This window comes from Gemmatimonadaceae bacterium (assembly GCA_036496605.1).
GTDB lineage: Bacteria > Gemmatimonadota > Gemmatimonadetes > Gemmatimonadales > Gemmatimonadaceae > AG2.
The window spans coordinates 230,686-288,356 of record DASXKV010000054.1; the positions used below are offsets into that span (position 1 = coordinate 230,686).

Sequence of the window (57,671 nt, forward strand, 5' to 3'; positions counted from 1 at the left end):
TCACGCCGGAGTACGGGCCACCGCCCGCCGGCACGCCGGCCCCCGAGCCTGGGCGTCGCGGACCACGCGGCCCGATGATCGGGACGTGGTTTATCCGGATCGTGCACTAGGGCCAGGGCTGGGGCCTCTCACCGACCTGGCTTTTCCGGTTGCTCCTCCCAATGCTTGACGATGCGGTCTACCGCCGTGCGCGTCTCGGCGTACTTGAGCGTCGGCAGCGCGCTCTTGAGCGCCGCCAGCCCGCGCTCCCGGCCTAACGATCGACCAATGGCCTCGAGCGTCCAATCGCGGACATAGGGGTGCGCGTCGTTCAAGTCGGAGACGAGCAGATCGAGGGCGTACCGGCTTCCACGGCCGGCCATTACCGCGAGCGCGGAGGATGGCAAATTCCGCTCGCTCACGAGATCGTGGACCGGTGCAACGAGCGTCGAATCGCCCGCGCGCACGGCCGCACCCAACGCCGCGTTCTGTATCGCGTCCCGGTACGACGGCGTGCGCAAGCCTTCGAGAATAAGGACCCGGCGATTCGCGGTGTCGAGTCTGACGAGCGCGGAGTACGCCGCCGCGCGCACGGCGTAGCTGTCGTCGCTCTTCCATGCGGATCGGGCGAGCGTCAGCGCCTCCGTGCCGCCCAGGCGGCCGAGCGATTGAACGGCCGCTTGGCGAACCTGGCTCGAGGTGTCTCGCAACGCCTTCGTCAACGCCGGCACCGCGGCCGGCGCAGGCATCTCGCCTAACGCTCCTGCCGCCTGCGCACGCGTGAGGAAGTAGTCGCTGCTCGTCGCCGCCAGCGCGAGCGCCACCTGCGCGTCGGCATCGGTTGGCCGATCGGCAAGCTGATCGATCACCCACGAGCGATTCCACAAATTGGTGTCGAGGCGTAGCTGCGTCGCAAGCTGCGCGCTCGGCTGATCGAATGTGAGCGTTTTGAGAATTCGATTTCCGTCGTCGAAGACGATCATTGCGGGTGCGCTCGGCACGCCGTCGACGACGATCGTGTCCTCACGCTGATCGATCCAGCTCCTGCGCACGATATCCGCACTGCCGGTGACGCCGACGCGCACGGTGACTGGCATCCGGAACACTTCGGGAACGACATAGCGCATGCCGGCGCTGTCCGGCTTGAGCGTGTCACGTTGCGTCTGTTTTGCGACGAGTGTCAGTCGCTTCGCGGAGGCGTCGTACGCCGACGTGACCGTGAAATCCGGATAGCCGGCGCTGTACATCCACTCGTTCCAGAACCAGGCGAGGTTCTCGCCGGTCGCTTCGAGCACCGATTGACGGAGGTCGTCGGTGACGGCGTTGCCGAAGGCGTGCGTCGTAAGGTACCGATGGATCGCCGACCAGAAGCGCTGCTCGCCGAGATAGTTCTTGAGCATCTCGAGAACGAGCGCGCCTTTCGGGTACATGTTGTTCGACCCCTGCGAGACGAGGGGCATACGGCGCCGCGCGTCGATCTGCATGAACTGGCGGTACTCGTCGAGGTAGTAATCCTCCTCGAGGTGCGCGCCCTTCTTCTCGCGCCAGTACTGACCCGGCATGAATTCGGCGAAGCCCTCGTTCAGGAACATATTCGCCCAGTTCGCGGTGGTGACGTAGTCGCCGAACCATTGGTGCGCGAGCTCGTGTGGGATGAGTATATGCTGATACCAGGGTCGATCCTGGTAGGCTCTTGCGTCGGGCAACCAATCGACGAGCGTGGTCGCGCTGACATTTTCCATTCCGCCAAAGAAATCGGCGACGGTCGTTTGGGCGTACTTCGGCCACGGATACTCGACGCCGGTGAGTCTCGAGTACACATCGATCATGTCGGGGGTCACGTGGAAGAGACGCCAGGCGAGCGCGCTGTCTGCGTGGTAGACGTAGTAGTCCACCGGCACGCTCTTCCATGCATCGTGAATCCTGGCGAGCGGCGCGACGACGATCGAGACCAGGTAAGTCGCGCTGGGCCGGTCCTCGCGCCAGCGCAACGTGCGTGCTCCGCTCGCGTCTTTCGTGTCGCTCACGAGCGCGCCGTTCGACACCGCCATGAAGCCCGCGGGGACCGTCGCCTCGAGCTCCCACGTCATCTTGTCGTTCGGGTAATCATAGGTCGGGAACCAGTAGTGATTGTCGTACGACTCACCCATGCTCCAGATCTGTCGCGGCGTGTGCGGTCGCTCGTCGATGAATGTGAGGCCGTGACCGTTCTCGATCTTGCCTGCGTAGTCGATGGTGAAGCGGACAGTATCGTGAAAAGCGACTGGTCGTGGGAGATACACGACGAGCGTGTCGCCATGGCGACTCGTCCTCAGCGTAACGGTTCCGCTCGAGACTCGCTTGATACCGAGGAGTGCTCCGGCGTCGAACACAACGGAATCGAACGCCGGCCGCAGGGCGATAAGCGTAGTGGAAACATTGCCGCCGAACGACAGGGAGTCCCAATTGAAATCGTGAACGACGATGCGCTGGTGCACGAGATCATAATCGTGCGAGCGCGTGTAGCGGTCGTTGGCGATGCTCTCGAGATTAGGGTTCTGGGCTCGGGCCGTTGCGGCGAGCACTGCGAGCGCGGCAAGCAGCGCTGTGACGTGAGTTCGCATGCCGGAAAGCTAAGGTCGACCGAAGTGAGGCGGGGCTTGAAGACACATTCATTACAGGCAACCGCATGATACGACCCGCCTATGGCGCCCGTGCTTGCCAGTGCCGTGGACGCGGCGCATCATAGAAGCCTCGTGAATCCCATGCGTCGCGGGGGCTCCGCGGCAGGCGTCCGATCCTTCCCGAGGGTGTCATGCAGCGCATCTCGCGTTTTCTCGGTGCGGTGGCCTTCGTCGCCGCGATCGTTCCTCTTCGCGCGCAGACTCCGGCCGCGCAACAGGGCACGGCGCTGGCGCCGGTCGCCAACGCTCAACCGTACGTCACGCACATTCACGGCTACACGCGCACCGACAACTATTTCTGGCTCCGTGAGAAGAGCAATCCCGCCGTCCGCGCCTACCTCGAGGCGGAGAACGCGTATACCGACGCGGCGATGAAGCCAACCGAAGCGCTGCAGCACCAACTCTACGACGAGATGCTGCGCCGCATCAAGCAGACTGACGAGAGCGCGCCATACCCCGAAAACGGCTTTCTGTACTACTCGCGGACTGAAGAAGGAAAGGAGTACCCGATTCTGTGCCGGAAGCGTGCCGGCAGCGACGTTGAGCAAGTACTGGTTGACGAGAACGAGATGGCGAAGGGGCTCGGTTTCTTTTCTGTCGGGACCGCGACCGTCAGCAACGACGGCAATCTGCTCGCGTTCACAACGGACACGACCGGGTATCGGCAATACACGCTCCACATCAAGGATCTCCGCTCCGGTCAATTTCTCCCCGATCGCATCGTTCGTGTCGGCAGCGTCGTGTGGTCCACCGATGACCACACGCTCTTCGTGACGACGGAGGATTCCGTCACGAAGCGAAGCGACAATTTCTGGCGACACACCGTCGGCTCCAACGATACAAAGCTGGTCTACCATGAGCCCGACGAGCTGTTCGACGTATTCGGTCTGCGCTCGGAAGACCGAACGACCGTCATTCTCATCTCGTTCGCGAAGACAATGACCGAAGCCCGCTATGTTCGCGCCGATCATCCGCTGGCGTCGCTCACCCTGCTACTGCCGCGGGAGCCCGGGCACGAGTACTACCCGGATTTCGACGACGGAAAGCTGCTGATTCGCACGAACAAGGGCGCGAAGAACTTCCGGCTCGTCTCAGCTCCGATCAAGGCGCCGACGCAGTGGAAGGAAGTCGTTCCGCACGACCCGCACGTCAAGCTCGACGACTTCACGCCGTTCAGGAATTTTCTCGTTCTCAGCGAGCGCGAAGACGGACTCCCGTACCTACGAATTATCGACAAGAAGACGGGCGCGTCGCATCGCGTCGCGACGCCGGAGCCAGCGTACCTCATTAGCCTGGGCAACAATCACGAGTACGACGCGAAGCGCATCCAGTTCTTCTACACGTCGCTGGTGACACCGGCGTCGACGTTCGACTACGACGTTCGAACGCGCGAGAGAAAGTTGCTCAAGCAGCAGCCGGTCTTCGGCTACGACCCGGTGAACTACGAGTCGCGGCGACTCTGGGCAACAGCTCGCGACGGTACCAAGGTGCCCGTCGCCATCGTGTACAAGAAAGGGACGTCGGTCGACGGGACCGCACCGCTCTTGCTCTATGCCTACGGTTCGTACGGTGCGTCGATCGATCCATCGTTCACGTCCAATCGAGTCAGCCTGCTCGATCGCGGATTCATCTATGCGCTCGCCAGCATTCGCGGCGGTGGTGAGCTCGGGGAGGAATGGCGCGAGGCTGGCCGAATGATGAAGAAGATGAACACCTTCACCGACTTCATCGATGTCGCGCAGTACCTGGTCGACAACAAATACACGTCCACCGATCGGCTGATGATTCAAGGCGCCTCAGCCGGTGGATTGCTCATGGGCGCGGTCACGAACATGCGACCAGATCTCTTCAAGGCCGTCAACGCCGGCGTCCCGTTCGTCGACGTCATGAACACGATGCTCGACGCGTCGCTCCCACTGACGACGAGCGAGTACATCGAGTGGGGCAATCCTAACGAGAAGCCAGCCTACGATTACATGATGCAGTACTCGCCCTACGACAACGTGAAGGCACAGCGCTATCCGGCGATGCTCGTCGAGGTTTCGTTCAACGACAGCCAGGTGCCGTACTGGGAAGGAACCAAGCTCGTGGCCAAGCTGCGCGCCACCAAGACCGATTCCAATGCACTGCTGCTCAAAGCCAATCTTGGTGCGGGACACGGCGGGTCATCCGGCCGGTACGACCGACTCAAGGAGATCGCGTTCGAGTACGCGTTCTTCTTGAACCAGTTACCGGACTCGAAACGCGTGGTGCCGTGAGACTCACTCGTACCGGAGGGCTTTGGTCGGCTCAACGCGTGCGGCCCGCAACGCCGGCAGCCAGCTCGCCGCGAGCGCGACGGCAAGCAGCGACACGGCCACGACCACGAACACTGCGGGATCGCGGGGCGACTCGTCGAAGAGGAGTGGCGCAAGCCATTTGCCCGCCCCGAGCGCGATCGCCCCGCCGATGACGACGCCTGCGATGCCGAAGGCCACTCCTTCCTTCACGATGAGCCGAATCACGTCACTCGCCTGAGCGCCTAACGCCATCCGCACGCCCATTTCGTGCGTGCGCTGGGCCACATTGTAGGCGATCACGCTGTATAGGCCGATCGCCGCCAGCACGAGCGCGAGCGCGCCGAACGCACTGAACATCGACGCGCCGAGACGCCACGATCGTGTTTCCTGTCCCAGGACCTCGGAAAGCGGCGTCGTGGTGATATACGACGCTCCAGGCATCTCATGCTGAAGCGAGCGACGCACGGCGTCGGCGTTCTTCGCCGCATCGCCCCGCACGCGAACGAAGAGGCCCGTCCGATTGGGATTGAATTGCGTCGCCGGGAGATAGTAGTACATCTCTGTCTCGTTGCTCAACTGGTGCGACTTGATGTCCTCGGCGATACCGACGACATAGCGGCAGGGCGCCGTATCGGCGTTCATACGGATGCACTTGCCGATCGCATCATCGTTAGGCCAGAGCGTGTGCGCCATCGCCTGGCTCACGACCATCACGAGCTGGGAGTGCTCGAGGTCCGTTGCCTGAATTCCTCGGCCGCGGAGGATGCGCGTCCCCATCGTCTTGAAGTAATCCGGCGACACCGCGCTCAAGTCGAAGCGGCCGAGTCGCGATACAGTGTCGATGCCGCTCACGAACAGGCTCGTGCTCCATGTACTCCAGAACGGGATTCCGATTTGGAGCGTGGCGCTCCTCACATTCGGCGTTGTCTGCGCGCGCTCGAGCAAGCGACGGCGGAGATCGACCTGCTGCGCGCTATCGAGTTGGACGCCGCGCATATTCAGGTCGACGATGAGCACGGGATCGGTGTCGAAGCCGAGGCGGATGTTACGCACATTCGTTAGGCTTCGGACGAACAAGCCGGCGCCGACGAGTAACGTCACGGATAGCGCGCCCTGAACGAGCAGCAGCCCAATACGCAATCGCGAGCGCTGGTATGTCCCCTCGCGCGCGCCAGCCTTGAGGTCGCCCGTGAGATCGGCGCGGCTTGCCTGGAGGATGGGCGCGAGACCCGTGAGCAATCCCACGATCAACGCGGCAGCGCCAGCGAAGAGCAGTGTCCGCTGGTCCCTGAGCACCGATTGCGAGACGCTGCCAGGGAGAAAGGCCATGCGCAGACCGGCGCCGCTCCATTGCGCCACGAGCACCCCCGCGACGCCACCAGCAAGCGCCAACAGCACGCTCTCAGTGAGCAGCTGCGAAAGCAGGCGGCCACGGCTCACGCCTAACGCGAGGCGAACTGCGATCTCGCGCCGGCGGCGCAGCGCGCGGGCGAAGAGCAGATTCGCGACATTGGCGCAGGCAATCAGCAGCACGACCACGGCCACACCACCCAGCCATGCCGCAACCTTTGCGAAGCCGGATGCATTCGGCCCCCGTTCGCTGAGGATCGACCCGATCTGCGCTCGGGGACGCATCAATTTGTTCGATGGCATTCGCGGCGAGCCGACGCGCTCAGCTTCGATGCTCTTGAGGAATGCCTGCGTGACGTCCGCGTTCGCCGTTGCCTCGCTGACAGCCGGCTTCGTGCGGGCGATCATGTCCATCCATCCCCAGTGGTACGTCGTCCACCATGACTCGTTCTTCCCAATGAATCCGCCGCGGGCCTGTGAGGCGCCGTACGTCACGATCGGGATGAAGTACGCGGGCGGCTCATTGGGCCAGAGACCCACGAAGCCCGGCGCCGAAACGCCAATGATCGTGTAGATGTCCGAGCCGATCTGCACCTTCGTGCCGAGAATTTCCTTTCTGCCGCCGTACTCGGTCTGCCAGCGTGCATAGCTCGCGACGGCCACGTTGGTGCCGCTCGGGGGCGCATCTTCGCTCGGGAGGAAGTAGCGCCCGAGCGCCGGCGGCGCGTCGAAGAAGCCGAAGAAGCTCGAGCTTACGATCCCGATGCGCATCTCGCGGGCAGCCTCGCCGATACCAACCGCCAAATCTCTCTCCGTGAAGCCGGACGTCCGATCGAACGACGTGGTGTACTTCGACATGTCGACGTATCGCGCATACTGGCCACCCAAGCCCACACGCTCCTTGCCGCGATAGGTCTGGAATCCATAGACGCGATGAACGGCGTCCGGATTAACGAGGAGCGGCGGCGGCCGAAAGAGCATCCGATCGACGAGCGAGAACATCGCCGCATTGGCGCCGATACCGAGCGCGAGCGTGAGGACAATCGCGGTCGTGAACGCGGGCTTCGCGCGCAGGCCGCGAAGGGCGTAGGACAGATCCTGCAGGAAGGAGTCGATCATGAGAGGTCAGACACGGTCCAGTCGACGAAGGTTCGCGCGAAACCTATCGCCACCTCGAGCATGGAGAGGTCAGCGGCGACTCTCTCGCTGCAGCTGGAAGCTTTTGAGCTTACTCAGGCCATCGCGCGCCTTACGGACCGATACGAGATCGGTGTCGGCTTTCGGCCATTGCGCGAGGAATCGCTCGTACAAGCTGCGGACACGTGCCTGATCGCCGATGCGTTCGTAGCTGTCGGCGGCGCTCACCGGCGCGATCAATCCGTACTGCTCGGCCTCGTAGCCGTACCAGCCACCAGTCGCGCCCGCGAGGGACTCGTACAAGCGTGCGGCGCCGTGGAGATCGCCGCTCTGGCCGACGGCACGCGCGAGGGATTCCCGGATGTACTCGGTGGAGTCCGTGGCGTAAGCGAGTCGAAGGACGCTCACGGCGCTGTCGGGGTGACCCTGCGCGAGCGCGACCTCGCCGCTCAGAACCTGCACATTCGAGCGATCCCCGGGGTTGTCAGCGCGGGCGCGTCGGCGGAGCGTGTCGAGCACCTCGACAGCGAGCGGCAGCTGCCCGTCTCGCACGAGTGCCTTGCCGAGATAGACGAGGAACCGCGGCTCGAAGTAGGCCTTCCTGAACAGCCCATACGCCGAGCGGATCTCCGCGCTCGCCGAGTCGCGCCAGCCTTTCTCTTGCTCGGCCGACGCGAGGAAGAGGCGATTGCGCGCCTCCGTCAGCTCGCGATTCGGCGCCTCACTGAGCAGCGTCGCCTGGCGAAAGCGATCGATCGCTTCGGCGTAGTGCCCCTGCGACATCGCGAGGAGGCCTAACGAGCGATTACCGCGCGCCTGCTGATCGGGATCGCCGACGAGCATCGAGTCGTACACGGCTCGCGCTTCGTCGTGCTTGCCGGCCAGCACGAGCGTCTCGCCATACTCGTGATTCAAGTTCTCGAGCGTGAGCAGGTTTGGCTGCAGCCGGAAGGCACGCTTGTAGTTCACGATGGCGGAGTCGTATGCGGCGAGTTCCTTGTGTGCCGTGGCGAGATTGATGTAATCGCCGGCGCTGCTGGAATCGCGCGACAGCTGGGTGCGCAAAGCGGCAACGGCCTCCTGCGCGTGCCCGAGACGCATGTAGTCGTAGCCGATCTTCCCCCACGCGCTGCGGTCACCGGGGTACACCGCCAGCAGCGCACGACGGAGCTCGATTGCGTGCAAGCGATTTCCTCTCCAGCTCTCCGCGGCGGCCCGCACCGTTAGGCGCTCTCGATCGGTGAGGCGGTCGAGCAGACGCAGTGCATGGTCAAAGTGCGCGTCGCCGTTGGGACGGTCGTTGGTCCAGTAATACGCGCCGCCGAGCTCTGCGTGCGCGAGGGCGAAGTCGGAGTCGATCGCGACGGCTTCCTCATAGAGCTCGACGGCGGGCTTTCGCTGTCCTGCTTTCCAGGCGGCGAGGCCGTCGGCGTATTTATGAAGGGCTTCGAGCGAGGCGGTCGTCGCCTGCGGCAGGGGAAGGTCGTGCTTCGCAATGGCACCCGCGGATTCGCCGATGTCGCGACGCAGCCGTCGCACCAGATCGTCGACGGCGGCGATCACGTCCGACCGCCGATTGGCGAGGCGCGTCTCGGCGGCGAGCGCGCGGCCACTCGACGCGTCGACGATCTGTGCCGTGAGCATGTAGCTGCTGTCGACGCGGTCGATGGCCGCGACGACCACCGAATTGATGCCCTCGCGCTGCGCCACTTCGCGAGCCGACGTCTCGTCGAGATGCATTGTTGTTGCTGCCCCGTGCGGGCGGCCCATGCGCGCGAGGGTTTGCTCAATCCGTGCGCGGGGGAACACGCTCACATAGGCAGACTGCTGAAGACCCGTCGCCAGCGCCGCATCGAGCGCACGATCGAAGATCGAATCGCGCGTGCGGTTGTCGAAGTCCGCGGCAAGAATCCATGCTCGTTCGGCGTCGCGGCCGCGATTCGTGTACATCCGAGAGAGGATGAGCGCGAGCAGCACGATCAAGCCGGCGGCAAATCCGGCGACTCGGTAGGGCTTCGTCTTCTGTGTAACGAGGCGGAACGGCGTCGCGCGGCGTGGCGCCGCCGCGGCTTCGACTGTCGGCGCCGGGGCTGACGCGAACGTCCGCGGAGTAGCTGGCGCGACTGGCGCCGTCGTCGGCGGGACGACGCGGGGCTCGGTCGAACGTCGAGGGGCGTCCGTCTTCACCGGCTGTCGACGCAGCTTGTCGGCGAGTGCGGCGACCGCGGGATTGGGCTCGGCTTCGAGATCGTCGCGAACGAGCGTGTGATAGATCTCGGCATGGCGCAACGCGCTGGCGCGGTCACCGGTCGCGGCAAGCTCCGTCATGAGCGAGAGGACGACTCGCGTCTTCCGCGGCTCCATGACGGCGAGCCGTTGCCAGCGTTGCACCGCGCCCGCGTGGTCGCCCTTCCCGGCCGCCTCCGTGGCGAGGGATTCGAGCGCGAATTCCACCTCTCTCGTTAGGCGCGCACGCTCCTCGTCGACCCAGCGATCGAATCCCGGCGCGCCCGTGATGAACACGCCGTCGAGGAACGGCCCCCTATAGAGCTCCGCCGCGCCGATGCGATCGCCGCGTGCCAGCGCCGCCTGGAAGTCTTCGACGTCGCTCGTTATTGCAGCCGGATTGAGTGATGGTTCTTCGCGACCGATGACGAGTGCCTCAGCCCCGAGATCTTTCTTGAGCGAGTAGAGAGTCTGATCGAGGGCATGGCGCGCGCGGTCGGTGTCGCTCTCTGGCCAGAACAGTGCGAGGAGCTTGTCGCGCGGCACGCCACGGGGCGCACTCACGGCGAGAACAGCGAGCAGGGCCAAGCGCCGCCGTGCCGATGTTGCGGCAGACGGCGACGCTCTACCGTCGCTTTGCTCGATCGAAAGGCCACCGAGCGTCCGAAGCCTCAACACGCCGGACTGTCCTCCGCCTTGCGGATGGCGAGACTAGCGTACGGTCGGACTTGTGATGACGCAAGACCAAACGACGACGGCGGCTCGATCCTCAGCTCCGGGGTTGATCCGTCGCGTCCCTGCCCAGTTGCGCCGGCTTGTAGTTGCGCCGCTCGGGAAGCCGTTCCCTCAATTCGCGCCCGCTCATTCCGGTGTTATAAACCTGCGCTCCAGGCTCGAACTCCTTCCCCCGAACGAGTTCTCCAACAACCACAGGCTCGAAGCCGGCGTCCCGGACCAGCCGTGCGACGACATCCAGCGCCTCGCGGTCGTCACTGGCCAGCGGGATGCCGACTTGCTCACCCTTCCGATGCGCCTCCGTCTCGAGTGTCTTGTAATAAACGGTATTGAACGCCTTCACCCAGCGCGCCCGCGGGAACATCGAGGCAGTCCAGCCCGCGGATCCGCGCGGATCGCGCGTCGCCTCGCGGGCGAAGCTGCCGTCCCGCTGCTCGTAGGCATTGCCCGTGTCGAGGACGATCTTGCCGGCCAGCAATGGTCCGATGTCTCGCGCCAGTTCCGGCATCGCCTTGAGCGGCACGGTGACCAGGACGGCGTCACCGAATTGCGACGCCTCCGCGGGCGAACCGGCGGAGGCGCGCTCGCCAAGCTTCTTGACGAGGGACTCGAGCTCGTTAGGGTGACGCGACGCAAGTCGCACGTCGTGTCCAGCGTCGACCCACAGCTTCGCGAGAGTCGAACCGATCATCCCCGCGCCAACGATGCCGATGCGCATGACGGCCTCCAGCAGATCGAGAAGGTGAACATCTCAGAGTAATCTGCCAGCGGGCGCAATTGGCCCTCCAAAGCCGCTATCTGCGCGCGACGTAGGTCGCGAGGAGGCCGACGATCGCGGGAATGACCGCCATGGCACCCTGACCCTGGATCAGTGTCGTCACCACGGCGCCGATCATGATAATCACCAAACCCCGCGCGGCGACCGGCGTTAGGCGCTCCTGAATGTGAAACAGGCCGGGCAGAACCACGCCGAGGGCACCCAAGGTCTCGCAGATGCCGATGAACTTGATGAAGCCGCCGGGAAGGTGGGACTGTTCGGCGAGCACGGCGGCAGGTAGCACCAGCTTCATTCCACCCGCAAAAAGAAAGATCGCGGCCAAAAGGCCCTGGGCGATCCACATGCGGGTGGTGGACCGGTCGCGCTGGCTCAGACTGATCGAGGTCATGGTCGTGTCTCCGAGTTCGGGTTGGCTTGGGTTTTCTGTCCTCTGCCAACACGTCGAGCGGCGAGATCGGAAATCGACACGCGGAGAAATCAGGGAAGCGATGGGCTCTGGCTCCTTGGCGGGCCGCCTGGGGAAACATTCCGCCGGGCAAGAGCATTGACACACTACCTGTCGAAACGGTACCAAGCGGCCCTACTCGATGAGCCACTATGACGGGCGACATGCGGCACCTTCCGAACGACGGTCGAAATCGAGAACCCAGCACGGCGAGGCGTACGGCGCGCCTTGCATGGCGTGCTCGTCGATACTGGCGCCGAAGTCTCCTGGGTTCCAGCCGCCTGCGGCGGCCGCTCCCTAACGCTGATCCGCCAATCCGCTGACCTCCTTCTTGACGGCGGCCAGCTCGGCGCGGCTCTCAATCAATGCCTGCCGGTTCATCGCCGTGGGCGGCGCGAAGCTTCCCTGCTGCGCGCCCTGACCGTTGAACGCCCGCGCCACGGCACCGAGCTTGGCACGCGTTGCGTTCCGTCCAACCGTTAGGCGCCGCTCCAGAGCGACGTATCGCGCCGAGTCCGCACCCGTCGCCGACGAGCGCCGCGAGCGCAGATCGGCGACGACCCGCTCGACCTCGACCTGCGCCGCCTGGATATCCAGCAAGAACGACTCACGCGTGCGCTGCTGCGCCAACGTATAAGTACTCATCGGATCCGCGCGCACCTCGAGAGGACGCGAGCTCGTGTCGCCATCGACATCGAGCGTGACAGTAAATGCTCCCGGGGCGACGAATGGCCCGCGCACGCCGATGTCGTGCATCGGCACCGGCAATTGTTGCTGCGGCTCGACGCGCCGGCCGCCACCTTCACCGCCGCCCTCTTCAGCGACCACACCCGCACCGACGGTCGATGGCGGCGGCTCATGCCGGAGATCCCACGTCACGCGGTGAATGACGCCGGCCGTCGTGCTGCCCAACAGCACACGAACGACTTTCCCATTCGCGCGGCGAATCGTGAGGCGGACCTTCTGCGCCGGACGCGAGAGATAGTAGGTGAGCGCCGCGCCGTCGGCGGGATTCTCCGCGGCGTAAAAGCCTTGCGCCATGTTCGAGACGTCGTCCCAATACTGCATGAGCGTCGCGCGGCGCGTTGGAAAGAGATGGGACCCTCGCGCCGCGATCATGTCCGACCACTCGCCGATCGGGGACGCGTCGTCGAGGAGCCAGAGGCTGCGGCCGTGCGTGGCGAGGAGCAGGTCCTTCGTCCGCGGATGGATCAGAATGTCGTCGTAGATCGTCGTCGGCAGGTTGCTCGTTAGGCGTGTCCAGTGCGCGCCCGTATCGAGCGTCACGAAGAGGAAGCGCTCCGTGCCCGCGAAGAGGACGCTGGGCTTCCCCGGGTACTCGGCGATGCTGCGTACCGACGCGTCGCCGGGAAGGCCGGCGCTGATCGATTTCCACGTCTTGCCGAAGTCCGTCGTGCGGACGATGTACGGCGCGAAGTCCCCACTGCGATGCGCGTCGAAGGCAACGTAGGCCGTGGCACGCGCGGCCGACGAGGCAACAATGCGTCCGACGTAGGTACCATTCGCAATTCCGGTCGACGTGCTGATCGCGGTGCTCAACTCGTGCCACGTCGTTCCACCGTCGGTCGAGAGCTGCACATTACCGTCATCCGTACCGATCCATAGAACGTGGCCGTCGAGCGGTGACTCAGCGATCGCGGTGAGCTCGCTGTAGCTCGATTCGCCGTCGTTGCGCGAGATCTTGATCTCGCGATCCTTGATACCCATCAAGGTGAGTGTGTCGCGATTGATATTGCGCGTGAGATCGGCGGTGCGTGTCCACGTCGTGCCGCGGTCGCGCGAGACGAAGAGACGGTTCGCGCCGATGTACACCGTGCCCGGCGTGTGCGTCGAGGCGACGAGCGGAGAATTCCAGTCCCACCGATACGCCGAATCGCCCTTTGGCGCTTGCGGCTTGATGTCGAGACGATCGCCCGTCTCGGGATCGACGCGTTGGACGTTGCCGTTGGTCGACGACGTGTAAAGCGTCCGATAGCCGCCCTTATCCACCTGCTGGCCCGTGCCGTCGCTCAAACCGATCTGCCTCCAGTCCTGATTGAGGATGCCTAACCAGTGGCGCGTCGCACTCGGCCCCATCCACGAGTGGTTGTCCTGCAAACCGCCGTATATCCAATACGGATCGCGATCGTCGACGGCAATATGATAGAACTGCCCGATCGGGATGTTGTTTATGCGAATGTACGTCATCCCGAGATCCCAGCTTTCGTTCAATCCGCCGTCACCGCCGACCAGAATGTGACGCGAGTCGCGTGGATCGATCCACATCGTGTGGTGATCGGTCTTGAGACCGATGTCGTATGCCGGCGACGTCGGTTGGCCCTCGAATGTGACGCCGCCATCCTCACTCTTCACGATGACGGTGCCAAGCAGCCAGATGCGCTTGTCGTTCGTGGGATCGATGAATGGCGCGCTGTAATACATCGGACGTGGATTGACGCGGCTCGTGCGGCGCCACGTCAGGCCTGCGTCGTCGGAGCGATAGATGCCGCCTTCGGTCGGATGCTCGACGGTCGCGACGAGGGCCTTCGGATTCGACGCGCCGATCGCCAGGCCGATGCGCCCCTTGTCACCGGTGGGAATTCCCACCTCGAGTTTTTTCCAGGTGGCGCCGCCGTCGCTCGTTTTGTAGATCGCGCTGCCCGCGCCACCGCCGTTGAAGCCGAAGGCGCTGCGCAGGCGTTGGTACGTCGCGGCGTAGAGCGTATTGGGATCGCGCGGATCCATCGCGATATCCGTTGCACCCGTTAGGCTATCGACGTAGAGAATCCTGTTCCAGCTCTTGCCGCCGTCGGTTGTCTTGAACACGCCACGCTCGGTGGTCGCTTTCCAGAGATTACCGACGGCGGCGACATACGCGACGCTGCAGTCCATTGGGTTCACGCGCACGCGGCCGATACTGGCCGTACTCGTCAGACCGACTTGCGTCCAGGTGCGGCCAGCGTCTGTCGACCGGTACATGCCGCCGCCCCACGACGAGCTCTGTCGATTGTTCTGCTCTCCCGTTCCCGCCCAGATCACACGCGGGTCGGCCTCACAGATCGCGAGATCGCCGAAGGTATTGTCGGGCAGACCGTCGAAGATCGGCGTCCACAACGTCCCCTTATTCGTCGTCTTCCAGATGCCGCCCGAGGCACTCGCGACGTAGATCGTGGACGGATCCTTCGGGTCGACTTCGATGTCGTGAATGCGACCGCCGGTCGCGGCGGGTCCGATTGAACGGAAGTGGAGAGAATCGAAGGGCGATTGTGCGTGAAGCGCCGCGGGGAGAAACGCGGCTATGACCGTGAGAACGCTGCGTGGCACCGTGGATCTGACCTGTGTTGGAAGCGCGCGGAATATGAGAAGCTCGACCGCGTGACACCAGACGGTTGCTGGTCCGAATGTATGCTGGCTGCGCGCTATGCGAGTGGCCCGACGCGTGTCGCTCAGGATGCCGAGTGCGAGGTCAATACCCCCACTGACGCACGATCTTGCCGCGGCGCACCTCGTAGATGTTCACGTGCTTCTGCTTCCGCCCGTTCCCCTTTGCGACATAGAAGTCAGTGACCATCGAGCCGGTGAGGACACGCTTCGAGAGCGTGAGCTTCGCATCCTTGGTGCGCTGGAAGAGCACGATGAGACTGTCGCGCACGTCGACGCGAGAGACGAGGCGCGGCCCTGCCGAATCCGACAGGTTCTGGTACAGATAGCTCGGCGGATACTCCGCCTCGATGGCGACGACGTCGTGATGATTGTAGCCGTCGAGGGCACGCTGCACGACCTTCTGCGGCAGCGTATCGCGGTGCGTAAAGTGAAACTGTGCGTGTAGCGGTCGCGCGAACGCGAGCACGAGGAAAACCAGGTAGCGCCTCATGTCTATAGGGCGAATGAGGGGCCGCCCGCGTAACAGCTAGAAAAGGGAGAGGGCCTCGGCGCGGGCCTCCAGGTCGAGCAATTTCTTCTTACGCCACACGCCGCCGCCGTAGCCGACGAGGTCTCCGGTCGAGCCGATCACGCGATGACAGGGGATGATGATCGCGATGCGGTTATCGCCATTCGCCCGCGCCACGGCGCGCACCGCGTTAGGCTGTCCGATCGATTCGGCGAGACGCGCGTAGCTCGTCGTCGTCCCGCAGGGGATCCGCAGCAGCGCCGACCAGACCCGCGTCTGGAAGGGCGTGCCCGGCACGTCGAGGGGCAGGCTGAACTCCCGTCGGTCGCCGTGGAAGTATTCGTCGAGTTGGGCTCGCAGCGTCGCGAAGATGGGGGACTCGCCGGGCGCGAGCTCACAGTCGTGGGCGCGTCGCACGCGGTCGAGCTGCGTGTCGATCATCCGCCGGTGAGGAAACTCGAACAGGAGGAGATGCGAGTCCGACGCCGCGGCAATCATCGGACCGATCGGCGTCTCGATTTCGGCGGTGACGGCGTGAAGTCGCGTGGTCGGGGTCATTCCGAATTATAGCTGCGGAGGGTATGATCGCCACGAGCCAATTTGTCATCCTGAGTAGCGCAGCGACGAAGGATGTACGCGTTCATTGTTAGAGGCTGTCACGAGCAATGCAACTAAATCCTTCCCTTCACCGCGTGGGCTCCTCGAGCGCAGGCGCTGCGCACAGGGTGACAGCGGAGAATCATTCATGCGCATTCATCTGACCGTCCTGCTTTTGCTCGCTGCCGTGTCGCTATCCGCGCAGCAAGTTCCCGAAATCCCCTTCGACGCGAGCGTGGACTTTCTCAAGCTCCCCGCCGGGATGAATTTCGGCGAGGTGGCCGGCGTCGCAATCGATGCCCGGCGTCACCTGTACGTGTTCAGCCGAACCGGCTCGCGCAGCACCGTCCACGGCGCCAGCGCGGCGCAGCTCTTCGAGTTCGGACCCGACGGCGCATTCATTCGCGAGATCGGCAAGGACCTATATGGTTTTGCGTTTGCTCACACCGTGCGTGTCGACGCGAACGGCAATCTGTGGGCGACGGACGAAGGCACGAACATGATCGTCGAGTTCAATCCGGCGGGACGTGTGCTGATGGTCCTCGGCCGTCGCGCGGAGGCGGTCGAAGCACCGCCAGCGCAGCCATTGCCGGGGACACAGGCGCGGCCCGGCTGGGGCACCTTCAATCGCCCGACGGACGTCACCTGGGATCGTGAAGGCAATGTCTTTGTCGCCGATGGTTACAACAATTCGCGCGTCGTAAAGATCGACAAGCACGGCCGCTGGGTGAAAACCTGGGGCGAGCGCGGCACGAGCCCCGGTCAGTTCAACATCCTGCATTCGATTGCGAGCGACATTGCGGGCAACATCTATGTCGCCGATCGGACCAACCGACGCATTCAGGTGTTCGATCACGACGGTGCCTTCCTCCGCCAATTCACCATCGACGTCCCCTACGACAAGGAGCCTAACGTGATGGTCGGCGCAATGCCCGGCGCCAGCAGCAATCCGCTTTCGGTTTCCGGCGCGCCGTGGGCGATCTGTATCACGCCGGGTCCGAATCAGGTGCTGTTCAGCGCTGACGCCGTGCCGGGCCGGATTTACAAGCTCTCATTGGACGGCAAGGTCCTCGGCGTACTCGGCGACGCGGGAAAAGAGCCGAAGCAGTTTGGCTGGATTCACGAGATCGCCTGCCCTTCCGACAACGAGCTGTACGTGGCCGAGCTTCTGAATTGGCGCGTGCAGCGCATAGCGCTCAACCCTCGACGCACCCAGCACGCTTCGATATCTAAACATTAGTGCTCGTTCACGTCGGTGTCTCGACCTCAGCCTCCGGCGCGAAGAAGCTGTGCGGGGTCGACTCGCAGCGCACGACGCGAGGGCAGCCAGCACGAAGCACTGGCTGCGAGCAGCAGCACGCCGGCCACCAGCGAGTACGTCGCGGCGTCAGTCGGCTGGACGTGAAATAGGAGATTCGTCACGAGGCGGCTTGCGAGGAGGGCCACGCCGCACCCGACTACGACACCGATGACGACGATCGCGAGGCCCTGTCGCATAACGAGCCTGAGCACGCGGGGGGCATCGGCGCCTAACGCCATCCGAACCGCAATCTCTGGTAAGCGTTGCGTCACCGAGTAGCCGATGACGCCGGCGAGCCCGGTCGCGGTGAGCAACAGCGCGAAGGCGGCGAACGCGGCGATGAGGGTCGTCGTTAGGCGCGGCTCGGCGAGCTGAGCACCCCGAATCTCCTCGAGCGTTTGTACATTCGAAATCGGCGTTTGGGCATCGACATCACGCACGGCTGCCCGAAGCGCCGCGAGAATCGCCGGCCGGGGCCCCAACGTGCGCAGGAAGATGCGAACGTTCCCCGTCGGGCTGCCGAGCATCGGTGCGTAGATCTCGTCGGTGATGTCCGCGTCCAATCGACGCTGCCGCACGTCGCCGACGACGCCGATCACCGTGAGCCAGTGTTTCCCGCTATCGGGCGAGATGCGCGTCCCGATCGGGTCGTGGCCACCCCAATACGTCTGCACGAGTCGGGCGCCCAGGAGGACGGGCGGCGCGAGCGTGTCGCGGTCCGCGAGCGTGAAATCCCTCCCTCGCAGCAACGGTATGCCGACGGTACGGAAGTATCCCGGGCTGATCGCGATCGCCTCGGCGTGAGGGAGCTGCACGCCACTGGAGGGGGCGATGCCCTCGATTTCGAAGCTGAGCTGCGTTTGTTGGGCCCCGTTGAGAGGCAGCGTGCTCGCCATCGCGACGGACGAGACGCTCGGCAGTCCGTCCACGCGCCGCAACAACGCTTCGTCCACCGCGCTCACCTTCGCCCCAGTGTTGTACCTGGAGAAATTGAACGACAGTTGTGCCGTCAGCACGTTGTGCACGTCGATTCCGGCGTCGACGCGCTCGAGCTCGAAGAGACTGCGGCCAATGAGGCCCGCGCCGACAAGCATGACGAACGCGATCGCCACCTGGCCGACGACGAGCATATTCCTCATCCTGAGATCACCACGCGATCCCACGGAGGCAGTGTTGCCCTGACGAAGCGCGGCGGCGAAGCGGTTTTGTCGAAGGACCCGGAGGAAGGGCACCGCGGCCACCGCGAGGGCAATTACGAGTGACAGCGCGAGGGCAAACGCGAGTGCCGTCGCATCGATGTGAATCTCGTCCGCGCGTGGCGTGAGTCGCGTCGCTATCGAACGCAGCATGCCGATGCCACTCGTCGCGAGCGCCACACCGAGTCCGCCGCCGGCTAGGGCAAGGACCAGGCTCTCGAAGCTCAGCTGCCGATAGAGCCGTGCTTGATCCGCGCCGAGCGCGACGCGGAGCGCCATTTCGCGTGCGCGTCTCAGCTGCCGTGCGAGACTCAGATTAGCGACGTTGGCCATCGCCGCCAGGAGAAGAAAACCTGCCGTCGCAAAGAGGAGGTAAAGAATTGGCTTCGCCCGATTCGTCATCTCGTCGCGCGCGTCGATCAACGCGAAGTGCAGCCGCTGCTGGGCAGGATAGTCCGCTGGATAGGCGCCGTGGAACCGCGCGCTGAGGGCCGCGACCTCGGCTTGCGCGCGCTCGAGCGTCATACCCGGTTTCAGCACCGCGAACGCGCCCACCATCCGATGATCGCGCGTATTCATCATCATTGGTGACGAGCGAAACGGACAGGCACCGGCAGGCATCCAGATGTCGTTCTCGTTAGGATAACTCGGGAGGGGCGGCAGGACGCCGACGACGCGGTGTATCTTATCGTTCATCGTGAACGTCGCGCCGACAATCGAGGGATCGCCGAAGAACTGGTCCATCCAAAACTTGTAACTCAGGACGACGACTGGTGGCGCCCCGACGGCGTCTTCGCCCGGCACGAATGTGCGACCGAGCAGTGGTTTGACGCCGAGCATCGTGAAGAATCGATCGGAGACGACGCCGGTCTGCACACGGAGCGGATCACCGTGGCCGTACAGCTGAAAGAACATGCTGTGGTATTCGGCAACAGCGCTCATCGTGCGCACCTGCTCGTTGAGGTCCTTGACCTCGAGCACGCTGAAGCCATCGTCTTCGGATTGCGCCGAGGGTTGCGTGATGTGTACGAGCCGATTGCCGACACCAACCGGGAGCCGGCGCAGGAGGACGCCATTCACCATGCTGAAGATGGCCGTACTCGCCCCAATTCCGATCGCCAGTGTGATGATGACGGCGAACGTGTACCCGGGCGCCGTGCGGAGTGCGCGCGCTGCGTAGCGAAGATCGTATCGGAGACTCTCGAGCGTGAACATGGCGTGGATCCTCGTCGAAATCAGGAATGCGGACGCCGCGTGGCCGAAGAGGCGAAGCGGCTCCGGTAGCTCGTTGGGGTGACACCAAAGCAGCGTTCGAATGCGCGGCGAAAGACATCCTCGCTCGCGTATCCAACAGAGCGGCCGATGGCTTCGATGCTCAGTCGGCGGCCGCCATTCGTTAGGCGGCGGCTCGCCTCCGACAGGCGAGCCGCCTCGACGAAAGCGCCAGGCGTGGTGCCAAACTCGTCACGGAAAGCGCGCGCAAACTGCCGCGGGCTGAGATAGGCTCGCGCGGCCAAGGTTTCAACCGATAGATCGTTCGCCAGATGTGTCTGAATCCATGCACCGATGTCGCGAAAGCGATCGGACGCACGTGTTTGAAACTGGAGCAGATCCGAGAATTGGCTCTGTCCTCCGGGTCGTTTCAGGAACACGACCATCTCGCGCGCGACGCTGAGAGCCGCCTCCGCGCCGTGATCTTCCTCGATCAGCGCTAAGGCGAGATCGACACCGGCCGTGATACCGGCCGAGGTGTAGAACTTCTCATCTTTGATGTACAGCGCGTCCGCGTCGACTCGCAGCGCGGGGAAGCGCCGCGCGATATCGGCGCACGCGCTCCAATGGGTCGTGACGCGCCTGCCGTCGAGGAGTCCGGTTGGCGCGACGCCGTAAATGCCCGTGCACACCGTGGCGATCCGTCGAATGTCGCGAGCACGACTTGCGATCCACTGCGCCGCGCGTTCGGCGACACCATGTCGGCGGAGACCGGTGCCCCCAGGAACGATGAGCGTGTCCAACGCCATCGCCGTTGGAATCGTCGTGTCCGCGCGGAACGTGATGCCGCTCGAGCTGGTGAACTGCCGCTTCGACAGTCCGATGACGACGACTTCATATGCCGTGCTCCCGTTGCCCTCGATGCCTGCCGTGGCAAAGGCGTCCGAGCGGAACGCGTCGGCCGGCCCCACGAGGTCCGTGGCCTGGATTCCCTCGAAGCCAAGAAATCCGATACGACGGGTCATGTCGCAATGTGGCATCAGATCGGCGTTGGCTGCAATGACAATTTTCCGATGATTTCTGCCACGGCGCATTCCAGCCGGGCGAGGCAGGCTGTCGGCCCAGTTCTAGCGGTGAGACGGGAAGCGTGAGACTGTTCAGCGCTCGCGCTTCGAGAACGCGCCGAGCGCAACGCCCGTGAGCGCAGCGCCGGCGAGCGCGAGCCATGGACGGAGCTTGACGAGGCGGAGCTCCGCGCTCGCGCGCTTCGCGCGGTCGTCGAAGCGACCGTGCGCTCCGTACGGTCCGGCCACCGGCTCCCACAGGTTATTCGGCCGAGTTGGATCAGCCGGCTCGCCACTCTGTTCGCTGGCGTAGCCGGTGCGCCCGAGACGTCGATCGATGTAGCCGGGCACGAGCTTCTCCCCGATCACGGCTTTCACCGTCGGCCAGGCGACGAGCAGTTCCCGACCGACATTCGTGCGTACGGCGTAATGCACGGCGTCCGCACCGACCTCGGGCTGAAAGATCGGGGGCACCGGCTGTGTCTTGTGCGGCAACCGGCTCTTGGCCCACTCGAACTGCGGCGTGTTCATCGCCGGCATTTGCACCATCGTCGAGCGAACGTGGCTGCCGTCGTGTACGAGCTCGCTCAACAAGGACTCATGAAAGCCCATGATCGCGTGCTTGGCGGCGCAGTACGCCGACTGGAGCGGGATGCTGCGGTGCGCGAGGGCCGATCCAACCTGGATGATGATGCCGCGATCGCGCGGCAGCATTCGTCGAAGCGCCGCGAGCGTTCCGTGCACGTAGCCGAGGTACGTTACTTCGGTGACGCGACGGAACTCGTCCGCGGACATCTCCCTGATCGGCGAGTAGACGGAGACCATCGCGTTGTTGATCCAGGCATCGATCGGTCCGAACTCGTCTTCCACGGTCTGCGCCGCTTGCTCGACGGCCTCGGCGTTGGCAACGTCGAGGGGCAACACGAGCCCACGTCCACCAACAGCCTCGACTGCTTCGCGGGCGCTCTCGAGGCGCGGGCGTCCGCGAGCGATGAGCCCGATCGCGGCGCCGTCTCGTGCGAATCGCTCGACGATGGCGCGTCCGAGCCCGGCAGAGGCGCCGGTGACGACGATGACGTCGCGTCTTCCATCAGCGTTAGGCATTTTTCCGTCCCCATGAGGCCCTGTCGAGCGCGAGATTCAGGAGTTGTGCGGGGTGGAGCGTCTCACGCCCGGTCGTTCTGCGCGCAGCCGCTCGCGCGTTGACCTCACCGCGGACGTTTCGCGCAAGCAATGCCACGAGCTTCCGGATATCGATGACGAGCTTGCGACCATCGATCGCATCGGGTCGGGCCGCTGTCGGCGGCGGAGCAGCACGGCCAACTGCGCGCCTGACGTCGGGGGACTTCGGAATCTCTGGCATTTGGTACATCAGGTTGTCGTTCAGATCGCGAACTTGCGCGCGTCGACGTGCTTGAACTCGAGTCCGCATCCCGGCCGACCGAGGTCCGGATACAGCGCGCCGTCTCGCGGGGTCAACGCGCCGTCAAAGAGCATGTGCTCGATCCGCACATGATCGTGGAAGTATTCGATGTGCCGAAGTCGCTTGAGCGCGCAAGCCGGATGCGCGTGCAGCGATGGGGCGCAGTGTGTCGAGAGCGGGACCGCGCGGGCCTCGCAGAGCGCATCAGCGATGAGTAAACCAGTAATACCTTCACAGCGCGACGCGTCGGCCTGCAGCACATCCACCGCCTGCGCATCGAGGAGACGCGCGAGATCGTTCGGCTCGTAGGCGTACTCTCCCACGGAGATCTCCATTCCGGCGGGCGCGCGGTCACGGCACAGGCGAAGTCCGTCGATGTCCCAGTACGGGACGGGCTCCTCGAACCAACTCACTCCGTACTCGGCGAATCGCTCGGCCTGGGCGAGGGCCTGCTTGCGATCGTAGGCGCCGTTGGCGTCGACGAACAGTTCGGCTTGCTCGCCAATCGCCGCACGTGCGGCGCGAACGCGAACGACATCGTCGATCGCGTCGCGACCGACTTTGATCTTCGCCCTGAGGATGCCCTCCTTCAGCCAATCACCCAATTGCCGCAGCAACTGCTCGATCGAATACGATGTGAAGCCGCCACTCCCATACACGGGTGCACTGTCGCGCGCGGCACCGACCAGCGTGACCAGGGGCTGATCGAGGAGGCGTGCTTTCAGGTCCCAGAGTGCATTGTCGATGGCGGAGATCGCCATCGAGGCGACGCCGGAGCGTCCAAGATTTCGCACCTTGGCAACGAGACATTTCCAGTTCGCGGCGGTTGCCATCGCGTCCATTCCGCGCACCAAGTCGGCAAGCGTGTCATCGATGAGCCGCGCGGTGGCTTCGTCGGCGTAGGTATAGCCCAGACCAGTGACGCCGCCGCTCTTGACCTCGACGAGCACGAGCGTCGTCGCGTCCCACACCAGCGTCCCGTCTGATTCGTTAGGCTGGTCGGTCGGGATGCGGTACGCGGACACGGCCACCTGCTCGACCGCAGCACCACTCGCCGCGCCGACCGTGAACATTGCTACGTGACCTCCCGCACTTTGTCCTCGAGCACCGTTTTGATGATGTCCCATCGCTTGCGTTCGCCCCGCGCGAGCGCCTCAGCGAAGTGGAGCGCTTGCTTGGTCGAGATCTTTCCCGGGAACGGAGGCTCGTTAGGGTCGACTACCGCCTGCACGACCGCCGGCCCCGCGTACTCGAGTGCCTCACGCAGCACCGATGCCGCTTCCTTCGGTTTCTCGATTGTGAAACCTCCAGCGCCGCACGCCTTGGCGTATGCCGCGAAATCGATCGGTTGCAGCTCGACGCCGAACTGCGGATTTCCTTCCATTACCAACTGCTCCCACTTGATCTCGCCAAGCACGTTGTTCTTGATGATGATCACCTTGACCCGCAGATCGTACTTGACCAGAGTAGCCAGCTCGCCCATGAGCATCGTGAAGCCGCCATCGCCGACGACACAGACGACTTGGCGCTGCGGATACGCGATGGCCGCGCCGATGCTGTACGGCAGGCCGTTCGCCATCGTCGCGAGCGATCCCGAGAGCGAGAACTGCATGCGATCGCGCACGTCGATGTAACGCGCTGCCCATGTCGCTATCGTGCCACTGTCGGCGGAGACGATCGCGTCGTCGTCGAGCAGTTTATTCAGCTCGTACGTCACGACCTGCGGCTTCATCGGCATGTCGGAGCGCGTGCCGCGGTCCTTCATGAGCTTCCGCCAATCCTTCATTCTCTTCTGCGACTCCTCGAGGAACCCGCGATGACGCTTGCGCTCGACGCACGGCGTGAGCGCGGCGAGTACCGTGCGACAGTCGCCGACGAGACCGACCTCCACCGGATAGCGAACGCCGATGCGGCTCGGGTCGATGTCGATCTGGATCGCCTGCGCCTCGCCGGGCTTCGGATAGAACTCGATATAAGGAAAGCTGGTGCCGGCGATAAGCAGCGTGTCACACTCTGTTAAAGCATCCTGCGACGGCGCGGTGCCGAGCAAGCCGATACCGCCAGTCGTGTACGGGCTATCGTCCGGCACGACCGCTTTGCCCAACAATGGCTTGACGATCGGCGCGCCGATCTTCTCGGCGAGTTCGAGCACCTCGTCGCGCGCGCCGAGGCATCCGCGTCCGGCGAGAATAGCGACGCGCTTTCCATCGTTGATGATGTCGGCCGCGCGGCGGAGCAGTTGTTCCGGTGGGACGGGGAACGCCCCCGCGAAGAGATCGGCGCTGTGCTTCATGACGTTGGCACTCGACCGCGGCTGATCATCGAGCGACCAATCCTGAACGTCCTTCGGGATCGTAATGTGCGCGACGGTGCGACGCGCGAGCGCGGTCTTGATCGCTTCGTCGACAACGTTGACGACGTGAGCCGGCCCCATCACGCGCTGATTGTACGCTGCCACGTCGATGAAGAGCTTGTCGAGATCGACATCCTGCTGATAGTGCGTACCGATGAGATCGTGAAACGTGTGCCCGGTAATCGCGAGTACCGGTTGGCCATCGCACTTGGCGTCGTACAATCCGTTCAGAAGATGGATACCGCCGGGACCCGATGTCGCGAGACAGACACCGAGGCGCCCGGTGTATTTGGCGTAGCCGCACGCAGCAAATGCAGCAGCCTCTTCGTGCCTGACCTGCACAAAGCGGATCCGTTTCTCGTGCGTGCGAAGGGCCTCGAAGATTCCGTTGACGCCGTCACCCGGGAGGCCAAATATGGTGTCCACGCCCCACGCACTGAGCCGCTCGACAAGCAGCGTGGCTGTCGATGTCGCCATAGTCCTTCACTCCTGATCGCGATTTCGCCGCCGAGCCCGATGGCTCCCGAAGTTGTATGGAGTACGCATACAACATGCCTTGTGCCGCGTCGCCAGGCGCTCGCCATATTTTAGTGTTTACTCATTGCTCGGCTGGCGCACTCGAGAGCGGCCTGCCGACGAGCTGGGCACAGGACTCCAGATACTGAAGCCATTGAGCAACGCCCTCGCCCGTCCGCGCCGACGTTTCAAACACGCGGATCGTGGGCGAGACGCGGCCGAGATTGTCGTAGGCCACCGAGCGATCGAAGCCGACGGCGTCCGCGAGATCGCATTTTGTGATCACGGCAACGTCGGCGGAATGAAAGAGGGTCGGATACTTGAGCGGCTTGTCTTCGCCCTCGGTCACTGAGAGAAGGACAACGCGAAGACTCTCACCAAGGTCATAGCTGGCCGGGCACACCAGATTGCCGACGTTTTCGATGAACAAGAATCGAAGGGCATCGAGCTCCCATTCCGCGAGTGATTCCTCGATCATCTTCGCGTCGAGATGGCACACGGTTCCGGTACAGATCTGTCGCACGGGCGCGCCCGAGCGGGCGAGGCGGCGTGCGTCATTGTCTGTCGCGAGGTCGCCCGTAAGTGCGGCAACGGCGTGATCACGCTTCAGCGCCGAGAGCGTCGCCTCGAGCAACGCCGTCTTTCCCGATCCGGGACCCGACACGAGATTCACGACGTAGACGCCCGCCTCCGCGTAGCGTCGCCGGAGCTCGCGCGCGAGCAGATCGTTCTGCTTCAAGATGTTCTGTCGGATCTCAACGATGCGTGGCGACATCTCCCTCGAGCTCCATCGCAAAGAGCTCCAGCTCGGAGCCGCGAATCACGTTAGGCGTCGGCGTGCCGCATGCTGGACAGCACAACATCTGCGCCGAGGGAATCTCCCGGTCGACGGCGCAACGCGAACAGTGGGCGACGATCGGCGTCTCGACGATGATGAGTCGCGCGCCATCGATCGCTGTTCCGTTCGCGGCAATCTCGAACGAGAAACGCAGCGCGTCGCCGACCACGCCGGAGAGCGGGCCGAGACGCAGATGCACTGCGTTCACGCGTTGCGCGCCGCGGCGCTCGGCCTCCTCGGCCGCAAGGTCCACGAGGCTCATTGCAATCGACAGTTCGTGCATGTAGTCGCCTGTACCTGCATCATGTGCGCCCAAAGAAGCACATTGGTGCGCTGCGCCCGCGATTCGAGGCGGAAAACTCCCGCCGATTCCCGCGATGGGTACCCAACTTGCACGAACGCCACCCCGGTTTGAAGTCATGAAACGCGCCGCGCGTGCGACTCTCACGCGCACGGCGCCAGGAGTGGAATGCCGTGGAATTGACGAAATGAATTCGCGGCGTGTTCGACTGACTGTCGACGGCAGCGTGCAAGGTGTTGGCTTTCGACCGTACGTGTACCGGCTCGCGCACGCGCTCGAGTTGCATGGCTTCGTGCGCAATGATGCCCGCGGAGTCGTTGTTGAGGTCGAAGGATCGACGCGCGCGCTTGAGCGCTTCATTCAGCGGCTACCGAAAGACGCACCCCCGCTCGCCTCATGCGGCGACATCGTCCGCGAAGACATCGCGCCACTGGGCTCACGCGAATTCACGATCGATGAAAGCGTTCCGTCCAGAGAGGTTCGCGCGCAGGTCGTCCCCGATAGCGCGACGTGCGACGAGTGTCTCCGCGAGCTCTTCGATCCAATGGATCGTCGGTATCGCTATCCGTTCGTCAACTGCACGAATTGTGGGCCGCGCTTCACCATCGTGCGCGGCATACCATATGACAGGCCGTTGACCACCATGGCGGCCTTCGTCATGTGCGCGGACTGCCGCGCCGAATACGACGACCCGCGGAACCGCCGCTTTCACGCGCAGCCTAACGCGTGTCCCCGATGTGGTCCGCGGGCTTGGTTCGTCGACGCCGCTGGGCACGTCGCGCCACTCGGCGACGCGCGCGACGCGATCGAGGCGGCGGCTGTCGCGTTATTGAACGGGGCAATCATCGCCGTCAAAGGCCTCGGCGGTTTTCATCTCGCCTGTCGCGCCGATAACGACGTTGCCGTGCAACGTCTGCGTGCACGAAAGGTGCGGGAGGAGAAGCCGTTCGCGCTCATGGTGCCCGACCTCGCGGCTGCACACTGTCTCGTCGAGCTCGCTGCACTCGATGAGCAACTTTTGAACGGCCGCGAACGGCCCATCGTTCTGGCTCGGCGCCGTCACGAAGCTCGCGTCGCTGACCTCGTTGCGCCGAGACAACGCTGCCTCGGATTGATGCTGCCGTACAGCCCGCTGCACCACCTCCTGCTCGCCGATGTCGGCAATCCACTCGTGATGACAAGTGGCAACGTCAGCGACGAGCCGATCGTCTACGAGAACGGGACTGCGATTGCCGGGCTCGCGACGATCGCCGATTTTCTCTTGCTGCACGATCGGCCGATCGAATGTCGCGTCGACGATTCCATCGTGCGCACGATTGCGATCGGTGGCCAGCACCAAGCGCAGATGCTCCGTCGTTCACGAGGTTTCGCACCAACGACGTTGAGGCTGCCGGTTGCGACGCCGGAGCCTCTCCTCGCATGCGGTGCTCAACTCAAAAACAGCTTCTGTCTCGTCCGGGAGCGGGATGCGTGGTTGGGCCCGCATGTCGGCGACCTGGCCAATTACGAGACTCTACAATCGTTCATTGATGGCGTGACCCATCACGAGGCGCTCTTCTCGGTAACGCCGCGTCACGTCGCGTTCGATGATCATCCTGAGTATCTCTCCACCAAGTACGCACGAGCGCGCATCGATGCCTCGCCCGAGCAGCTGTCGCTTGGCGTGCAGCATCATCATGCGCATCTGGCTGCGTGCCTAGCTGAGCACGGTGAATGCGGCCCCGCGATCGGCGTGATCTTCGACGGTATCGGTTACGGCCTCGACGGTACGCTCTGGGGCGGTGAGGTTCTGCTCGGTGACCTAACGAGATTTGAGCGAGTCGGCCACCTGCGAGCGGTTCGAATGCCTGGTGGAGAAGCAGCGATTCGCGAGCCGTGGCGCATGACGTGCGCATGGCTGTCCGAGTTATCGCCTGGCGTGACGCCGGCACTCCCCGGCGCGCTCGTTGGGCAAGTGCGCGATGCGAAATGGCGGTCGGTCGCGCGGCTCGTTCGCGGAGGAATTGCTTCACCGTACACGACGAGCATGGGCCGTTTGTTCGATGCGCTGTCGGTCCTGTGCGGCGGCCCTCCCGACGTGTCGTACGAGGGTCAGGCGGCGATCGAGCTCGAGATGATGGCGGATGAGGAGGAGGTGGGGCGGTATGATGTGCAGCTGTGTGGCGAGGACGGAGCACTGATGATGGATGCGCGGCCTCTCGTGCGTGGCGCGATTGCTGACCTCGACGCAAACGTGCCTGCCGCAACCGTCGCCGCTCGCGTTCACAATGGTATTGTCGACGCCACGACGCGAATCTGTCACCTCGTTGCCGAACAGCGCGACGTGAACACGGTCGTGCTGTCCGGCGGCGTCTTTCAGAACGTTCTCTTGATCGAGCGCACCGCCGAGGCGCTGCTCGCGGCGGGGCTCCGCGTGCTCGTTCCACAACGCGTACCGCCGAACGACGGCGGCATCGCGTTCGGCCAGGCGGCGATCGCGGCGGCGCGCGCCGCGTCATCGACCGCGATTCCGATAACCTAACGAGGACCTCATCGCCGATGTGTCTCGCCATTCCGGGCCAGGTCGTACAGATCGTCGACGCGACGAATCGTCTTGCACGCGTGAGCGTGACGGGCGTGCAGCGCACGGTGAACGTCGGACTGCTCGACGGCGCCGACCGGCCAGTCGAGCCCGGCGACTGGGTGCTGATTCACGTCGGTTTTGCGATCTCGCGCGTCGACGAAGCCGAAGCCGCCGCGACGCTCGAACTACTCGAGCGAATGGGCGCCGAGTACACGACGGAAATGGAAGAGTTCAAAGCGAGTGCGATTCAATGAAGCGCGAGAACGAGACCGACGTCGTGGCCCAGTGCGGCTCGGATCACTGCATTACGTGCTCCGACGAGGGCGTGCCAATGCGCGTTGCGTCACTCGATCACACCGTCGGCCTCGCTCGCTGCCTCGACGCCGCGGATCAGGAGACTGAGGTGATGATCGCGCTCGTTCCGGATGCTCGAGTCGGAGACACGTTGCTCGTTCACGCGGCCACCGCGCTGACGCGGCTTGACACCAACCGGACCGAACGCGTATGAAATTCGTCGACGAATTTCGCGATGCGGATTTGGGGCAGCGACTCTCGCGACAGATCGCGAGCCTCGTCGAGCCGCGGCGACATTACAAGTTCATGGAAGTGTGCGGGGGACATACGCACACGATCTATCGCTACGGCGTCGACGACCTGCTTCCGTCCAACGTCGAGCTGGTGCATGGACCCGGCTGCCCGGTGTGCGTGATACCGATGGGGCGCGTCGACGACGGCATCGCCGTCGCGCGCAACGCGGGCGTCACACTCACCTGCTTCGGCGACATGATGCGCGTGCCGGGGGGCGATGGAAGCTTCCTCGACGCGCGCGCAGCAGGGGCCGATATCCGCATGGTGTACTCCCCGCTGGATGCGCTGCGAATTGCGAAGCAGCATCCCGATCGGCAGGTGGTCTTCTTTGCGATTGGCTTCGAGACGACCGCACCGTCGACGGCGCTCACGATCCTCCGCGCGCAGGCGGAGCAGGTGAAGAATTTCTCCGTGATGTGCAATCACGTCACGATCGTGCCACCACTGCGCGCGCTCCTCGAATCGCCCGATCTCAGATTGGATGGGTTCATAGGGCCAGGTCACGTCTGCACTGTCGTTGGCGCTCGACCGTTCGAATTCATTTGCCGCGAGTATGGCAAGCCGGTCGCGGTGTCGGGCTTCGAGCCGCTCGACATGCTGCAGTCGGTTTACATGATTCTCAAGCAGCTCGACGAAGGTCGTTGTCTGGTTGAGAATCAGTATGCCCGTGTCGTTCCCTACGAGGGCAACCTTCAGGCCTTGCGCGTTCTCTCAACTGTCTTCGAGTTGCGGCCGCATTTCGAGTGGCGTGGACTCGGCTTCATCTCGCAGAGCGCGTTGAAGCTTGCCCCGGCGTTCGCGGAGTTCGACAGCGAAGAGCGGTTCACGGTGCCAGGCGTGCGCGTCGCCGATCCGAAAGCCTGTCAGTGCGGCGAGGTGCTCAAGGGCGTCATCAAGCCGTGGGAGTGTAAGGTCTTCGGTACGGCATGCACACCTGAGCATCCGATCGGCACGTGCATGGTCTCGAGCGAAGGTGCATGCGCGGCGTACTATAACTTTGGACGGGTCGCGCGGGAGCGAGTGGTCGTATGAAGGCGATCGATCACACCCGGTTCGAGAGCGAGCCAGCGCTCGGTCGCGACAACGACCACCGCGCGAAGCGCGAGCGTGAAGCGCTCGACAGGATCGAGCAGGTGCGTTCCCGGCCGCCGCGCTTTCGCGACGAGCACATCACGATGGCGCACGGCGCTGGCGGCAAAGCAAGCGCGACACTCGTACGCGGCTTGTTCGTCCCGGCGTTTGCGTCCGCCGCGCTCGAAGAGCTGGGTGATGCGGGCATTGTGGCACTCGGCGACATGAATCTCGCGATCACGACGGACTCCTTCGTCGTTAGGCCTCTAGTGTTCCCCGGCGGCTCGATCGGAGAGCTGGCGGTGAATGGGACGGTGAATGATCTCGCGGTGAGTGGCGCCCGACCGCTCGCCCTGACGCTCGCGCTCGTTCTCGAGGAGGGGCTCTCGGCGGAAGCATTGACGCGAGAGATCGAGGCAATCGCGCGCGCCGCGGCGGCGGCGGGCGTTCGCGTGGTGGCGGGGGACACCAAGGTCGTCGAGCGAGGGCACGCGGACGGCATGTACATCTGTACGACCGGCATCGGGCGAGTGGACGCGCGAGCGTCGCTCTCCCCGGCGTCGATGCGTCCCGGAGATCGCATCCTCGTTTCGGGGCGCATCGGCGCGCATGGCACCGCGATCATGCTCGCTCGCGGCGAATTCGAGCTCGACGCCGAGATCACATCGGACACGCGCTCGCTGTGGCCGGTCGCCAATGCGCTGCTCGACACGGCCGGCGCGGCGCTTCGCTGCATGCGCGACGCGACGCGCGGTGGTGTCGCTTCGGTGCTGAACGAGCTCGCGGTGGCATCCGGCGTTTCGGTGCTCGTGAACGAGCGCGCCGTTCCGGTGGATCCCGCGGTCGCGGGCGCGTGCGAGCTGTTAGGCATCGATCCGATGTATGTCGCGAACGAGGGCCAGCTGGTGGCGGTGGTGAGCGAGGAAACGTCGGCGCGGGCACTGGAGGCGCTGCGGGCGATTCCCGGTTGCGAGGATGCCGCCGAGATCGGCACGGTGCATCGCGAACCGCACGGCATGGTGTTGGTGCAAACGGCATTCGGTGGCCGGCGTGTGATGGATCTCCTCGTCGGCGATCCGCTGCCGCGGATTTGTTGATGAGCGAAGCGAAGGATCTAGCATGGCCCGCTAAGCGGCAACTTTCTAACGAGAGATAGTAGATCCTTCGTCGCTTCGCTCCTCATGATGGTAGGGAATGTGGGAATAACGCTGGAGGTGTGAGATGGCCGGAAAGAACGGCGGTGTTGACGAAGTTCACATTCTGTGGATCTCCGAGGGAATGAGCTGCGACGGCGACTCGGTATCGATCACTGCCGCGACGCAGCCGAGTCTGGAGGACGTGCTACTCGGCCTCATCCCGGGGCTGCCGAAGGTGCATCTCCACAACAAGGTGCTGGCGTATTCGTTAGGCGGAACGAACGCCAAGGGCGACGAGGATTTCCTCGAGGCCTTTCGCAAGGGTGCGGCCGGTACGCTCGGGCCGTTCGTCCTCGTCATCGAGGGCTCGATTCCCAACGAGCACTTGAGCGGTGAAGGTTTCTGGACCGGCTTCGGCAACGATGAACGCGGCCAACCAAAGCCTCTCAATGACTGGATCGACGAGCTCGCGCCACAGGCGTGGGCGGTGCTTGCGATTGGAACCTGCGCAGCGTACGGCGGCATTCACGCGATGGCTGGCAATCCGACCGGTTGCATGGGACTCGCCGACTATCTCGGTTGGGATTTTCGGTCGGCGGGCGGTTTACCAATCGTCAATGTGCCGGGATGTCCGGTGCAGCCTGACAACTTCATGGAGACGTTGACCTGGCTCTTGTATCAAGCCGCGGGTCTTTCACCAATGATCCCGCTCGACGACAAGCTCCGGCCAACGTGGCTCTTCGGCAAGACGGTGCACGAGGGCTGCGATCGCGCCGGCTACTATGAGCAGGGCGATTTCGCGCTCGATTACAACTCTCCAAAGTGCCTCGTGAAAACGGGGTGCTGGGGGCCCGTGGTGAACTGCAACGTGCCGAAGCGTGGCTGGATGGCGGGCATTGGTGGCTGCCCGAATGTCGGCGGCATCTGCATCGGGTGCACGATGCCGGGCTTCCCAGACAAGTTCATGCCTTTCATGGACGAGCCGCCAGGTGGAGTCATCTCGTCGTCGTTGACCGGCGTGTACGGCAACATGATTCGCCGATTACGCAGCTTGACGAACGACACGGTGGATAAGGAGCCGAAATGGCGCCACAACCGAACCGAACTCACCACCGGCTATCAGCCGCGATATCCGCAGCGTTAAAGGAGACTCATCGATGGCAACGCTTCAGCATGCCGAACCGAAGTCCGGCAATCTCGTCGAGATGCACTGGGATCCGATCACCCGTATCATCGGCAATCTCGGCATCTACACCAAAATCGATTTCGACAACCGCGAGGTTGTCGAATGCCACAGCACATCGTCGCTGTTTCGCGGCTACAGCGTCTTCATGAAGGGGAAGGACCCGCGTGACGCGCATTTCATAACGAGTCGCATCTGCGGCATCTGCGGCGACAATCATGCGACCTGCTCGATCTATGCGCAGAACATGGCTTACGGCGTGAAGCCGCCGGCGCTCGCCGAGTGGATCATCAATCTCGGTGAAGCGGCGGAGTACATGTTCGATCACACGATTTTCCAGGACAACCTGGTGTTCGTGGATTGGTGCGAGCAGATGGTGAAGGAGACCAACCCGAGCCTCCTCGCCAAGGCCAACAAGACCGAAGCACCTCACGCCGACGTCCATGGCATGAAGACGATTGGCGACATCATGCGCGCGTTCAATCCCTTCGAGGGATCGATGTACAAGGAGGCACTGCACATCAGCCGGACCACGCGCGAGATGTTCTGCCTGATGGAAGGACGCCACGTCCATCCGTCGACGCTGTACCCGGGAGGCGTCGGCACCGTCGCGACGCCGCAGCTCTTCACGGATTATCTCGTGCGTCTCATGCACGTGCTCGACTTCGTGAAGAAGGCCGTGCCGATGAACGACGACCTCTTCGACTTCTTCTACGACGCCGTGCCTGGCTACGAACAGGTTGGCAATCGTCGTATTATGCTCGGTTGCTGGGGCTCGTTCCAGAATCCCGACGTCTGTGATTATCGCTATCAGACGATGAACGACTGGGGCCGAGCGATGTACGTAACGCCGGGCGTTGTCGTCGATGGGAAGATCGTTACGAACAATCTCATCGACATCAACCTCGGCATCCGGATTCTGCTCGGCAGCTCCTTCTATGATGATTGGGAAGACGAGCAGGTCTTCGTCGACCGCGATCCGCTCGGCAACCCGATCGACAAGCGCCATCCGTGGAACCAGACGACGCTGCCAAAGCCCCAGAAGCGTGATTTCGAAGGGAACTACAGCTGGGTGATGAGCCCTCGCTGGCTGGATAAGCGCACTGGCAACCATCTCGCACTCGATACTGGCGGCGGTGCGCTCGCGCGTCTCTGGGCAACAGCGCTTAGTGGTCTCGTCGACCTGCCACAGGTGAAGGCGACCGGATCGAGCGTCCAGATCAACCTGCCGCGCAGCGCGCAGCTCCCCGAGACGACGCTGGAGTGGAAGGTCCCGAAGTGGTCGAACACGATCGAGCGCGACCGCGCGCGCATCTACTTCGTCGCCTACTCGGCGGCGCTCGCCTTCTATTTCCTCGAGAAGGCGATGACCGAGATTCGCGCCGGCCACACGAAGGTCTTCTCCGACTTCAGCGTGCCGGACGACGCGATCGGCTGCGGCTTCCACGAAGCCGTGCGTGGCGTACTCTCGCACCACCTCGTGATCCGCGATAAGAAGATTGCGAACTATCACCCGTATCCGCCGACGCCCTGGAACGCGAGCCCGCGCGACAGCTTCGGCACGCCGGGCCCGTACGAAGACGCCGTGGAAGGGTTGAGAATCTTCGAAGAAAACGATCGCGATCACTTCAAGGGAATCGACATCATGCGCACGGTTCGGAGCTTCGATCCATGCCTCCCTTGCGGCGTGCACATGTATCTCGGCAAGGGGAAGACGCTCGAGCTCAGACACTCGCCGATGTTCGGCGTGCCGCGGTGATCGATGTCTATGCCGCTGACTGATCGCGAAGCACGCGAACGTGTCGCCCGCGTCGAGTCGTTGCTCGAGCAGATCGACGCGATTGGCGACCGCCGGGTGCGCGAGACGGCGGTCGCATCGGTCCAGGCGCTCCTCGACCTGTATGGGGAGGGATTGGCGCGCATCGTCGGCCACGTGGCCGAGCAGTGCGATGCCGCCGGCGAGGAGCGCCTCGCTACCGCGCTCGCGGGAGACGATCTTGTTTCGCATCTGCTCATGCTGCACGGCCTGCATCCGGAGGACGTGCGGCGTCGGGTCGAGGAAGCGCTCGAGCAGGTGCGGCCGTATCTGACGTCGCACGGCGGCAACGTCGCGTTGGTCGCTGTCAAAGGAAGCACCGTCCGCCTGCGGCTTCAGGGGAGTTGTCACGGTTGTCCGTCGTCAGCGGCGACGCTCAGAACGACGGTCGAAGACGCGATTCTGGAGAACGCGCCGGAGATTCTGCGAATCGAGACCGACGATGTGGCGAGTCACGACACGGACATGCCTCTGGTGCCACTCGTCCGTTCGCGAAATGGCCGCGACAATCAGGCGGTCGCGAGCGCCGCGGGATGAGCGATTACTCGCCCGTTGACGTGTCGTCGACGCGTCTTTTCCGGCTGGCGCAGACGAGGCGTCAGCCGCCGACGGCGGCTCCGGCGCCGAACGGGACTGGCAGCCGGCAACGCGATGACTCGGAGCGCTGCGACCTGTGTGCAACGCCGATCGCGCCAACGCACCGGCACCTCTTGAACGTGTCGGAGCGACGGCTCGTCTGTGCGTGTCCGGCGTGCGCCACGCTGTTCCCTGGGCGGAATGCAGGTGGTCACCAATACCGGCTCATTCCCGATCGTGTTCGCCGGCTCGAGGACGTCGAGCTGAACGACGTCGCGTGGGCCGAATTGGCAATTCCCGTCGACATCGCTTTTTTCTTCCAGGATACCGCCGCCGGGCGGACCGTCGCGTTGTACCCAAGCGCCGTCGGCGTCACGGAATCGCGTCTCTCGCTCGACACATGGGGCGCGATCGCGATGCGGAGTCCGACGATCGCATCGCTCGAGCCAGATGTCGAGGCGCTGCTCGTGAATCGCACGCGTGGCGCGCGCGAGGAATGGGCCGTGCCTATCGATCGCTGCTATCGCCTCGCCGGATTGATTCGCCAGCACTGGAAAGGCCTCGGCGGTGGCGATGAGGTGTGGAAGCACGTGGAGGCGTTCTTTGACGAACTGCGCGGCGCACGCCGAGCCTAACGATGACCTATCAGATCACTGAAGGAGACAGACAATGAGCGATCGCAATCTTCCCGCCAGGAATGTTCCCGTTGGCAAACCCATGGTCCGCACCGCGACGCCGTCGCACACGAAGGGGACGCGCGAGGGCAACGCTCCCGGCCACTACGAGAAGATGCGCGGACATCTCGCCGACGGACGCTCGACCGCCGAGCGTTCGACGGGAATACATCACCGCGGAAAAGATCCGATCGATCCACGCATGCCGAATCTCTCGCCGGCGTGAGCGCATGAGCGTCGACGTCGTGCGTCCAGGTGCGGCACGGCACTCGGCACTGCCGGACCTCGCCGTCAGCGTCATCGATGGCGCGGTCGAGTCACATGCAGCCGTGCCGACGCTACGCTTCACGCTCGAGGTCGAGAGCCGTTATCGCGTTCCGATTCGTACGGCAATGCTCGTGGCGCAGATTCGCATAGCCGCTCCGCGGCGTGGCTACGATCGCGACGAACAGTCTCGCCTGGCCGAACTCTTCGGCGGCGTCGAGCGCTGGGGCACGACACTGCGCAGCCTGTACTGGACGCACGCCACCTTCGTGCTGCCGCCTTTCGACGATCGCACGGGTGCCGCGCTGCTCGTACCCTGCACATATGACTTCGACGTCGTGGCGGCAAAGTATCTCCACGCCGTGCAGGACGGGCATATCCCGCTCGATTTCCTGTTCAGCGGCAGTCTCTTTTACCTCGATGATGAGGGACTGCTCAAGACATCGCGCGTGAGCTGGGAATTGGAGTCGGCCTATCGGCTGCCGGTGAAGGTGTGGAAGGAGCTGATCGATCAGTACTTCCCTCAGAGTGCGTGGCTGCGTCTGCGCCGCGATACGTTCGATCAGTTGTACTCGTTCAAGGCCGAACGCGCGATAACGACCTGGGAAGAGGCAATCGATTTCCTGCTCCGCACGGCGAAGCCGGGCAAGGCGTGACGATGGACGCGCTCTCCGATATCGCCCGTGCCGTCTTGTATGAGGGCTACATCCTGTGGCCGTACCGCCGCAGCGCGCTCAAGAATCGCCAGCGCTGGACCTTCGGCGGCATCTACCCGCGTCCCTTCTCGCTCGCAAGCGGTGGTGTCGATCGCGCGGAGGTGCGAGTCCAGTGCCTCGTCGAAACGACAGACGGTGCGCGCGTCGACGTTGCCGTACGCTTTCTCCAGGTCGTGGCGCGACGCACCCTTCGCGCAATCGATGACGGTTTCGTACCGGTCGACGAGATCACGGTCGAGCGCGACCGTATTCTCTCCTGGGACGAGGCGATGGAGCGAGAGGTCGCACTTGCGCTTTCACTCGACTCGCACCTGCCCTCGATCAGTACGCCGATCGAGCTCGAAGCCGGTGGTGCGCGCGAGGAGCTGCGCGACCAGCATGGCACGCTCGTCGGAGCGATCGAGCGGCGATGGGAGCGGCTCGAAGGTCTGATTAGACTCAAGGTGGAGGAGCTCGCGCCTGGATTGCAGCGTCTCACCGTCGAGGTCGCGAACACGACGGCCTTTGCCGGGCTCGAGCGAGAGTCAGCGATGCGCCGAACATTCGCATCGGCGCACGCAGCGCTGCGGATCGACCATGGACGCTTCGTCTCGCTGCTCGATCCACCCTCGCCACACGCCGACGCTGCGTCGGCGTGTCACAGCGAAGGGTTGTGGCCCGTGCTTGTCGGCGAAGACGGATCGCATGACGCGATGCTGGCGTCGCCGATCATTCTCTACGACTACCCGCACGTCGCGCCAGAGAGCCCTGGAGATTTCTTCGACGGTGGCGAGGTCGATCAATTGCTCATCCTCAATATCATGACGATGAGCGAGGAAGAGAGGGACGAGATGCGGGCGACAGACCCGAAGGCGCGGGAGATTCTCGAGCGGTGCGAGGCACTCTCGTCGGCCGACCTCGGCGCGCTGCACGGCGCGATTCGCTCGCTGCGAGAACTGCGGCGATGAGCGAGATCTGGCAGGAGCTGCGCCGCCCCGCGCCGGAATCGGTGACGCTCGGCGATCACACGCTGCGCGCCGGAAGCCGCGTGCGCCTGCATCCCCGCGCGCGGGGGGACATTCTCGATCAGATGCTCGCCGGCCGATCGGCGATCGTCGAAGGGCTCGACGAGAGTCTCGACGGCGTGATTCACGTCGCCGTCACCATCGAAGAGGATCCGGGCCGCGACCTCGGCGAGAGTCGATACCCCGGCCATCGATTCTTCTTCGCGCTCGACGAGATCGAGCCGCTCGATACAGCGCAAGCACTCAGGGCGCAGGCGCGCATCCTGGTTGCGGGGATCGGAAACATCTTCCTCGCCGACGACGGCTTCGGTGTCGCCGTCGCGCAGCGGCTTGCCGCGCTTCCTCGGCGTGCTGGCGTCGAGGTGCGTGATTTCGGCATACGCGGAATGGATCTCGCGTACGCCATGCAAAAGGACTACGACGCAGTCGTCTTCGTCGACGCCGCACCACGCGGGGAACCGGCAGGAACGCTTTCGGTGATTGACGCCAGCGCCGACCTCGAGGGTCCGCCGGCGATCGAGACGCATGGGATGGATCCCGTGCGGGTTCTCGCACTCGCTCGCGCGCTTGGACGCGTACCCGCGCGAGTACTCGTCGTCGCTTGCGAGCCGGAGCGCATCATCAGCCCCGAGCAATGGGACGAGATGGATGGCACCATGAGCGAGGCGGTGACTCGCTCGATACCAAGGGCCGTCGAACTTGTGCATTCAGTCATTGATCGGCTCGTTGACGAGCTGCGTCGAGACAACCACGCAGCGACCGCATAACACACTTGGAGAAAGGCCATGGCGAACAACCCGTCACATGAGACGCACTCCCTGCAGCATCAAGCAGACTCCAATGGTGGTCTCTCGCTCAAGCGCTTGATTCTGGTCGGCGTCGCGATCGGTGTCGCGGCGATGGCGGTGAAGCAGCTGCCGGATCTGCGGCGGTACCTCAAGATGAAGTCGATGTGAGCATCGGCAGCGCGTCGCCAACGGTATCCGAAGCGCCGGCGCAGCGCTCGGCCACGACGACCGCGAGCGACCCGCTCGCGTCGCAGGCGCAGCTACTGCTCGAGCGTCGCACGCGGCTCGTTAGGCCCTTCTTCGACGGCCAGGCAGGACGGCTCGCGCGCCTGTGTCATCGAATGGCCGAGCGGTTCGCGCGCGGCGGACGACTCATGGCGTTCGGTCACTCGCCGGCTGCGCTCTCCGACGTTCGCCATATCGCGGTCGAGTTCGTCCATCCGGTGATTGTCGGGAAGCGCGCCTTGCCGGCGATGGGGCTCATTGCCGCGAAGGGGCGATTGGAAGCGCAGCTCGCCCAGATCGCCGAACCAAGTGATATCGCCGTCGCATTTCCCGGCGCCTCACGGGACGCCTTCTTGGCCGCGGAATCGGACGAGACGCGCGCCGCCATCGCCTTTGCGCGCCAGCGAGGCTGCCTAACGGTCGCATTCACCGATGCCGGCGCCGAATGGGAGATCGAGCCGTCCGCGGACGATCCCTTCGTCGCTCAAGAGATCGTGGAGACGGTCTACCACGTGCTCTGGGAGCTCGTGCACGTCTTCTTCGAGCACAAGGGCTTACTCGCTGACGCGACGGGGGCCACGCATGACGCTGGCGCATCGAGCTTTCTCTATCCTTTTCTCGATCGACGAGAGACCGACCTCGAGCGCGTGCTCGAGGATGTTCGCCGGTCTGCAGTCATGAAAGCCGAGGAAATCACCAATCTTCGCATTCGCGCAATGAGCGAGGGCGACGCGACGCTCTGCTCGGCAGCTCGAGCGCTGCGGTCGGCGTTCGAGAATGGCGCTGGGCTTCTCGTCCTCGGCAACGGCGGCTCGGCGACAGACGCGATGGACGCCGCGGCGGATTATCGATTTCCGCCCCCAGGCTGGCGCGCTCGCAAGACGATCGACCTCACCGAAGACACGGCGATCATCACGGCAATCGCCAATGACATCGGCGCGGACGCGATCTTTCTTCGGCAGATCATCGCCTACGGCCGTCGCGGCGACGTCGCGATGGCGTTCACGACGAGCGGCAACTCACGCAACATCGTGCAGGCGCTGGAGGAAGCGCGACGCCGCGGTCTCGCGACGATCGCCTTCGTTGGGTACGATGGTGGCGAGATCATGACCCGAGATCTTGCCGATTACATCTTCGTCGTACCGTCGGAATACATTCCGCGCATCCAGGAAGCGCAGGCCACGGCGCACCACATTCTGCGCGAGCTCGTCGAGCTTGCCTAACGTCGCACGTTGATATCGATCACCTTGTGGATGGGAATGTCGAAGATGTCCTCGAGGGCGGTCTTCGCGGCGTGATAGCCGCACATGCCATGGACGCCCCCGCCAGGAGGTGTCGACGCTGAACAGAGGTAGAGTCCTTTGAAGGGCGTCCTGCACGGATGCCATCGCGCGACAGGCCGGAGAAAGAGTTGACGCAAGGTGTTCGCGCCTTCACCAATGTCGCCTCCGACGAGATTCGGATTCCGTGCTTCGAGATCCGCCGTTGTCATGACGTGTCGCGCGAGGACGCGCTCGCGAAAGCCCGGCGCGAAGCGTTCGATCTGCGCTTCGATGCGCGGCAGCATGTCGATGGTCGAACCGTTGGGCACGTGGCAGTATCCCCACAAAATGTGCGCCCCTGACGGCGCCCGCATTGTGTCGAAGAGCGTCGGCTGCGAGATGAGGACGGTCGGGCGTTCCGGATGCTCGCCGCGCGCGACTGCTGCCTCGTTCGCGGCCAGCTCGTCGATCGTTCCGCCAAGGTGCAGCGTCCCTGCCTGACGACATTCGTCCGCGCGCCACGGAACGGCATCGGCGAGCGCCCAGTCGACCTTGAAGACACCAGGGCCGTAGCGGAAACGACCCAGCGCCCGTTTGTACCGCGATGGAAGCCGACGCTCGGCAACCCGGAGTACTTGCCGCGGTGTGAGATCCAGAAGCACGACGCGAGCAGCGGGCAGTTCATCGAGCGATTTCACGAATGTGCCAGTCTCGACCTGACCCCCAAGTTTAGTGAAGTATGAACCGAGGGCAGAAGCAATGCAGCGCGCACCGCCGCGCGCTATCGGCCAGCCGACGCGGTGACCGGCCGCGGCAAGCATGAGGGCGATCGCCGCCGTGCCGGCGTGAGAGAAGGGTTGCAATGCGTGACCGGCGATACCCCCGATGAGGCCTCTCGCCTGACCTCCGGCGAAGCGATGCTCGACGAGCCGCTGCACGGACTGTCCGCCGCTCGCCGCAAATCGGGCGAGCAGCATCGGATGTTTCGGGATGTGGAGCGGCGCAAGCACGTCGATCGCGAGCTTCTGCCACGCGCGCGCTAATGGTCCGAGAAGTGATTCATAGGCGTCCGCATCGACGCCGAGTGAACGCCCCGTGACGCCGAGATCGCGGGCGAGCAGCGCTGGCGCGGCGTCGTCGAATGGATGCGCCAGCGCGATCGGCGGCTCGATAAACTCGAGGCCATGATCGGCGAGTGGCAGCGCCGCAAACAGTGGCGACGCGGCCGCGAGCGGATGCACGGCGGAACAGACGTCGTGCATGAAACCGGGCAGCGTAAGCTCCTCGGTGCGAGCGCCCCCGCCGATTCTTGGCGCGCCCTCGATGACAAGGACCGAGAGCCCCGCATGCGCGAGGACGATAGCTGCCGCGAGCCCGTTTGGTCCTGCCCCAACGACGATCGCGTCGTGAGCGCTCATGAGTCGACGTCCTTCCCGCGATTACTGCACGAATGGCCGAAGCGAGGGGCGTGCTCCGGCGCGATGTATGCGGAGTCATTGCAGCCTTCGAACGCTCTCCGCTCAGAGCGGGAGACTTCGCATTCGCTCAATTGATGCCTGCACTCTTCTCGCCCCGCGCGACTACTATCGCGCGAAGTGCGTTGGTGGGGTTGATCGCGCTTCCGATCGCAGTACCAGCGTTCGCGATGCTCTGGGTTCGTACACCCTGGGCGCGCGGCGAGCACGCGGCGATCGTGCAACCAATTCCGTTCGATCATCGCTTGCACGCGGGCCCATTGCGGATCGACTGCCGTTATTGCCACGCAGGCGCCGATCGCAGCGCGTCCGCCGGTCTGCCATCGACGCGACAGTGCGTGACCTGCCATACGCCGCTCTGGATGTCGAGCGCGCCGATGGCTCCCGTGCGACAGAGCATCGCCACTGGCCGCCCGATTCCGTGGCAGCGCGTAACGCAACTTCCTGACTTCGTCTACTTCGATCACTCGATTCACATCAGCAAGGGCGTTGGCTGTGAGACCTGCCACGGCCGCGTCGATCAGATGGCGCAGGTTCGTCAGGTCGCGCCGCTGACGATGACATGGTGCGTCGACTGTCATCGCGATCCGGGCCGCCGACTTCGTCCTGTGCGCGACGTCACCGTGATGGGATGGACGAGGCCGAGCGCGGTCGACTCGTTAGGTGTGGTGCTCCTCGCGCGGAACCACGTCCGATCGTTGGTCAATTGCTCGACCTGCCACCGTTAGCGTCCATGTCACGACACGACTCCCAAGCGGAATTTCCCGAAGGCGCCGCAACGCCGCTAGATGGTCTCTCCCGCCGCGATTTCGTCACGCTCCTTGGCGCGAGCGTCGCGCTCGCCGGACTGAGTGGATGCGTCCGCGCTCCGGATCGCGAGATCCTCCCGTACGTCGAAGCGCCAGGTGACGTTGTTCCCGGGAAGCCGCTGCATTACGCGACGTCGATGACGATCGACGGCTATGCGACTGGATTGATCGTCGAGAGCCATGAAGGACGGCCGACAAAAGTCGAGGGCAATCCGGATCATCCGGCGAGTCTCGGTGCCGCCGGCATTCTCGAGCAAGCATCGGTGCTACAGCTCTACGATCCACATCGTGCAAGAGTACCGCGCGCGGGCCGCCGTCGCGCAACGCTCGATGCCGCTCGGGCCGCGCTGGCACCAGCAGCGCTCTCGCGACGCATCGGCGCACGCGGGGCCGGACTGCATGTCTTGCTCGAACCAACCGGTTCGCCCCTCGTCGCCGAGTTGATCGCACGTGTACGCGCGCAATATCCCGACGCCGCGGTGTCGTTTTATGCGCCGCTCGCGAGCGCCGCACCGCTCGAAGCCGCACGCACGCTTTTCCGCGCAGCGCTCGTTCCCCAGTACGACTTCAGCAAGGCCGACGTCGTCGTTTCACTCAGCGCTGACTTCCTCGCCGCAGGTCCATTTCGCCTCCGACACGCGGCGGACTTCGCGACGCGGCGCTCGCATGCGCCTGCCGCGAGGTTATACGTCGCCGAGACACAACCGTCCCCGACCAGTACCCTCGCCGACCGTCGTATCGCGCTCGCGCCCAGCCTGATTGGGCGGGCCGCGACGGCACTCTTCGACGCGGTCGCGGCAGCTTCCGGCGACAATGGTTCGTCGTTAGGCTCCGCGACACCTGATCTACCACCAGCGGCCCGCGCCTGGGTCGAAGCGGTCGCCCGGGACCTCGCCGCCAACCGCGGCCGCTCGATCGTCATCGCGGGGCCGGAGCAGGCGGCCGCAGTGCACACCATCACGTATGTGCTCAACAGCGCGCTTGGAAACGTCGGGCAGACGACGTGGTTCACGGCGTCACCGCTCATCGAACCGGGAGAGCCGAGCCACGACCTCGGGATGATCGCCGCAAAGATACAGACGAATACGGACACGCTCGTTATCCTCGACGTCAATGTGTGCTATGGTGCGCCGGCCGACCTGGATCTCGAGCGCCGCATCCGTTCCGTGCCTAACGCGTTTTACCTGGGTGCCTATGACGACGAGACGGCGCGGTCGAGCGCATGGCACGTACCCGCGTCTCACTATCTCGAGCTTTGGGGCGATGCGCGCGCGTACGACGGCACCGTCTCGCTCGTTCAACCTCTCATCGCGCCGCTATATGAGAGCCTGAGCACTGCCGAAGTCCTCGCTGCGCTCGCCGGACTTGGAGTCGCGAACGTGCATGATCTGTTGACACAGAGTGACGCCGCTCGCGGGGGCGCCGCGTGGGAGGACGTATTGCGTCGAGGAGTGATCCCGGGTTCCGAGTTGCCGCGCGTTATACCGGCGGCGCCAATGGCCGCCGCAACCGATGCGCTGCGATCGATCGCGAGTACGGCGGCCGCCGATTCCATCGATATCGCCTTCGTGCGGAGTGCCACCGTGCACGATGGGCGCTTCGCGAATAATGTGTGGCTCCAGGAGCTCCCGGATCCGATCACGAAGCTCACGTGGGACAACGCCGCCCTGGTGTCGCCGGCATTCGCCGCCTCCGCCCACATCGGCACCGGTGACGTCATTAGGCTCACGCTGGACGCGCGCTCGATTGAAGTGCCCGCGCTCGTCGTCGTCGGACACGCCGACGGTGCCGTTTCACTTCCAATCGGTTACGGTCGCTCGGGTGCCGAGGCAGCTGCTCGTGGCGTCGGCGTCAATGCCAATGTGCTCCGCACGGTACGCGAGCCGTTCGCCGCGACGGGCCTTCGCCTAACGTTCACGGGTCGTCAACGAGCGCTCGCGACCACACAATCGCACTGGGACATCGAGGGCCGCTCGAAGGAGATCCTTGCTGGGGGCGAGCCGTTCGACGTCCCGGACAGCGTGCGATCGGGCAACCACCGCCGGCCGCTGACGCTGTACGAGCCGAACGCGCCGTCGTCGACGGGCTTCGGTGCGGACCAGTGGGCGATGACGATCGATCTCGATCTCTGTACGGGGTGCAGCGCCTGCGTCGTCGCGTGCCAGGCGGAGAACAACGTGCCCACCGTCGGGAGAAAGGGCGTGCTCGAGAGCCGGGAAATGCACTGGTTGCGCATCGACCGATACGTCGATGAGGCGTCGCCGGATCGCGTTGAGACGCAGCCGATGCTCTGTCAGCATTGTGAGAAGGCACCGTGTGAGTACGTCTGCCCGGTGAATGCGACCGTTCACAGCGATGACGGCCTGAACGAGATGGTCTATAATCGCTGCGTCGGCACGCGCTTCTGCTCGAATAACTGCCCGTACAAAGTTCGTCGATTCAATTGGTTCGACTACAACGACGAGCTCGCGGAAACGGTCCGCATGGCGAAGAACCCGTCGGTCACCGTTAGGCAGCGCGGCGTGATGGAGAAGTGCACGTTCTGTGTGCAGCGTATCCGTCGTGCGCAGATTGACGCCGAGGAGGCAGGCGAGCCGCGTACAGGTCCCGTGGTAACCGCGTGCCAGCAAGCCTGCCCGACGCACGCGATCGTATTCGGCTCGCTCACCGATCCGACGAGCGACGTCGTACGACTTGCGCGGGACCCGCGTGCCTTCAGCGCGCTCGAGGACCTGGGCACTGTCCCGCGCGTGCGCTACCTCCGTCGCCGGAACGACGGCAACGAGCGTCGTGAGGCAGAGAATGCGCGCTGACGCGTCGGCGGCCGCCCGCATTCGCGACGACGAAGAAGCCCAGCGCGCTCTCGAGCCGCATCCCGTCCTCCACGAGCTGCTGGACGACGGCACGCTCTCCACACGCCTCCTTGCGAGCAGCTGGACGGCAAAGCCACGATGGTGGCCGCTGTTCGCGATATCGGGAGCGCTCACGCTGCTGTTCATCGTCGGAATTGTCGAGACGTTCATGCGCGGCATCGGTGCCTGGGGAAACAACATTCCCGTCGCGTGGGCCTACGGTATCGTCAACTTCGTCTGGTGGATCGGGATCGGCCACGCCGGGACGTTCATCTCGGCGTTTCTGCTGTTGCTGAACCAGCACTGGCGCGCGTCGATCAATCGCATTGCCGAGGCGATGACGCTGTTCGCGCTGGTGAATGCATCGCTCTTCCCGGTGCTCCACCTTGGTCGCCCCTGGTTCTTCTACTGGCTGATTCCGTATCCGGCCACGATGGGTGTCTGGCCGAATTTCAAGAGCTCTCTGCCGTGGGACGTCGCCGCCATCTCGACCTACTTCACGGTCTCACTGCTCTTCTGGTATCTCGGTCTCGTGCCCGATCTCGCCGCGGCGAGAGATCGCGCCCCCGGCCGGCTGCGTCGACAGCTATACGGCATCTTCGCGCTCGGCTGGCGTGGGCGCGCGAGCGAGTGGCGTCACTATCGCGTCGCATACACGCTACTTGCTGGCCTCGCGACGCCGCTCGTGATCTCCGTGCACAGCATCGTGAGTCTCGACTTCTCGATCACGCAGCTTCCCGGCTGGCACTCGACGATCTTTCCACCGTACTTCGTCGTCGGCGCGATCTACTCGGGATTCGCGATGGTGTTGATGCTCATGCTGCCCATCAGGCGCGCATTCGGACTCCAAGACATCATCACGACGCAACATCTCGACAATCTCGGTAAGCTGCTGCTCGTCACCGGATCGATGGTCGCGTACGCGTACATATGCGAAGCCTTCATTGCGTGGTATAGCGGCGACCCGTTCGAGCGTTATGCAATGCTCATCGCGCGCCCGCTCGGGCCGTACGCGATCCTCTTCTGGGTGATGATCGCGGCGAACGTCGTCACGCCGCAGTTCTTCTGGTCGTCACGGGTTCGCTCGAGCCCCTTTGCGCTCTTTGTCGCTGGGGCTGCAATCTGGGTCGGCATGTGGATCGAGCGCTTCGTCATCATCGTCGGCTCGCTGAGTCGGGATTTCCTGCCATCGAGTTGGCACAACTATGCGCCCACGTGGGTCGATTGGAGTTTGCTCATCGGGAGCGTCGGACTGTTCTCTTTGCTGTTTCTGACCTTCCTCCGCTGGGTGCCCTTCATCCCACTCAGCGAGGTGAAGAAACTGCGCTATGAGTTGTCGCGCAGCCATGCCATCATTCCGAGCGAAGGGTGACATCGACATGAGCCGCGACATTCGACTCCTCGCCGAATTTGCGAACGCGACGGACTTGCTCCACGCCATCGAGGCACTGCGGCGCGAGAAGTATCACGACCTCGAGACGTACGCCCCGTTCGACATCCCGGAGCTGGATGAGCCACTCGGCCTCTCACGTTCCCGACTTGGCTGGCTCGCGCTTACCGCCGGCAGCATCGGCCTGATTGCGAGCTACGGCATTCAGTGGTGGGCGAACGTCCATTCGTATCCACTGAACGTTGGCGGCCGGCCACAGCACGCCGTCCCGGCATTTCTGCTCGCGACGTTCGAAGGCACCGTTCTCGCCGCATCGCTCGGTGTGTTCTTCGGCGTGCTTCTGGTGTTGCGACTGCCGCGCCTCTGGTCGATCGAGGACGACGTCGAGGACTTTCAGCGTGCATCGATCGATCGCTTCTGGATCGCGATGCGCACATTTGCGAGTGAGCGCGATCGCGCGCACGCCGAGGGACTGCTCCGGGACGCGGGCGCACTCCGGACCATCACGCGCCTCGGACCGCAGTGGGCGTCACTCGTTAGGCCACTCGGTCTCCTAATCGCGCTCGTGATCGGCGCGAACGGGTGCTCCGACCGCATGGGCAGCGGCTTCGACTGGAAGCGTATGCGCACGCAGCCGCGATATACGCCCTTCGGCGCGAGCGCATTCTTCCCCGATGGAAAAGCAATGCGCTCCCCTCCAGCCGGGACGATTCCACGAGAGGCCCAGATGGCCCGGAACATGGCGACGGATTCGGTCGCTCTGCGGCGAGGCGCCAATCGCTTTGCCATCTATTGTGCCGTGTGCCACGGCGAGCGCGGCGACAGCGCCGGCGTCGTCGGCGACAACATGCAGCCGAAGAAACCGCCGTCGCTCCTCGACCCAGCGATTCGCGGGCTCACGGCTGAGCAGTTGTACAAGGTGATCACCGACGGCTTTGGCTACATGCCGTCGTATGCGGCCGAGTTGTCCGCGCCGGACCGATGGGCAATAGTCGCGTACGTTGGCTTGCTCCAGTCACGGCCGTTGGGCGCTGACTCTTCACGACTGTCTTCGCGATGAATCGCATCGCGACCATCGCGGCGATAACGGGCTTCGTTGGCCTCGTGTTATTCGTCATCGGCGTCGTGCTCGAGCCACGACAAGCGCTGACGTCGTACGTCTTCGCCTATGCCGCCATGTCAACCGTGGTGCTCGGAGCGCTCATTCAGGTGATGATGAGCAATGTCACCGGCGCACGGTGGTTCACCGTGATGCGTCGCATCACGCTCCATGTCACGGGTGCAATGCCCGCGCTCGTGATACTCGCGATACCGCTCTTTGCGGGCGCGGCGATTATTTATTCCTGGACGTCGCCCTCCATGCTGCCAGCGGCAACGCGAGCGATCGTCGACCGGAAGGTTGCGTGGCTCAACATGCCCTTTTTCATCGTACGCGGCGTGGTCTATCTCGGCGTCTGGCTCGCGGTCGCGGAGATTCTGCGAGGTCGATCCCTGAGACGTGACGAGACGCGCGGCCTTGCCGCCGCGAGCGAGACGCAGCGGTTGCGGCGCTTCAGTGCCGGCGGATTGGTCGCCGTGGGCCTGACGCTGACCTTTGCGTCGTTCGACTGGCTGATGTCGCTCGAGCCGACCTGGTACTCGACGGTCTACGGTGTGTACGTCTTTGCCGGAGGTTTCGTCTCCGCACTCGGTCTCATCGCGATCCTCGCGCGGATCTCCTCTCGCGCCGGCGTTGCACTCGATGGTGTCGTGACGCCAGAGCACTTCGGCGCACTCGGAAAGTTGCTGCTGACCTTCGTCATCTTCTGGGCGTACATCGCCTTTTCGCAGTTTCTCATCATCTGGATCGGCGACGTACCGCTCGATGCATCGTGGTACCTGACACGAACGTCGGGGAGCTGGGGCACGCTCGCGCTGATCGTCGTCATCGGCCAGTTCGCGCTGCCGTTCGTGCTGCTCCTGCCACGAGCACCCAAGCGCCGGCCGCGATTCCTCGCCGCGATTGGGTGGCTGCTGCTCGCCACGCACGTTCTCGACAGCTACTGGCTCGTCCTTCCCGCGCTGCACCCGTTAGGCATGGCGCCGAGCTGGCTCGACGTGGCGGCGCTGCTGATGGTCGGCGGGTTGACAGCTGCTGCCGCCGTCTGGCGCGCCCGCGGCCAGTCGCTCTTGCCACTGGGCGATCCGTACGTTGCACGCGCGATGCAATATGTCGAACCTTGAGCAAGGCACGCTAATTACCCGTCTTCTTGGCGAGTACGATTTGTTCGCGGCCGTATGCGGGCCGCGCACCGCTGAAATCTGACAACTCCTCCTCGATGGCGAAACCGCTCAATTCGAGCAGATGCCGCATCTCGTACCGATAGATCCAGCGCAGTTCGAGATGCTCCTCCTCGTCACGCACGACATTGCCGTTCTCCGCAGTCTCACGGAATCGCCATCGCTCGGCGAGCCGCTGCTGCACGTGGTCATTCACGCGCTCGAGGACATCGATGCTCACCGTATGGCCCGTGAGCGGATTGCGATAGGGCGCGAACTGGCGCTGCGGCAGGAAGCGCTCCTCAGTCAGGAGGTTCAAGCGTGGATCGAAGATATCGACGATCAGGCGACCTTGCGGTTTCAGGTGACGGTAGATGCAGCCTAACGAGGACCGCTGCTCCTCGACAGTCAAGAGCGCCTGAAACGCTCGGGCAGGGATGATCGTGAGCGCAAAGTGTCCGGGGAGCGAGAAGTTGGCCATGTCACCGGACAGAAACCGTGCGCGCGCGGCTACGTCCTTTGGTTCGCCGGCGCGCTTGCCCTCCGCCCGCTCGAGCATTGCCAGCGACAGATCGATCCCGACAATGTCGACGCCGGCACGAGCAATCGGCCAGCTCACGCGTCCCGTTCCACACGCGAGCTCGAGCACGGGCGCGCCACTCTCCTTCGCGCGCGCGATCCAGAAATCGATCTCGCCAGGAAAGCCGAACGTGCGGGCGTCGTAGGTCTCGACATTGAGACCTCCGTCGGAATAGAAGGCTTTAATCATAAAACAACGGGTTAGGGTCTAGAGGTATAGGGCTAGGGAGGTTCCAGGAATTGTGTCCCTAGCGCCTATACCCCTAGCCCCTCGTCGCTCCGGCAAAGCCGGCGATGACTTCCGGCGTCGCCGTATCGAATCCGACAACGTCGAGCATTCCTGAATCGTTAGGGTCTGCAATGCTGAACCCGTTCGACGTCATGCCAACCACAACTAGCTTGGCGGGAATGCCCATTTGCTCGCGGTAGTCGCGCAGCGCCTGCGCCGGATGAATGCTCCCGGCCCAGGTCTCGCTGTCGGTGTAGATCACGAACACGTCCACCTCCCAGCGGTGCTTCAGCGCCTCCACCATCGGGAGGGCGCAGTCCGTTCCGCCGAACGGCAACGCTTCCGTCATCCGCACGACGTCATCCAACCGCTGCCGCGGCGAGATCACGACAGGCGTTAGGCCAGTATTGTAGCCAAATGCCGAGTGCAGCGAGGGATACTGACCATTCGTAAATGCGACAACCAGATGATTTGGCTCGTTCGCCGCCGTCACGAGTGCCATCGCCGCCGAGGCCGCGCGACACGACAGAAACGGCATCCCGTGCACCGGTGTCACCATCGAGCCCGAAACGTCCAGCGCAAGCATGACGCGCTTGCCTGTCGACGTCGCGTTCTCGAAGGCCAGGTAAAAGGCGCCATCCAGCACGTCCACCACCTGGCTCACCGGACTCCAGATCCCAGTGCCGCGTCCCCCGTGCCCGCCTGCATACGTCTTGAGCGCGGCAAGCAGCGACAGCGGATGCACGCGCGCCCGGCGGATCGCGGTGCGCTCGCTCAGCCGCGCCACGACCATCCGTACGGCATCGCTGCCCGGCACGAGCAATCCAACTTTGCTCATGACGCCGAGGTTCCGCACGAGAGCGGTGAGGGGCATCCGGTCCAGCAATGCCTCCCACACGACGGCGTGCCGGAGCAGCTCCGTCGGCACCATTTCGCGCGTCAACCGATAGATCCGGATGACTCGCGCCGCGTCGTTAGGTGCCATGTGACGCAACGCCTGCACCGCCTCGATCCGCTCCATGAACTCGAGGTCGGCGCCGCCCTTGAGCTGGATTACCCCCTCCCATCCCTTCACCGCGTAGCGGAAGAGCAGCTCGTGCGTCACCGTTAGAGCCTTCGGGTGGGCAAGACGCAGCGCGTCGCGATGCGCCCACCCGTCCCGCGTCTGGTACTTCAACAGCTGATACGCGAGGTCCGACGGCGCTTGACGAGTATACCAGCGCGCCACGGCGTTCCGTACGCCACGTCCCCAACCACGGAACGCCTTGACGTACTCGAGCCAGTGGAACAAGTGCATTCCCGTCCGTGCAACTGCGGGCAACGCGGTGAGCGCGAGCGCACGCGTGACGTCGTTACCAAGTCCAGCCGCCATCGCGAGGACGAACAACGCCGGATCGTTCTTCGGCGCGCGTCCCAACTGACTGATCTCGACCACACGGCTCACGACGCGCGGACCATTCTCGGCAATGCACTCGACGACGCCGCGCGCATTCTCCTGTGTGAGCGCGCGCTCGGCGATGTAATACGTGCCGCCCTCGGTACCGAGAATCAGGAACCGGTCGAGTCGCGCCCACTTGTCGACGGCCCACGCGTATCCGCCGGCCGAGTTGGGGACCTGGGCGCTATTGGGAATCGGTTCCGCCTGCGGCGTCACGAGACGCCGGAGGCGAGTCGCGAAGTGCTTGGAAAGATGCTGCATGAGGCGCCTCCGTTGGTTGATGGTTGAATTGGAAGAGGAGTTAGGGGCGTGGGGCTAGGGCGCCTAACGGGCGCCGATTTGGCGGACCCTAGCTTCTATTCCCCAGCCCTAATTCCTCTGCTTGACGTCGCCGTCGATTCACCTGGTAGGATTCGAACCTACGACCTCCCGATTATCAGTCGATAATCCTCACGAATCGGCCCGCCAGAGCGGACAAGTATTGAGCGAGGCATGGCGCTCTAGCCTCTGAGCTACAGGTGCATCGTCGGACGTGTCGTGCTCACAAGCGGATAAGTATTCGCGCTTGGTTGCCCTAACGACTGGGCTATCTCGATGAGAGGTTGATAACCGATAACCAAGCAGCCTCGACCCGCGATTGAGCACATATGTGCCAGTTCTTGCTGCCAGCCGGCGAATGCGCGTGCTTCGCTCCGGGAGTCGCGTTCCTGAGCTCGACGACACGCACCACCGGCTGGCAGTTTAGATCATGTGGAACAGCAAATTGCTTTCGTTCCCCGGACCATCACTTGTCAAACAGCGTCGAACACATGCAAAACGCCCCACCTGCGCTCAGTGCAGGTGGGGCGAGAGCTCTCGTTCCCCGATCCGGTTCGGATACGCAGCGCTTACTGAGCGCGCCCTCCTTTGCCGGAACCTGCACCGATTTGGCACTCGAGCTCGTCGCCGTACGTGACGGCGCCGATGCGCGACGGACTACGGTCGCTAAACGCGACCATCGTCGCGCCGCGCTGCCACAGTTCCGTTGGTGAGTGTTTGAGCTCGGGTGAAATCATGTTCGTTTGGTTGATCCTATTCTCCGAAAAAAGGAAAGTCGCGTCCGATGATCCGCCCGGCGCACAACGCGCTTCGGGGCTGAGTGGCCACCACCGATCGCTCGGCGGTGAGTACTCGGGAACATCGGGACGCGACTCCCAGGGGAACCGAGTCTATTCGTGTTTGGTGGGTCTGTCAAGGCCAACGTAAATCGGAGCGGACGCGCTCAACGGATGCCCACTTGTCCCTTCACCGACGCAATCAACTTCGCCGAGTCGTAACCGACACCATCCTTGAACACCGTTGTCACCTTCCGAATCGTCGACGGATCAGCCGCGAGATCACCATTCAGCACAACGAGATCCGCCGCCTTCCCCGTCTCGAGCGAACCGGTCTTTCCGTACACGCCGAGGATCTTTGCACCATTCGCGGACATGATCTGCACCGCCTGTGCCGGCGTGAACCCCGCCTCGATGAACAATTCGTAATTCCGCTGATCACCAAATCCAGGTAGTGCGCCACCAAATCCCGTCGGATCGACGCCGGCCGCGAGCATTCCACCCGCGTCCACGAACTCTTTTTCGAAGGCCATCTGATTCTTCAGCATCTCCGACGTGAACGTCCACGTCGACGACGTATCGATGAACGAGCGAACGTTGAGATACGCAGTCTTCACTTCCGGCGCCATCGCGTCCAGCGTACGCTCGTCGCTCACCGGCCTATTCTTGAAGAAGGGCTCGAACACCGCGAGCGTCGACGTCATCGGCACTTTGTGGTCGACCATCTTCTTGATCGTTAGGTGCGCCGTCTCACCCGAGGCGTTTGCCATGCCAACGCGAGTCATGCTGTTCGCCGGACACATGTCCGGCTTTTTCTGCGGATCGAAATCCGTATTGGTCATGAAGCCGTGCTCGAGGTTGTCGATCCCGAGGTCGACCGCTTCCTGAAAAGACACCGAGCAGAGATGCCCGGTGACTTTGAGGCCGCGCTTGTGTGCTTCGTCGATCGCCGCTTTGAGATCGGCGCGCTTGATGTCGGTGTATGCCTTGATCCACGTCGCGCCTTCCTGCGCCCAGTAGGAGACGAACCGTCGCGCCGCCTCCGGCGACGCGACGACCGCCATGCCGCCCCCGCCGTTCGCGCCAGTGATGTACGGCGCGGTGAGGACGATGTGCGGGCCGGGAATCTGTCCCACGTCAACGGCGTGCTTGGTATCGATGTCGGCGTATGGCGCCAGGGAGCCCGTTGTGCGGATCGTCGTCACGCCGGAACCGAGATACAATCGCGGTCCGCTGTAGCCTAACGACACCTCACGACCGCCGGCCGCGGTGTAGAAGAGATGATCGTGCATTCCGATCAGCCCCGGGATGACCGTCTGGCCGGAGAGATCGATCGTGCGCGCACCTTGCGGCACCGTCACACTCGACGCGGCGCCGACCGCGGCGATCTTCTCGCCGCGAATGACGATCGTCTGATGCGGCTTCGCCGCGGCGCCCGTCCCATCGATGACGGTGACGTTCGTCAGCGCGACGACCGGTTCGCTCACCGTCACGAAGTCTCGAGTCGTCTTCGACATCGAGCTCACTGACTGGGCCGCGCTGTTGGTAGCGAGCAAGGCAACCGCGATCACCGAGAGTGCTCTCTTCATGTGTTGCCCCCTTAAAGGTTGGTTGTCAGTTCACCGTAAATCCCATCATCATGCCCGCCGACAGATGCTCGGCGATGTGACAGTGTAGCATCCACCGGCCGGGGTTCGATAGATCCACGAGCAGGTCGACCGTCGATCCCGCAGGAATGAGCGCCGTGTCCTTCCACACGAGATCATCGTTACGCACTCCGTTCACCGCAAGCACGAGGAATCGTTGCCCGTGGAGATGGATCGGGTGCTGCATCGCGTGCATCGACCGGCGTTCGTTCGCGAGGTGCAGCTTGACCACGTCGCCGCGATGAAAGGTCCAATCGATGTCCATGTTCTCCTTGCCCGTGTCGGGATCGCGCAGCACCCACCGGACCTCGTCGCTACTCGACGCCCAATTCATCGTCGGCATCGTTCCCGTCCACTCGACGGGGACGAAGTATGCCGAATCGAGCAGCATCAGCTGACGGCTCACGAACGGCAGGTCGTGCGCTTCGATCGTGAGCAGGAGAGAATGATCCACCGGTTTGTCGAAGTAGCGTCGGTATCGCGCGATGTCGGCCGTTGCCGCAGTGTCCGTTCGCAGCTGCCGGAATGCCGCGGCGAGATCGGGCTTCGCCGGCACCTTCTCGACGTGGATCACGCCGAGCGTGTCGGTCTCGTAGAAGAACTTGCTGAAGAGGTGATCGAGTCCCTGGACCCGGTTCACCAGTGCGACGTCGCCGGTTTTGTCGAAACGCACGTGAACGATGTATCGCTCCGCCGGCGCGATGACGACGCTCTCCACCCACTGCTCGTGCTCGTAGTTCCCGGCGTCACTGCCAACGAGTTTCATCTTCGCGCCGGGAAACGACAGATTGAGCGTTCGCGTATTCGAGACGTTCGTGAACAGAAAGCGAACCACTTCGCCGCACTTCGCGGCCATTCGCCAATCCGGCTCGCCATTCACGAGAAACAGACTCCCGAAGCGGCCCATGAAGGCGTGTGTCGTCTGATCCTTGCCGAAGGGAACCAGCTGACCATCCTCTCCGACGAGAAGGTCGTCGAGAATTAGTGTTTCCTCACGATTCGCCGGCCCGAAGTAGTCTCGCCGCGGCGAGTGCACGAACAAATTGCCGTAGAGGCCGAGCTCCTGCTGCGTGTCCTCGCGGACGTGAGGATGGTACCAGTAGATGCCGGCGTCGGGAAAATGCACGTGGTACGTGAAGTGTCCGCCGGGCGGCACGGCCTCCTGGGTGAATCTCGGTACGCCATCGAAGCGATTGTCGAGACGGACCCCATGCCAATGAATCGACGTCGGCTGGTCGAGCGCGTTCTCGAGCTGCACGACAACGGTGGCCGCCTGCGGCACCGAGATCAACGGACCTGGATACTGGCCATTGAAGCCGAACATCGTCACGCGATGTCCCTTGAGGGTGCGGGTCACCATGCCAGCCGTTAGGCGGAGTGTATCCCCATCGGCAAGACGAACCACCTGGTACGGGCGCGCCTCGGTAGGGGCGGCGCCGCCCGCCCCCCGGGGAAGGTACGGCGCGACAGTCGGCCTGAGCGCCATCTCGCCAGGGAGCATCGTGAGATTGGGAGGCATCGGTACGGTCGTCCAGCGTACCGAGTCGCCGGCCGATTGCATGCTCACCTCGTGGTTCATGTGCTCCATCGGCTCGCTGTCCTTGCCGGCTGGCACGGCCGCGGCACCAATCGCGAAGCGCATGAGATCGGGCGGCTGAAGACGCGAGCTCGGTGATTCACCGCGAAGCACGATGCGTCCTCCAGGTTCTTTGACCATCGCCGAGCGCTCGGCCGTGACGAGCACGACGAATTTGTCGAGCGCAATCTCCGGCAGCTTCGTGTCGCCATTCTTGACCGCGCCGAGCCTAACGACCGGGTACATGACGGGCGTGGCGAGCCAGGCGACGTACGTCGTGTATCGCCCAAGGCTCGACGGCTCGGGCAGGCCGGCGATCCGAATCGTTGCCGCATAACGAATCCGGCCGTCGGCGGTGACTGCGATCGTGAATGGCCCGGGCAGTCGCCCGAGCTCGACGCGGCCGCTCACGCCCACGAAGTCCGGACTCGCCACCAGCGAGAGGCAATACAGATCGCGACTCGGCACGAGGGCGCCCGCCGGCGCGGGGTCGCACAAGGATCGTTGCGCTGACAGCGAACCGATCGGCGCGAGCCAGAATGTCAGCCCGAAAAGCGCAGCGACAATTGCCGAACCGGAAGCGTACATCATGCCTACAAGTAAACGTTGATCTCACGCAGCCGTGAGCCCTATTTGAGCACCGAACCACGAGCGAGGTGTCCATGTTCGCAGCGGTGAGCCGTGCCCTGATGTTGACCACCGTCGGTTCTCTCGCCGCGCTCGCGCAGGCGACGCATCTGGCATTTCCGGTACCCTTGCCCGACGTGGCAGTGGCGAGTGACGTGCGGTTCGGCACCGTCGGCGGCGTCCCACTGATGATGGATGTCTATCAACGCCCGCGCGAGGCGGGCAAGCTCCGGGCTGCTCTCGTCTTCTTCAATCGCGCGAGCGGCGCCCCGGATCGGCAATCGCCCCTTTATGTCGGATGGGCGCGCAGCGCGGCGTCACGTGATCTTGCCGGCATCGTGCCGGATCTGCGGAGCGGAAGTGAAGCGCGGGATTTTGAGGCATTGATCGAATATCTGACACGTCACGGCGGCGACATCGGCGTCGACACGGCGGCGATCGCGGTCTACGCCGCATCGGGCAACGTCGCCACCGCATTTCCACTCCTCGAGGACCCGCGACAGACTGCGATCAAGGCGGCCGTCATCTACTATGGAACGGCGCCGATCACGACCTTCCGCCGCGATCTTCCGGTCCTGTACGTGCGTGCCGGCCTCGATAGGCCTAACGTCAACGAGGAGATCCTGACGCTCGCGTCGCGTGCGATCACGCAAAATGCGCCCGTGACTTTGCTCAATCACGCGACGGGCTATCATGGCTTCGAGCTGTTCAACGACGACGACGCGACGCACGACGTGATTTCGCGAACGCTCACGTTCGTCGTTCATGCAACCTGGGCCGGCTATCGGTCGGCGCTCGCGCTAGGCTTGCCCGAGGCCGCCGCCGCCGGAACCATGGAGACGGGTGACTACCATGATGCCGCATCGCTCTACGCGAACTTGGTTCGCAACCGTCGCGACGACGCACGGCTCCGCCTCGCATACGGCGAAGCGCTGCTCGCAGATCATCAATTCGCCACCGCGTGCACGCTGCTCGACTCTCTCAAGGGCAAGAGCCTCGGCGCTCGCGACCTCGCCGTTCCCGCGTCGCGCGCGTGCGCACAAGCGGGCAAGGGCGACGCGGCAATCGCCTGGATCGCAAGCATCCCCGAGCAATTTCGCCCGATGAGTCTCGCGAGCGATCCCGCGTTTGCCGCTATTCAAGCGCGCAGCGACTTTCGCGCTCTCTTTCCTCGGCGATAGTTGGAGGCCCCGCAGATTTTCCTAACACCGCTCGAACCTTCTATTGCAAGAACGCTGAACAATTTGGAACGCAATCCGGACGACTGGGATTTGTTAGGGTTGGCGCGGGGACCAGGCCGCGCCGAGCGAGGCCAAGCGGGCTCAACGCCGAACGAGGTGGCCCGGTGGATGGCCGGCCTTAACGTCGCGTTGCGCACCTCATCGTCTTGCCAGTCGTCGGAACCTGCGTCATAATCGGCGCTCCACAGCGGTCCTGAGCCTAACGCTGGCTCAGAGCCCGCTGCTTCCATGTACTCCGCTCGTCAGGAGGATCGATGTCGAGGCAAGCTCGCGCCCTGTGGCATCTTATCCCGGTCTCGCTCGCCC

Annotated in this window: 47 protein-coding genes and 1 tRNA gene (2 of these 48 only partly in view); 25 read left to right on the forward strand and 23 right to left on the reverse strand. The window is 63.8% G+C overall.

Translation table 11 applies throughout. The annotated features are described in order from the left end of the window. Positions 1-110: the final stretch of a hypothetical protein gene (locus VGH98_22230; GenBank protein ID HEY2378716.1), read on the forward strand. The gene continues 919 nt to the left of window position 1, outside the view; 110 of the gene's 1,029 nt are visible here — the last part of the coding sequence; its start codon lies beyond the left edge, outside the window; its stop codon occupies positions 108-110. An 18-nt stretch (positions 111-128) separates the two neighbouring features. On the opposite strand, the gene VGH98_22235 is transcribed toward VGH98_22230, so the two are convergent. Next, the gene (locus VGH98_22235; GenBank protein HEY2378717.1) at positions 129-2,582 is read right to left on the reverse strand and encodes a M1 family aminopeptidase; all 2,454 of its coding nucleotides are present in this window, start codon (positions 2,580-2,582) and stop codon (positions 129-131) included. A 191-nt stretch (positions 2,583-2,773) separates the two neighbouring features. Between VGH98_22235 and VGH98_22240 the strand changes: the two genes are divergently transcribed. After that, complete coding sequence (locus VGH98_22240; protein ID HEY2378718.1) at positions 2,774-4,900, forward strand: S9 family peptidase; 2,127 nt, start codon at positions 2,774-2,776, stop codon at positions 4,898-4,900. 3 nt (positions 4,901-4,903) lie between these two features. Here VGH98_22240 and VGH98_22245 read toward each other — a convergent pair whose 3' ends face one another. The 7 genes from VGH98_22245 to VGH98_22275 all read right to left on the reverse strand — a co-directional run bounded on the left by VGH98_22245 (position 4,904) and on the right by VGH98_22275 (position 16,042). After that, a complete protein-coding gene (locus VGH98_22245; GenBank protein ID HEY2378719.1) occupies positions 4,904-7,390 on the reverse strand; it encodes an ABC transporter permease in 2,487 nt (828 codons plus the stop codon). A gap of 69 nt (positions 7,391-7,459) precedes the next feature. Continuing rightward, positions 7,460-10,198: a BTAD domain-containing putative transcriptional regulator gene (locus VGH98_22250; protein ID HEY2378720.1), complete on the reverse strand. Its 2,739-nt coding sequence runs from the start codon at positions 10,196-10,198 to the stop codon at positions 7,460-7,462. A gap of 205 nt (positions 10,199-10,403) precedes the next feature. Beyond that, on the reverse strand, positions 10,404-11,087 hold the full coding sequence (locus VGH98_22255; GenBank protein ID HEY2378721.1) for an NADPH-dependent F420 reductase: 684 nt from the start codon (positions 11,085-11,087) through the stop codon (positions 10,404-10,406). Positions 11,088-11,163: 76 nt separating this feature from the next. Continuing rightward, a complete protein-coding gene (locus VGH98_22260) occupies positions 11,164-11,535 on the reverse strand; it encodes a DoxX family protein (protein ID HEY2378722.1) in 372 nt (123 codons plus the stop codon). A 354-nt stretch (positions 11,536-11,889) separates the two neighbouring features. Next, positions 11,890-14,916, reverse strand: coding sequence for a hypothetical protein (locus VGH98_22265; protein ID HEY2378723.1), 3,027 nt, complete (start codon positions 14,914-14,916; stop codon positions 11,890-11,892). 142 nt (positions 14,917-15,058) lie between these two features. Beyond that, entirely contained in the window at positions 15,059-15,466 is a 408-nt protein-coding gene (locus VGH98_22270; GenBank protein HEY2378724.1) for a hypothetical protein, read from the reverse strand. A gap of 36 nt (positions 15,467-15,502) precedes the next feature. Beyond that, positions 15,503-16,042 carry a methylated-DNA--[protein]-cysteine S-methyltransferase gene (locus tag VGH98_22275; GenBank protein HEY2378725.1) on the reverse strand — a complete coding sequence of 180 codons (540 nt, stop codon included), beginning with the start codon at positions 16,040-16,042 and terminating at the stop codon, positions 15,503-15,505. A 187-nt stretch (positions 16,043-16,229) separates the two neighbouring features. Between VGH98_22275 and VGH98_22280 the strand changes: the two genes are divergently transcribed. After that, positions 16,230-17,321, forward strand: a complete 1,092-nt coding sequence (locus VGH98_22280; GenBank protein ID HEY2378726.1) for a peptidyl-alpha-hydroxyglycine alpha-amidating lyase family protein — start codon at positions 16,230-16,232, stop codon at positions 17,319-17,321. Positions 17,322-17,347: 26 nt separating this feature from the next. Here the strand turns inward: VGH98_22280 and VGH98_22285 are convergent, their stop codons facing one another. From VGH98_22285 to VGH98_22320, 8 genes are all read right to left on the reverse strand, one after another. Further along, the gene (locus VGH98_22285; protein HEY2378727.1) at positions 17,348-19,792 is read right to left on the reverse strand and encodes an ABC transporter permease; all 2,445 of its coding nucleotides are present in this window, start codon (positions 19,790-19,792) and stop codon (positions 17,348-17,350) included. A gap of 20 nt (positions 19,793-19,812) precedes the next feature. Beyond that, a complete protein-coding gene (locus VGH98_22290) occupies positions 19,813-20,814 on the reverse strand; it encodes a DJ-1/PfpI family protein (protein ID HEY2378728.1) in 1,002 nt (333 codons plus the stop codon). Positions 20,815-20,946: 132 nt separating this feature from the next. Then, on the reverse strand, positions 20,947-21,957 hold the full coding sequence (locus tag VGH98_22295) for an SDR family oxidoreductase (protein HEY2378729.1): 1,011 nt from the start codon (positions 21,955-21,957) through the stop codon (positions 20,947-20,949). Next, positions 21,950-22,216: a hypothetical protein gene (locus VGH98_22300; protein ID HEY2378730.1), complete on the reverse strand. Its 267-nt coding sequence runs from the start codon at positions 22,214-22,216 to the stop codon at positions 21,950-21,952. The genes VGH98_22295 and VGH98_22300 overlap by 8 nt, the downstream gene beginning before the upstream one ends. A 20-nt stretch (positions 22,217-22,236) precedes the next feature. Next, positions 22,237-23,349 carry an enolase C-terminal domain-like protein gene (locus VGH98_22305; GenBank protein ID HEY2378731.1) on the reverse strand — a complete coding sequence of 371 codons (1,113 nt, stop codon included), beginning with the start codon at positions 23,347-23,349 and terminating at the stop codon, positions 22,237-22,239. Positions 23,350-23,351: 2 nt separating this feature from the next. After that, a complete protein-coding gene (locus tag VGH98_22310) occupies positions 23,352-25,106 on the reverse strand; it encodes a thiamine pyrophosphate-dependent enzyme (GenBank protein ID HEY2378732.1) in 1,755 nt (584 codons plus the stop codon). 121 nt (positions 25,107-25,227) lie between these two features. Then, the gene (hypB, locus tag VGH98_22315) at positions 25,228-25,920 is read right to left on the reverse strand and encodes a hydrogenase nickel incorporation protein HypB (GenBank protein HEY2378733.1); all 693 of its coding nucleotides are present in this window, start codon (positions 25,918-25,920) and stop codon (positions 25,228-25,230) included. Further along, entirely contained in the window at positions 25,901-26,404 is a 504-nt protein-coding gene (locus VGH98_22320) for a hydrogenase maturation nickel metallochaperone HypA (protein HEY2378734.1), read from the reverse strand. The genes hypB and VGH98_22320 overlap by 20 nt, the downstream gene beginning before the upstream one ends. On the opposite strand from VGH98_22320, the gene hypF reads away from it, so the two are divergent. The 15 genes from hypF to VGH98_22395 all read left to right on the forward strand — a co-directional run bounded on the left by hypF (position 26,403) and on the right by VGH98_22395 (position 40,111). Then, positions 26,403-28,805 carry a carbamoyltransferase HypF gene (gene hypF / locus VGH98_22325; GenBank protein ID HEY2378735.1) on the forward strand — a complete coding sequence of 801 codons (2,403 nt, stop codon included), beginning with the start codon at positions 26,403-26,405 and terminating at the stop codon, positions 28,803-28,805. The two genes, VGH98_22320 and hypF, sit on opposite strands and share 2 nt — an antisense overlap. Before the next feature lie 17 nt (positions 28,806-28,822). Next, the gene (locus tag VGH98_22330) at positions 28,823-29,101 is read left to right on the forward strand and encodes a HypC/HybG/HupF family hydrogenase formation chaperone (protein ID HEY2378736.1); all 279 of its coding nucleotides are present in this window, start codon (positions 28,823-28,825) and stop codon (positions 29,099-29,101) included. Then, positions 29,098-29,355, forward strand: coding sequence for a HypC/HybG/HupF family hydrogenase formation chaperone (locus tag VGH98_22335; protein ID HEY2378737.1), 258 nt, complete (start codon positions 29,098-29,100; stop codon positions 29,353-29,355). Before VGH98_22330 ends, VGH98_22335 begins: the two co-directional genes overlap by 4 nt. After that, a complete protein-coding gene (gene hypD, locus VGH98_22340; protein HEY2378738.1) occupies positions 29,352-30,467 on the forward strand; it encodes a hydrogenase formation protein HypD in 1,116 nt (371 codons plus the stop codon). The genes VGH98_22335 and hypD overlap by 4 nt, the downstream gene beginning before the upstream one ends. Continuing rightward, positions 30,464-31,603: a hydrogenase expression/formation protein HypE gene (gene hypE, locus VGH98_22345; protein HEY2378739.1), complete on the forward strand. Its 1,140-nt coding sequence runs from the start codon at positions 30,464-30,466 to the stop codon at positions 31,601-31,603. Before hypD ends, hypE begins: the two co-directional genes overlap by 4 nt. Positions 31,604-31,727: 124 nt before the next feature. After that, a complete protein-coding gene (locus VGH98_22350) occupies positions 31,728-32,786 on the forward strand; it encodes a hypothetical protein (protein ID HEY2378740.1) in 1,059 nt (352 codons plus the stop codon). Positions 32,787-32,799: 13 nt separating this feature from the next. Next, positions 32,800-34,584 (forward strand): nickel-dependent hydrogenase large subunit, encoded by a 1,785-nt coding sequence (locus VGH98_22355; GenBank protein ID HEY2378741.1) that lies wholly within the window; start codon positions 32,800-32,802, stop codon positions 34,582-34,584. Positions 34,585-34,587: 3 nt separating this feature from the next. Then, positions 34,588-35,178 carry a NifU family protein gene (locus tag VGH98_22360; protein HEY2378742.1) on the forward strand — a complete coding sequence of 197 codons (591 nt, stop codon included), beginning with the start codon at positions 34,588-34,590 and terminating at the stop codon, positions 35,176-35,178. Next, positions 35,175-35,852 (forward strand): DUF5947 family protein, encoded by a 678-nt coding sequence (locus VGH98_22365; protein HEY2378743.1) that lies wholly within the window; start codon positions 35,175-35,177, stop codon positions 35,850-35,852. The genes VGH98_22360 and VGH98_22365 overlap by 4 nt, the downstream gene beginning before the upstream one ends. A gap of 34 nt (positions 35,853-35,886) precedes the next feature. Next, positions 35,887-36,117 carry a hypothetical protein gene (locus VGH98_22370; protein ID HEY2378744.1) on the forward strand — a complete coding sequence of 77 codons (231 nt, stop codon included), beginning with the start codon at positions 35,887-35,889 and terminating at the stop codon, positions 36,115-36,117. Positions 36,118-36,121: 4 nt separating this feature from the next. Then, positions 36,122-36,811 (forward strand): DUF6084 family protein, encoded by a 690-nt coding sequence (locus VGH98_22375; protein HEY2378745.1) that lies wholly within the window; start codon positions 36,122-36,124, stop codon positions 36,809-36,811. Next, on the forward strand, positions 36,808-37,818 hold the full coding sequence (locus VGH98_22380; protein ID HEY2378746.1) for a hypothetical protein: 1,011 nt from the start codon (positions 36,808-36,810) through the stop codon (positions 37,816-37,818). Before VGH98_22375 ends, VGH98_22380 begins: the two co-directional genes overlap by 4 nt. Beyond that, positions 37,815-38,642: a hydrogenase maturation protease gene (locus tag VGH98_22385; protein ID HEY2378747.1), complete on the forward strand. Its 828-nt coding sequence runs from the start codon at positions 37,815-37,817 to the stop codon at positions 38,640-38,642. Before VGH98_22380 ends, VGH98_22385 begins: the two co-directional genes overlap by 4 nt. An 18-nt stretch (positions 38,643-38,660) precedes the next feature. Further along, positions 38,661-38,831 (forward strand): hypothetical protein, encoded by a 171-nt coding sequence (locus VGH98_22390; GenBank protein HEY2378748.1) that lies wholly within the window; start codon positions 38,661-38,663, stop codon positions 38,829-38,831. Then, positions 38,828-40,111 carry an SIS domain-containing protein gene (locus VGH98_22395; GenBank protein HEY2378749.1) on the forward strand — a complete coding sequence of 428 codons (1,284 nt, stop codon included), beginning with the start codon at positions 38,828-38,830 and terminating at the stop codon, positions 40,109-40,111. Before VGH98_22390 ends, VGH98_22395 begins: the two co-directional genes overlap by 4 nt. Here the strand turns inward: VGH98_22395 and VGH98_22400 are convergent. Beyond that, positions 40,108-41,568 carry an NAD(P)/FAD-dependent oxidoreductase gene (locus VGH98_22400; GenBank protein ID HEY2378750.1) on the reverse strand — a complete coding sequence of 487 codons (1,461 nt, stop codon included), beginning with the start codon at positions 41,566-41,568 and terminating at the stop codon, positions 40,108-40,110. The two genes, VGH98_22395 and VGH98_22400, sit on opposite strands and share 4 nt — an antisense overlap. A 134-nt stretch (positions 41,569-41,702) precedes the next feature. Here VGH98_22400 and VGH98_22405 point away from each other — a divergent pair, with 134 nt between their 5' ends. The 5 genes from VGH98_22405 to VGH98_22425 are packed head-to-tail and all read left to right on the forward strand — an operon-like array spanning position 41,703 to position 48,899. Next, on the forward strand, positions 41,703-42,353 hold the full coding sequence (locus tag VGH98_22405; protein ID HEY2378751.1) for a cytochrome c3 family protein: 651 nt from the start codon (positions 41,703-41,705) through the stop codon (positions 42,351-42,353). 5 nt (positions 42,354-42,358) lie between these two features. Then, positions 42,359-45,247, forward strand: coding sequence for a 4Fe-4S dicluster domain-containing protein (locus VGH98_22410; protein HEY2378752.1), 2,889 nt, complete (start codon positions 42,359-42,361; stop codon positions 45,245-45,247). Continuing rightward, positions 45,237-46,658, forward strand: a complete 1,422-nt coding sequence (nrfD, locus tag VGH98_22415) for an NrfD/PsrC family molybdoenzyme membrane anchor subunit (protein HEY2378753.1) — start codon at positions 45,237-45,239, stop codon at positions 46,656-46,658. Before VGH98_22410 ends, nrfD begins: the two co-directional genes overlap by 11 nt. After that, a complete protein-coding gene (locus VGH98_22420) occupies positions 46,633-47,736 on the forward strand; it encodes a quinol:electron acceptor oxidoreductase subunit ActD (GenBank protein HEY2378754.1) in 1,104 nt (367 codons plus the stop codon). Before nrfD ends, VGH98_22420 begins: the two co-directional genes overlap by 26 nt. After that, the gene (locus tag VGH98_22425; protein ID HEY2378755.1) at positions 47,733-48,899 is read left to right on the forward strand and encodes a hypothetical protein; all 1,167 of its coding nucleotides are present in this window, start codon (positions 47,733-47,735) and stop codon (positions 48,897-48,899) included. Before VGH98_22420 ends, VGH98_22425 begins: the two co-directional genes overlap by 4 nt. A gap of 10 nt (positions 48,900-48,909) precedes the next feature. Here VGH98_22425 and VGH98_22430 read toward each other — a convergent pair whose 3' ends face one another. From VGH98_22430 to VGH98_22455, 6 genes are all read right to left on the reverse strand, one after another. Further along, positions 48,910-49,704, reverse strand: a complete 795-nt coding sequence (locus tag VGH98_22430) for a class I SAM-dependent methyltransferase (protein HEY2378756.1) — start codon at positions 49,702-49,704, stop codon at positions 48,910-48,912. A 73-nt stretch (positions 49,705-49,777) separates the two neighbouring features. Further along, positions 49,778-51,442, reverse strand: coding sequence for a TROVE domain-containing protein (locus VGH98_22435; GenBank protein HEY2378757.1), 1,665 nt, complete (start codon positions 51,440-51,442; stop codon positions 49,778-49,780). A gap of 137 nt (positions 51,443-51,579) precedes the next feature. Next, positions 51,580-51,702 (reverse strand) — tRNA-Ile (locus VGH98_22440). Between the two features lie 366 nt (positions 51,703-52,068). Then, positions 52,069-52,236, reverse strand: a complete 168-nt coding sequence (locus VGH98_22445; GenBank protein HEY2378758.1) for a hypothetical protein — start codon at positions 52,234-52,236, stop codon at positions 52,069-52,071. A gap of 206 nt (positions 52,237-52,442) precedes the next feature. Then, positions 52,443-53,864 carry an amidohydrolase family protein gene (locus VGH98_22450; GenBank protein ID HEY2378759.1) on the reverse strand — a complete coding sequence of 474 codons (1,422 nt, stop codon included), beginning with the start codon at positions 53,862-53,864 and terminating at the stop codon, positions 52,443-52,445. 25 nt (positions 53,865-53,889) lie between these two features. Beyond that, entirely contained in the window at positions 53,890-56,088 is a 2,199-nt protein-coding gene (locus VGH98_22455) for a multicopper oxidase family protein (GenBank protein HEY2378760.1), read from the reverse strand. Positions 56,089-56,153: 65 nt separating this feature from the next. Here VGH98_22455 and VGH98_22460 point away from each other — a divergent pair, with 65 nt between their 5' ends. Together VGH98_22460 and VGH98_22465 are read left to right on the forward strand one after the other, a co-directional pair. Next, a complete protein-coding gene (locus VGH98_22460) occupies positions 56,154-57,305 on the forward strand; it encodes a hypothetical protein (protein ID HEY2378761.1) in 1,152 nt (383 codons plus the stop codon). 314 nt (positions 57,306-57,619) lie between these two features. Then, positions 57,620-57,671, forward strand: partial view of a SusC/RagA family TonB-linked outer membrane protein gene (locus VGH98_22465; GenBank protein ID HEY2378762.1) — the beginning only. The gene runs 3,047 nt beyond the window's last position; the window shows 52 of its 3,099 coding nt (coding positions 1-52); the start codon lies at positions 57,620-57,622; the stop codon falls past the right edge of the window.

Bases quoted from the DNA above. Each gene is read 5' to 3' on its own strand.
- VGH98_22385 (HEY2378747.1), top strand. From the start codon at position 37,815: ATGAGCGAGATCTGGCAGGAGCTGCGCCGCCCCGCGCCGGAATCGGTG.
- VGH98_22245 (HEY2378719.1), bottom strand. From the start codon at position 7,390: ATGATCGACTCCTTCCTGCAGGATCTGTCCTACGCCCTTCGCGGCCTG.
- VGH98_22240 (HEY2378718.1), top strand. From the start codon at position 2,774: ATGCAGCGCATCTCGCGTTTTCTCGGTGCGGTGGCCTTCGTCGCCGCG.
- VGH98_22360 (HEY2378742.1), top strand. From the start codon at position 34,588: ATGTCTATGCCGCTGACTGATCGCGAAGCACGCGAACGTGTCGCCCGC.
- VGH98_22400 (HEY2378750.1), bottom strand. From the start codon at position 41,568: ATGAGCGCTCACGACGCGATCGTCGTTGGGGCAGGACCAAACGGGCTC.
- VGH98_22285 (HEY2378727.1), bottom strand. From the start codon at position 19,792: ATGTTCACGCTCGAGAGTCTCCGATACGATCTTCGCTACGCAGCGCGC.
- VGH98_22390 (HEY2378748.1), top strand. From the start codon at position 38,661: ATGGCGAACAACCCGTCACATGAGACGCACTCCCTGCAGCATCAAGCA.
- VGH98_22270 (HEY2378724.1), bottom strand. From the start codon at position 15,466: ATGAGGCGCTACCTGGTTTTCCTCGTGCTCGCGTTCGCGCGACCGCTA.
- VGH98_22420 (HEY2378754.1), top strand. From the start codon at position 46,633: ATGCCATCATTCCGAGCGAAGGGTGACATCGACATGAGCCGCGACATT.
- VGH98_22365 (HEY2378743.1), top strand. From the start codon at position 35,175: ATGAGCGATTACTCGCCCGTTGACGTGTCGTCGACGCGTCTTTTCCGG.
- VGH98_22445 (HEY2378758.1), bottom strand. From the start codon at position 52,236: ATGATTTCACCCGAGCTCAAACACTCACCAACGGAACTGTGGCAGCGC.
- VGH98_22455 (HEY2378760.1), bottom strand. From the start codon at position 56,088: ATGATGTACGCTTCCGGTTCGGCAATTGTCGCTGCGCTTTTCGGGCTG.
- VGH98_22320 (HEY2378734.1), bottom strand. From the start codon at position 26,404: ATGACTTCAAACCGGGGTGGCGTTCGTGCAAGTTGGGTACCCATCGCG.
- VGH98_22435 (HEY2378757.1), bottom strand. From the start codon at position 51,442: ATGCAGCATCTTTCCAAGCACTTCGCGACTCGCCTCCGGCGTCTCGTG.
- VGH98_22410 (HEY2378752.1), top strand. From the start codon at position 42,359: ATGTCACGACACGACTCCCAAGCGGAATTTCCCGAAGGCGCCGCAACG.
- VGH98_22280 (HEY2378726.1), top strand. From the start codon at position 16,230: ATGCGCATTCATCTGACCGTCCTGCTTTTGCTCGCTGCCGTGTCGCTA.
- VGH98_22375 (HEY2378745.1), top strand. From the start codon at position 36,122: ATGAGCGTCGACGTCGTGCGTCCAGGTGCGGCACGGCACTCGGCACTG.
- hypE (HEY2378739.1), top strand. From the start codon at position 30,464: ATGAAGGCGATCGATCACACCCGGTTCGAGAGCGAGCCAGCGCTCGGT.
- VGH98_22335 (HEY2378737.1), top strand. From the start codon at position 29,098: ATGAAGCGCGAGAACGAGACCGACGTCGTGGCCCAGTGCGGCTCGGAT.
- VGH98_22310 (HEY2378732.1), bottom strand. From the start codon at position 25,106: ATGGCGACATCGACAGCCACGCTGCTTGTCGAGCGGCTCAGTGCGTGG.
- VGH98_22405 (HEY2378751.1), top strand. From the start codon at position 41,703: ATGCCTGCACTCTTCTCGCCCCGCGCGACTACTATCGCGCGAAGTGCG.
- VGH98_22370 (HEY2378744.1), top strand. From the start codon at position 35,887: ATGAGCGATCGCAATCTTCCCGCCAGGAATGTTCCCGTTGGCAAACCC.
- VGH98_22430 (HEY2378756.1), bottom strand. From the start codon at position 49,704: ATGATTAAAGCCTTCTATTCCGACGGAGGTCTCAATGTCGAGACCTAC.
- VGH98_22295 (HEY2378729.1), bottom strand. From the start codon at position 21,957: ATGCCTAACGCTGATGGAAGACGCGACGTCATCGTCGTCACCGGCGCC.
- hypB (HEY2378733.1), bottom strand. From the start codon at position 25,920: ATGTCGCCACGCATCGTTGAGATCCGACAGAACATCTTGAAGCAGAAC.
- VGH98_22330 (HEY2378736.1), top strand. From the start codon at position 28,823: ATGTGTCTCGCCATTCCGGGCCAGGTCGTACAGATCGTCGACGCGACG.
- VGH98_22235 (HEY2378717.1), bottom strand. From the start codon at position 2,582: ATGCGAACTCACGTCACAGCGCTGCTTGCCGCGCTCGCAGTGCTCGCC.
- VGH98_22300 (HEY2378730.1), bottom strand. From the start codon at position 22,216: ATGCCAGAGATTCCGAAGTCCCCCGACGTCAGGCGCGCAGTTGGCCGT.
- VGH98_22425 (HEY2378755.1), top strand. From the start codon at position 47,733: ATGAATCGCATCGCGACCATCGCGGCGATAACGGGCTTCGTTGGCCTC.
- VGH98_22305 (HEY2378731.1), bottom strand. From the start codon at position 23,349: ATGTTCACGGTCGGCGCGGCGAGTGGTGCTGCGGTCGAGCAGGTGGCC.
- VGH98_22450 (HEY2378759.1), bottom strand. From the start codon at position 53,864: ATGAAGAGAGCACTCTCGGTGATCGCGGTTGCCTTGCTCGCTACCAAC.
- VGH98_22350 (HEY2378740.1), top strand. From the start codon at position 31,728: ATGGCCGGAAAGAACGGCGGTGTTGACGAAGTTCACATTCTGTGGATC.
- VGH98_22275 (HEY2378725.1), bottom strand. From the start codon at position 16,042: ATGACCCCGACCACGCGACTTCACGCCGTCACCGCCGAAATCGAGACG.
- VGH98_22290 (HEY2378728.1), bottom strand. From the start codon at position 20,814: ATGACCCGTCGTATCGGATTTCTTGGCTTCGAGGGAATCCAGGCCACG.
- VGH98_22255 (HEY2378721.1), bottom strand. From the start codon at position 11,087: ATGCGCATCGGCATCGTTGGCGCGGGGATGATCGGTTCGACTCTCGCG.
- hypD (HEY2378738.1), top strand. From the start codon at position 29,352: ATGAAATTCGTCGACGAATTTCGCGATGCGGATTTGGGGCAGCGACTC.
- hypF (HEY2378735.1), top strand. From the start codon at position 26,403: ATGAAACGCGCCGCGCGTGCGACTCTCACGCGCACGGCGCCAGGAGTG.
- nrfD (HEY2378753.1), top strand. From the start codon at position 45,237: ATGCGCGCTGACGCGTCGGCGGCCGCCCGCATTCGCGACGACGAAGAA.
- VGH98_22260 (HEY2378722.1), bottom strand. From the start codon at position 11,535: ATGACCTCGATCAGTCTGAGCCAGCGCGACCGGTCCACCACCCGCATG.
- VGH98_22355 (HEY2378741.1), top strand. From the start codon at position 32,800: ATGGCAACGCTTCAGCATGCCGAACCGAAGTCCGGCAATCTCGTCGAG.